46 protein-coding genes (1 of these 46 only partly in view) are annotated in these 41603 nt (G+C 62.3%); 22 read left to right on the top strand and 24 right to left on the bottom strand.

Translation table 11 applies throughout. The features are described 5' to 3' along the window. The 10 genes from AArcSt11_RS12790 to AArcSt11_RS12835 all read right to left on the bottom strand — a co-directional run. Positions 1-19: the 5' end (the start) of a beta-alanine-activating enzyme beta-propeller domain-containing protein gene (locus tag AArcSt11_RS12790; RefSeq protein WP_250597594.1), read on the bottom strand. It extends 1109 nt beyond the left edge of the window; only the first 19 of its 1128 coding nucleotides appear in the window; the start codon lies at positions 17-19; the stop codon falls past the left edge of the window. 43 nt (positions 20-62) lie between these two features. After that, positions 63-1238, bottom strand: a complete 1176-nt coding sequence (locus AArcSt11_RS12795) for an MFS transporter (protein ID WP_250597595.1) — start codon at positions 1236-1238, stop codon at positions 63-65. Between the two features lie 68 nt (positions 1239-1306). After that, positions 1307-2413: an aminotransferase class V-fold PLP-dependent enzyme gene (locus AArcSt11_RS12800; RefSeq protein WP_250597596.1), complete on the bottom strand. Its 1107-nt coding sequence runs from the start codon at positions 2411-2413 to the stop codon at positions 1307-1309. 87 nt (positions 2414-2500) lie between these two features. Next, on the bottom strand, positions 2501-3565 hold the full coding sequence (locus AArcSt11_RS12805; protein ID WP_250597597.1) for an NAD(P)/FAD-dependent oxidoreductase: 1065 nt from the start codon (positions 3563-3565) through the stop codon (positions 2501-2503). After that, positions 3562-3924 (bottom strand): thioredoxin, encoded by a 363-nt coding sequence (trxA, locus tag AArcSt11_RS12810; RefSeq protein WP_250597598.1) that lies wholly within the window; start codon positions 3922-3924, stop codon positions 3562-3564. The genes AArcSt11_RS12805 and trxA overlap by 4 nt, the downstream gene beginning before the upstream one ends. Before the next feature lie 78 nt (positions 3925-4002). Beyond that, the gene (locus AArcSt11_RS12815; RefSeq protein ID WP_250597600.1) at positions 4003-5229 is read right to left on the bottom strand and encodes a M20 family metallopeptidase; all 1227 of its coding nucleotides are present in this window, start codon (positions 5227-5229) and stop codon (positions 4003-4005) included. After that, on the bottom strand, positions 5226-5639 hold the full coding sequence (locus tag AArcSt11_RS12820) for a helix-turn-helix domain-containing protein (RefSeq protein ID WP_250597602.1): 414 nt from the start codon (positions 5637-5639) through the stop codon (positions 5226-5228). Before AArcSt11_RS12820 ends, AArcSt11_RS12815 begins: the two co-directional genes overlap by 4 nt. Before the next feature lie 86 nt (positions 5640-5725). Next, on the bottom strand, positions 5726-7582 hold the full coding sequence (locus AArcSt11_RS12825) for a cation:proton antiporter domain-containing protein (protein WP_250597604.1): 1857 nt from the start codon (positions 7580-7582) through the stop codon (positions 5726-5728). An 87-nt stretch (positions 7583-7669) separates the two neighbouring features. Beyond that, the gene (locus AArcSt11_RS12830) at positions 7670-8692 is read right to left on the bottom strand and encodes a sulfite exporter TauE/SafE family protein (protein ID WP_250597606.1); all 1023 of its coding nucleotides are present in this window, start codon (positions 8690-8692) and stop codon (positions 7670-7672) included. Positions 8693-8695: 3 nt separating this feature from the next. Further along, a complete protein-coding gene (locus AArcSt11_RS12835) occupies positions 8696-8845 on the bottom strand; it encodes a DUF7512 family protein (protein ID WP_250597608.1) in 150 nt (49 codons plus the stop codon). Between the two features lie 328 nt (positions 8846-9173). Between AArcSt11_RS12835 and AArcSt11_RS12840 the strand changes: the two genes are divergently transcribed. The 3 genes from AArcSt11_RS12840 (at position 9174) to AArcSt11_RS12850 (ending at position 11335) form a co-directional block, all read left to right on the top strand. Further along, entirely contained in the window at positions 9174-10019 is an 846-nt protein-coding gene (locus AArcSt11_RS12840) for a universal stress protein (protein ID WP_250597610.1), read from the top strand. A gap of 77 nt (positions 10020-10096) precedes the next feature. After that, positions 10097-10849, top strand: coding sequence for an SDR family NAD(P)-dependent oxidoreductase (locus tag AArcSt11_RS12845; protein ID WP_250597612.1), 753 nt, complete (start codon positions 10097-10099; stop codon positions 10847-10849). A 66-nt stretch (positions 10850-10915) separates the two neighbouring features. After that, positions 10916-11335, top strand: a complete 420-nt coding sequence (locus tag AArcSt11_RS12850; protein ID WP_250597614.1) for an OsmC family protein — start codon at positions 10916-10918, stop codon at positions 11333-11335. Positions 11336-11338: 3 nt separating this feature from the next. Here the strand turns inward: AArcSt11_RS12850 and AArcSt11_RS12855 are convergent, their stop codons facing one another. The 3 genes from AArcSt11_RS12855 to AArcSt11_RS12865 are packed head-to-tail and all read right to left on the bottom strand — an operon-like array spanning position 11339 to position 13561. Beyond that, entirely contained in the window at positions 11339-11800 is a 462-nt protein-coding gene (locus AArcSt11_RS12855) for a YeeE/YedE family protein (RefSeq protein WP_250597616.1), read from the bottom strand. A 3-nt stretch (positions 11801-11803) separates the two neighbouring features. Further along, positions 11804-12361: a YeeE/YedE family protein gene (locus AArcSt11_RS12860; RefSeq protein WP_250597618.1), complete on the bottom strand. Its 558-nt coding sequence runs from the start codon at positions 12359-12361 to the stop codon at positions 11804-11806. 6 nt (positions 12362-12367) lie between these two features. After that, the gene (locus AArcSt11_RS12865) at positions 12368-13561 is read right to left on the bottom strand and encodes an MBL fold metallo-hydrolase (RefSeq protein WP_250597620.1); all 1194 of its coding nucleotides are present in this window, start codon (positions 13559-13561) and stop codon (positions 12368-12370) included. Positions 13562-13800: 239 nt separating this feature from the next. Here AArcSt11_RS12865 and AArcSt11_RS12870 point away from each other — a divergent pair, with 239 nt between their 5' ends. From AArcSt11_RS12870 to ddfA, 3 genes are read left to right on the top strand one after another with little or no spacing between them, the layout of a single operon-like run. Continuing rightward, a complete protein-coding gene (locus tag AArcSt11_RS12870; RefSeq protein ID WP_250597622.1) occupies positions 13801-14046 on the top strand; it encodes a sulfurtransferase TusA family protein in 246 nt (81 codons plus the stop codon). Further along, entirely contained in the window at positions 14043-14627 is a 585-nt protein-coding gene (locus tag AArcSt11_RS12875; RefSeq protein ID WP_250597624.1) for a DsrE/DsrF/DrsH-like family protein, read from the top strand. Before AArcSt11_RS12870 ends, AArcSt11_RS12875 begins: the two co-directional genes overlap by 4 nt. Before the next feature lie 2 nt (positions 14628-14629). Continuing rightward, positions 14630-14860 carry a DdfA family disk-determining factor gene (gene ddfA, locus AArcSt11_RS12880; RefSeq protein WP_250597625.1) on the top strand — a complete coding sequence of 77 codons (231 nt, stop codon included), beginning with the start codon at positions 14630-14632 and terminating at the stop codon, positions 14858-14860. Between the two features lie 3 nt (positions 14861-14863). Here the strand turns inward: ddfA and AArcSt11_RS12885 are convergent, their stop codons facing one another. From AArcSt11_RS12885 to AArcSt11_RS12895, 3 genes are all read right to left on the bottom strand, one after another. After that, positions 14864-15310: a universal stress protein gene (locus AArcSt11_RS12885; protein WP_250597626.1), complete on the bottom strand. Its 447-nt coding sequence runs from the start codon at positions 15308-15310 to the stop codon at positions 14864-14866. Between the two features lie 109 nt (positions 15311-15419). Continuing rightward, entirely contained in the window at positions 15420-16922 is a 1503-nt protein-coding gene (locus AArcSt11_RS12890; protein WP_250597627.1) for a DUF790 family protein, read from the bottom strand. A 53-nt stretch (positions 16923-16975) separates the two neighbouring features. After that, positions 16976-17854: an alpha/beta fold hydrolase gene (locus AArcSt11_RS12895; RefSeq protein WP_250597628.1), complete on the bottom strand. Its 879-nt coding sequence runs from the start codon at positions 17852-17854 to the stop codon at positions 16976-16978. Between the two features lie 194 nt (positions 17855-18048). Between AArcSt11_RS12895 and AArcSt11_RS12900 the strand changes: the two genes are divergently transcribed. Further along, on the top strand, positions 18049-19287 hold the full coding sequence (locus tag AArcSt11_RS12900) for an RNA-guided endonuclease InsQ/TnpB family protein (RefSeq protein WP_250597629.1): 1239 nt from the start codon (positions 18049-18051) through the stop codon (positions 19285-19287). Between the two features lie 45 nt (positions 19288-19332). On the opposite strand, the gene AArcSt11_RS12905 is transcribed toward AArcSt11_RS12900, so the two are convergent. Further along, entirely contained in the window at positions 19333-20676 is a 1344-nt protein-coding gene (locus AArcSt11_RS12905) for a DEAD/DEAH box helicase (RefSeq protein ID WP_250597630.1), read from the bottom strand. A 102-nt stretch (positions 20677-20778) separates the two neighbouring features. Between AArcSt11_RS12905 and AArcSt11_RS12910 the strand changes: the two genes are divergently transcribed. Beyond that, complete coding sequence (locus AArcSt11_RS12910; RefSeq protein ID WP_250597631.1) at positions 20779-21063, top strand: hypothetical protein; 285 nt, start codon at positions 20779-20781, stop codon at positions 21061-21063. Positions 21064-21160: 97 nt separating this feature from the next. On the opposite strand, the gene AArcSt11_RS12915 is transcribed toward AArcSt11_RS12910, so the two are convergent. Next, positions 21161-22426 (bottom strand): Fic family protein, encoded by a 1266-nt coding sequence (locus AArcSt11_RS12915; RefSeq protein WP_259371255.1) that lies wholly within the window; start codon positions 22424-22426, stop codon positions 21161-21163. A 303-nt stretch (positions 22427-22729) separates the two neighbouring features. On the opposite strand from AArcSt11_RS12915, the gene AArcSt11_RS12920 reads away from it, so the two are divergent. Both AArcSt11_RS12920 and dnaK read left to right on the top strand, forming a co-directional pair. Further along, positions 22730-24097 carry a nucleotide exchange factor GrpE gene (locus AArcSt11_RS12920; RefSeq protein WP_250597634.1) on the top strand — a complete coding sequence of 456 codons (1368 nt, stop codon included), beginning with the start codon at positions 22730-22732 and terminating at the stop codon, positions 24095-24097. 161 nt (positions 24098-24258) lie between these two features. Further along, positions 24259-26151 carry a molecular chaperone DnaK gene (gene dnaK / locus AArcSt11_RS12925; RefSeq protein WP_250597636.1) on the top strand — a complete coding sequence of 631 codons (1893 nt, stop codon included), beginning with the start codon at positions 24259-24261 and terminating at the stop codon, positions 26149-26151. Positions 26152-26171: 20 nt separating this feature from the next. On the opposite strand, the gene AArcSt11_RS12930 is transcribed toward dnaK, so the two are convergent. Beyond that, positions 26172-26336 (bottom strand): hypothetical protein, encoded by a 165-nt coding sequence (locus AArcSt11_RS12930; protein WP_250597637.1) that lies wholly within the window; start codon positions 26334-26336, stop codon positions 26172-26174. Between the two features lie 71 nt (positions 26337-26407). Between AArcSt11_RS12930 and gfcR the strand changes: the two genes are divergently transcribed. After that, complete coding sequence (gene gfcR / locus AArcSt11_RS12935; protein ID WP_250597638.1) at positions 26408-27052, top strand: transcriptional regulator GfcR; 645 nt, start codon at positions 26408-26410, stop codon at positions 27050-27052. Between the two features lie 3 nt (positions 27053-27055). Here the strand turns inward: gfcR and AArcSt11_RS12940 are convergent, their stop codons facing one another. Beyond that, positions 27056-27604, bottom strand: a complete 549-nt coding sequence (locus tag AArcSt11_RS12940) for a TrmB family transcriptional regulator (protein WP_250597639.1) — start codon at positions 27602-27604, stop codon at positions 27056-27058. 191 nt (positions 27605-27795) lie between these two features. Then, positions 27796-28443, bottom strand: coding sequence for a bifunctional 4-hydroxy-2-oxoglutarate aldolase/2-dehydro-3-deoxy-phosphogluconate aldolase (locus AArcSt11_RS12945; RefSeq protein ID WP_250597640.1), 648 nt, complete (start codon positions 28441-28443; stop codon positions 27796-27798). A 159-nt stretch (positions 28444-28602) separates the two neighbouring features. Between AArcSt11_RS12945 and AArcSt11_RS12950 the strand changes: the two genes are divergently transcribed. From AArcSt11_RS12950 to AArcSt11_RS12970, 5 genes are all read left to right on the top strand, one after another. Further along, complete coding sequence (locus AArcSt11_RS12950) at positions 28603-29190, top strand: DUF7110 family protein (RefSeq protein WP_238477462.1); 588 nt, start codon at positions 28603-28605, stop codon at positions 29188-29190. 370 nt (positions 29191-29560) lie between these two features. Beyond that, the gene (gene dhaK / locus AArcSt11_RS12955) at positions 29561-30562 is read left to right on the top strand and encodes a dihydroxyacetone kinase subunit DhaK (protein WP_250597641.1); all 1002 of its coding nucleotides are present in this window, start codon (positions 29561-29563) and stop codon (positions 30560-30562) included. 41 nt (positions 30563-30603) lie between these two features. After that, on the top strand, positions 30604-31332 hold the full coding sequence (gene dhaL, locus AArcSt11_RS12960; RefSeq protein ID WP_250597643.1) for a dihydroxyacetone kinase subunit DhaL: 729 nt from the start codon (positions 30604-30606) through the stop codon (positions 31330-31332). Further along, the gene (gene dhaM / locus AArcSt11_RS12965) at positions 31329-31709 is read left to right on the top strand and encodes a dihydroxyacetone kinase phosphoryl donor subunit DhaM (RefSeq protein ID WP_250597645.1); all 381 of its coding nucleotides are present in this window, start codon (positions 31329-31331) and stop codon (positions 31707-31709) included. The genes dhaL and dhaM overlap by 4 nt, the downstream gene beginning before the upstream one ends. Before the next feature lie 76 nt (positions 31710-31785). Next, a complete protein-coding gene (locus AArcSt11_RS12970) occupies positions 31786-32991 on the top strand; it encodes a GNAT family N-acetyltransferase (protein WP_250597647.1) in 1206 nt (401 codons plus the stop codon). Between the two features lie 16 nt (positions 32992-33007). On the opposite strand, the gene AArcSt11_RS12975 is transcribed toward AArcSt11_RS12970, so the two are convergent. Further along, positions 33008-34048 (bottom strand): zinc-dependent alcohol dehydrogenase family protein, encoded by a 1041-nt coding sequence (locus tag AArcSt11_RS12975; RefSeq protein WP_250597649.1) that lies wholly within the window; start codon positions 34046-34048, stop codon positions 33008-33010. Positions 34049-34171: 123 nt separating this feature from the next. On the opposite strand from AArcSt11_RS12975, the gene AArcSt11_RS12980 reads away from it, so the two are divergent. The 4 genes from AArcSt11_RS12980 (at position 34172) to AArcSt11_RS12995 (ending at position 37529) form a co-directional block, all read left to right on the top strand. Then, positions 34172-34768 carry a class I SAM-dependent methyltransferase gene (locus AArcSt11_RS12980; RefSeq protein WP_250597651.1) on the top strand — a complete coding sequence of 199 codons (597 nt, stop codon included), beginning with the start codon at positions 34172-34174 and terminating at the stop codon, positions 34766-34768. A 71-nt stretch (positions 34769-34839) separates the two neighbouring features. Beyond that, positions 34840-36273 (top strand): DASH family cryptochrome, encoded by a 1434-nt coding sequence (locus tag AArcSt11_RS12985; protein ID WP_250597653.1) that lies wholly within the window; start codon positions 34840-34842, stop codon positions 36271-36273. 125 nt (positions 36274-36398) lie between these two features. Then, positions 36399-36821 (top strand): molybdopterin-dependent oxidoreductase, encoded by a 423-nt coding sequence (locus tag AArcSt11_RS12990; RefSeq protein ID WP_250597655.1) that lies wholly within the window; start codon positions 36399-36401, stop codon positions 36819-36821. Between the two features lie 42 nt (positions 36822-36863). Beyond that, on the top strand, positions 36864-37529 hold the full coding sequence (locus AArcSt11_RS12995; protein WP_250597657.1) for an NAD-dependent epimerase/dehydratase family protein: 666 nt from the start codon (positions 36864-36866) through the stop codon (positions 37527-37529). Here AArcSt11_RS12995 and AArcSt11_RS13000 read toward each other — a convergent pair whose 3' ends face one another. After that, positions 37530-38933, bottom strand: a complete 1404-nt coding sequence (locus tag AArcSt11_RS13000) for a carotenoid oxygenase family protein (RefSeq protein WP_250597659.1) — start codon at positions 38931-38933, stop codon at positions 37530-37532. An 81-nt stretch (positions 38934-39014) separates the two neighbouring features. Continuing rightward, positions 39015-39788: an SDR family oxidoreductase gene (locus AArcSt11_RS13005; protein WP_250597661.1), complete on the bottom strand. Its 774-nt coding sequence runs from the start codon at positions 39786-39788 to the stop codon at positions 39015-39017. Positions 39789-39914: 126 nt separating this feature from the next. On the opposite strand from AArcSt11_RS13005, the gene AArcSt11_RS13010 reads away from it, so the two are divergent. Then, positions 39915-40847 (top strand): VOC family protein, encoded by a 933-nt coding sequence (locus tag AArcSt11_RS13010; protein ID WP_250597662.1) that lies wholly within the window; start codon positions 39915-39917, stop codon positions 40845-40847. Further along, on the top strand, positions 40844-41551 hold the full coding sequence (locus tag AArcSt11_RS13015) for an alpha/beta hydrolase (protein ID WP_250597663.1): 708 nt from the start codon (positions 40844-40846) through the stop codon (positions 41549-41551). The genes AArcSt11_RS13010 and AArcSt11_RS13015 overlap by 4 nt, the downstream gene beginning before the upstream one ends. Positions 41552-41603 lie beyond the last annotated feature (52 nt).

Genomic DNA, 41603 nt, shown 5'->3' on the forward strand with positions numbered 1-41603 from the left:
GGCGACCGTGTGCGGGCATAGCTGGGGTATGACGGCTATTTCATGTAAACGCTTCGACGTGCTCAGTAGCCCAGATCGAAGACGATGTTCGCCACTACGAGCACCAGAACGATTCCCAGCAGGCCGATCAGTGCGCCGAAGGAGACGGCCCAGCCGAACAGGTCAGCCAGCAGCCCGACGACGACCGACCCGGTCGAGGCCACGATCATGTAAACGGTCCGAACGAGCCCGAACCCGGCACCCTGTTCGTCCGCCGAGAGGTTGTCCATGAACCGGGGGAACACTGCCGCACCCCAGCCCATCCCGAGCCCGAGCAGGAGGATTCCGGCGACGAGTCCGGCGGGGCCGGGCACACCGACGAGCAAGGCGATACCGAGGATCGCCGTTCCGAAACACAGCGCGATGGCCCGGTCTCTGCCGTACCGGTCGGCCAGCGATCCGACCCAGATCTGCAGGATCCCCTGCACGACGAAGTACGCGGCGAAGACGACACCCGCCAGGGTCGCCGAGTGGCCGCGATGGACGGCGAAAAATGTGGGGAGAAACGAGGCAAGCCCTTGCCACGTGAAGTCAGCCACGAGGGCGATGACGGCGGTGAACGCGATCTTCGGCCGGGAGAGGAGTTCGACGATCGGCCCCAATTCGAGGCGACCCCGCATCCGCTGGTCGGGACGCTGTGGCTCTGTTGGCCGGACGTATCGGGCGAAGAGGAGGGTTGCGGGAATCGCCACGATGGCCGTGATCGCAACGGCCGGTCGCCAGCCATACCGAATTGCGACCCAGGAGACGACGACAGGTGTTACGAGGCCAGCGATGGGTGCGCCCGAGTTGTGGACGCCGACCGCGGTACCGAGGTTGTCATCGTAGGTACGGGAGAGCAGGGTCGTCGCCACCGAGTAGTGCAACCCGGCCATCACGCCCAGCGAAACAGTCCCGAGAAAGAACACGCCGAAGGTCGGTGCGGTGACGACCAGGATCGACGTGAGACCGGTACCGGCGATTGATGCCAAGACGATCGGCCGCTCGCCGTACCGGTCGGCGAGGAGCCCGCTGGGGAACTGGGCGAACGCGTAGGTGAGCCACATGCCCGTCAGCGCCGCGCCCACGAACGCGTTCGAGACCTCGAACTCGGTCGTGATTTCGGGGACGACCGGACTGATCGCCAGTCGACCCACCATCGTGACGAAGAAGGCGAGCGTGACGAGCGCCAGGACGGTCTCACGGTAGCGCCAGCGCATCGGATATAGACGCTTTCTAGACTGAGTACACGTATCCTTCGGAATCTATCCCGAAGCGGGTCTACAGCTTACAGAATTTCGAGGAGGCGGTCGATCTCGTCTCGGGTGTTAAACGCGTGGACGGATACCCGTAGCGCCTCGGGATATGGGAGGTCACGAACGCGGATCCCACGCTCGGCCAGCCGTTCGACGTCTTCCTCGGGCTCCTCGCGATCAATCGTCACGAACCCGGACTCGAATTCGCGGGGGCTCAGCAGATGCTCGTCAGGGAGTTCGGTCTTGAAGTAGTCGGTCAGGCTCTCGATTCGGGCCTCGACGGCGTCGACACCCAGCTCGTGGTGGAGGTCGATCGCTTCCTCTAGCCCCGCGTACAGGGCGGGACTCGTCGTACCGACCTCGAAGCGACCCGCCCCGGGTTCGTACTCGTAGTCGTGGGCGTTCGCCGCCGTGACGCTCCGGTAGCCGATCGCCGAGGGGATCAGGTTGCGCTCCGCGCCCGAACGAACGTAGAGGAATCCGGCACCGAACGGCCCGAGCAGCCACTTGTGAGCGCCCCCGACGACGAAGTCGGCACCCCAGTCCTCGACATCGACCGCCGTCTGGCCCGGCGACTGGACAGCATCGACCAGCACCATCGCCCCCGCGTCGTGGGCGATATCGACGATCTTCTCGATGGGAAGACGGGTTCCGTGGGTCCAGGTGACCGAGCTCACGACGAATAGAGTGGCGTCTTCTGCCGCCGCTCTGACGTCGTCGAGATCCAGCCGTCCGGTCTCGGTTTCGAGTACCCGCACGTCGACGTCGTGGGTACGTTCGAGTTTTCGCCACGGCAAAATCCCCGAGGAGTGTTCGAGATCAGTTCTGACGATCACGTCCTCGCTGTCCCAGTCGAGTGCACCCGCGACGCGGTTGATTCCGTCGGTGGTGCTCTCGGTGAGAGCGATTTCACCCGGCCTCGCGCCCAGCAGATCGGCGACGGCCGCTTTCGTCGACTCGTGTCGGTCGCCCATCGGGCCGTACATCCCCTCACTGACCGGCGTCTCGTACTCGTGGGATTCGAGCGCCGATTCGACGGCATCGACGACGCGCCGTGGGCTTGGCCCGCCCGCGCCGGTGTTGAAGTAGATGCCGTGATCGAGGGCGGGGATCTCCGCCCGCAGGGTTTCGTAGTTCATGCTCTGTGAGTTCCTTGTCGCACGTTAGTTTGTATCGCTCGTCTGCGGTTAGTTTGTACTACTCGTCCGTGATACCGACCGGATCGATCAGTCGTCGGCTTCCGCCGTGGCAACCTGACGGTCAGTCTCCGCGGCTGCCCGACTCTCCAGCCACGCTTCGGTGTCCAGCGCGGCCATACTGCCGGTGCCAGCCGCAGTGATTGCCTGCCGATAGTTGGGGTCCATTACGTCGCCAGCGGCGAAGACTCCGGGAACGCCCGTCTCGGTCGTCATGCCGCCGGTCGTCTCGATATACCCGTCCTCGTCGAGGGAGATGGGCGTATCCGCGAGAAATGCTGTATTGGGAACATGGCCGACACCGTAGAAGATCCCACCGACATCGACGCGATCGACGTCGACATCGGCTGCTGGATCTACGGGATCGCCGGCTGCTGCACGCTCGCCGGCGTTGTCGTCGAGTTTCTCCCTCGGATGCCCGTCCGGGTGACTGACGAGCGTCGCGCCGGTGACGCCGGTCTCCTCCGACCCGTGGATCGCGAGCAGTTCGGCGTTCCACCGGAACCCGATTTTCTCGTGCTCGCGGGCACGCCGGGCCATGATGTCCGAGGCCCGAAGTTCGTCTCGCCGGTGGACGATCGTGACGCTGTCGGCGAACTTCGCGAGGAAGAGCGCTTCTTCCATCGCACTGTCGCCGCCGCCGATCACGAGTACGTCGTCGCCACGGTGGAACGCGCCGTCACAGGTCGCACACGTCGAGAGGCCATAGCCCATCAGATCGTCCTCGTTTGCCGCGCCGACCCAGCGGGCGCTCGCACCGGTGGCCACAATCAGTGCGTGGGTTCGGAGGGACTCGCCATTCGAGAGCTGGAGCTCCATCGGTTCGCCCTCGACCGACGCCGCCTCGACGGTCCCGTGTTCGAAGGTCGCGCCGAAGCGCTTGGCCTGCTCTTTGCCGTGCTGGATCAGCTCCATTCCGCCCACGCCGTCGGGGAAGCCGAGGTAGTTCTCGACGTCAGTCGTCAGCGTTAGCTGCCCGCCGGGTTCGGGGCCTTCCAGTACGAGCGGTTCCAGATCCGCACGAGCAGTGTAGACCGCCGCCGAAAGGCCAGCGATCCCGGATCCGACGATGACGACCTCGTGAGGCTTGCTCATTCGTCGGTGTACTGGCTGACCAGATTGAACAGCTGCTCCTCCGAGAGCATTCCGACGTGCTGGTCGACCTGCTCGCCGCCAGCGAACAGGACGGTCGTCGGCACGCCACGAACGCCGTAGGCGCTGGCCAGTTGCTGGAGGGCGTCGACATCGACCTTTGCGACAGTCGCGTCGGACTCCTCTGCGAGTGTTTCGATTCCCGGCTCCATCATCTGACACGGACCACACCAGTCCGCGTAAAAATCGACGAGGACGACGTCCTGGTCCGCCACAAGCTCATCGAGATGGTCCGCGCTTTCGATCTGTACCGGTTCGGTGGGTGCTGTGCCATCCGTCCCGCGTTGCGTATCTGTTGCCATCACCAGTAGATAGGGGGCCACGCCGCATAAGTGTTTTGCAAAAATTGCACAATACTACCAAACGAGTCGGCTGGGGATTCAGTCGGAGACTGCGTGGGGGATACCGAGGTACGCCTCCGCGGTCGCGGAGAGGGCCGAGACCGTCGTGAACTCGTCGCAGGCGTGGGCGGTGTCGGTAGCGACGGCAAACTCCACGGTTGGAATCCCGGCCTCTCGGAGTCGTTTTGCGTCGCCGCCGCCGGTCGCGCTACGCCGATAGACGCGATCGTCTAGCACCGATTCTGCGACATCCCCGACTGCCCCGACGAGCGGACTCTCCAGTGGCTCGTAACTCCCGATACTCCAGGAGACATCTGCGACCGTCACGTCCTCGTGTTCGTCGATCCAGTCGTGGATCTCGTCGAGAAGCTCCGGCGTCCGGACGCCCGCAGTGAGCCGCACGTCGAGTCCTGCGCTCGCGGCCCGCGGAACGCTGTTTATTGCCTTGCCTCCGTCAATTGTTCCGAGATTGACGGTGGGGGATTCGAACAGCCGACTGGCCGCCTCGTATCCCATCGAGTCGGCATAGTACTCGACCGACTCGGCGACGATCGTCTCGATATCCGGTGGCACCGTCAGTTCTCGGTTCGCGAGTCGCTCCCTGAGATCCGTGATCGCCATCCAGAGTCGATCAATCGCGTTCTGCCCACGCATCGGCCGGGAGCCGTGTGCCGCCTCCCCGACCGATTCGAGCGTCAGCCAGATGCTCCCTCGGTCGGCGACGATAATCGACGCCGGGCCGCCGGTACAGGTCGGCTCGCCGATCACGCAGCCGTCCGTGTCCAGACGATCATCGTCGAGCAGCGCCTTCACGCCGGCGTCGCCCGCGACCTCTTCATCACTGACGAAGGCGAACTCCAGTGTTACTGGTGGCTGCCGGTCCCGGTGGGCGTAGTACCGTGCCACCTCGATCATCGCTGCGACCGCGCCTTTCATATCCGTCGTGCCGCGACCGTAAACCCGCTCGTCGACCTGCTCGCCGAGCGGATCGAACGACCAGCCGTCGGGATCGTACGGAACAGTATCAAGATGGCCGCTGTAGAGAAGACGCTGGTCGGTAGCTCCTGGCACTGTCGCAAGAAGGTTCGGTTTTCGGTCCTCGACAGCGAACCGTTCGGTCTCGATCCCCACCTCTCGTAACGCCGTGTCGATCCAGTCGACGATCTCGCGGGTATGACCCGGCGGATTAGTGGTATCGTGCGCGACAAGCTCCAGCGTTGTCGCTACGAGCCGTTCGGGAGGAATCGACTCGTCCGACCCGATCACGATGGGCTTTCGCTCGTCGCGACGGGCTCCTCGACGGCGTGTTCGTACTTGTCCTCGAACTCCTGGATGAGCTGACCCATCTTTGCGTACCAGTCGTTGAGCATCCGCTGCATATCGTCGGCGATCTGCTCGGGATCAGTCGGATAGTAGACGTGATAGTAGCCGCCGTCCTCGTAGTTGACCTGTTCTTTCTGAATGAAACCGCTTTTGAGCAGGCGCTGGATCGCCCGGTAGGCCGTCGAGCGCTCCCGGTCGACCTGCTCGCCAACCTCGTCGATCGTCAGCGGTTCCTCGCTCTCTACGAGTACCCTGTAACACTCCTTGTCCAGCTGTTTGAGGCCGTGAATACACTCCAGTAGCCCTTCACACGCCATGTCCCGCTGGAGCTGTTCCGCCATCGAGTTAGCCATATCGGGTACAAGGATCTGCACCGATAAAAGGTTTTGTGAATATTGTACAATGCCGTTGAGCGGCCCGAAGCGGCTGGGATGGTCCCTCAATCGTGCGGGTGGAACCGCTTGACTGCACGGTCTACTGCGTCGACCTGCCCGATAAAGGTGATCCGATCGCCTTCAGCGAGTGTGTGATCGCCGGTCGGGACTTCCGTTTTGCCGTTCGAGTGGGTCAACAGTCCGACAATACAGCCGTCAGGGATCTCCGCGTTGAGTTCGGCAATCGTCTTCCCAACGAGCCCTTCGGCAGTAACTTCGATCTCCTGAACGTCACCGGTCCGGCCGATCTCGTTCATCCACGAGGAAAGCGACGGGCGTTCGAGCACGTTTTCCAGCGACCACGCGGTCGCCATCGAAAGGTCGATCGCACGCACGCCCAGCGACTCGAAGGCGTCGACGTTACTGGGCTGGTTGACTCGCGAGGCGATCTTTTCGACGTTGAAGGTCGTTCTGGCGAGCTGGCAGGCGAGAAGATTCACGTCGTCGTCGGGCGTTGCGGCAACCACGGTCTTCGCCCGGTCGATCTCCGCCCGCTCGAGTACGTCGGCGTCGGTGCCGTCACCCTCGATCGTCCGGAAACCTCGCTCCCGGGACCGTTCGACGGCGTCGGAATCCTCGTCGATGATCAGTACGTTCTCTCCGTCCTGTTCGAGCCGTTCTGCGAGGGACAGGCCGACCCGTCCCGCGCCGATGATGATGGTGCGCATTGGTGATACCTCGAGGTAGTCCGCGATCTGTCGTGCGATGCCAGCCTGCAGGATGACCGTGGCGAAGATGATCAGGAAGACGGTCCCGGCGAGCAGTTGGGCTTCTTGCGGTCGCCCCAGTGTCTGGAGTTCGACGGCAAAGAGCGTCGCAACACTCGCGGGGATGATACCGCGCGGGCCGACCGCGCTCAGAAAGAGCCGCTCGTTGCGGGTGAACCGTTCGTTCGTCGTCGAGAGGTAGATCACGGCAGGGCGCAGCACGAGCGTGACTGCGATGACGACGGCGACGCCAGCAACGCCGAGAGCGAGAATGTCACCGAAGTCGATCAGCGCTGCCAGCGCCACGAAGACAAAGGAGAGGACGACAACCGAGAGATCATCGAGAAAGTCGATCACTTCCTCGTGGTGTGGCAGGTCGACGTTACCGAGCACGAACCCGGCCATCGCCGCCGCGCCGATCCCCGTCTCGGTTGCGATCGTCTCCGCACCGCCGTACGCGAGGAGGATTCCGGCAAGCACGATCAGGCGCGAGTGTAGCGCTGCATTGCTCGGGGTGACGTTGCTTCGAGAGAGCACCCACCAGATGCCCCCCGCAACGAGTGCACCGGTGGCGAACCCAACCGCTACCCTGAACGCGAACTCCCCGACGAACTGGAGTCCGCCACCGTCGCCCGCGATCAACACCTCGAAGACGACCACGACGAGGATCGCCGCAGTGACATCGTTGATGACACCCTCGCCTTCCAGAAGCGCACCGACGTGATCCCGAACAGTGACAACGTTCAGGATCGGGCCGATCACCGTCGGGCCAGTGGCGATCAGGAGTGCCCCGACGAGCAGTCCGACTTCGATGCTCGTGTTCAGAAAGACGATGACGGCCGCCGCAGTACCGAGCCACGTAATCGCTGCACCGATTGTGACGACCCGAAACAGCGCGTCGGGCGCTTCCCGGAGTTTGTCGATGTTGAGGTGGTATCCTCCCTCGAAGAGGATAATCGCGACGCTGACGCCGACCATCGTTGTGAGCCCACCGCCGAACGTTTCCCGGGAGACAACCCCAAGGAACTCGGGGCCGATGAGGACGCCCGCCAGGATCAGAAACAGGACGCTCGGGAGTCGGAGTCTGTCAGCCAGCACGCGGGAAGCGACGCCGAGTGCCAGGACGATGGCGACGACGCCGACGAGACTACTCATACTCGGCCACCGCCCGCCTCGATCGTCCAGTAGTGGGCTCTGGTATTTCTGGCCGTGTCACCTCTGGAATTGAGGAATCGAACGTCTTCAATCATTTCCTCCCGGCGACGCGGTTGCCGCAGTACCGTTCTCCCTGACTGCTCGTGCCCCGTAGTAGAGAATCACGGCGGTGACAAAGGCCGAGGAGCCGACGAGCAGGACGAAGCTAATGGTATCGAGGATCGGCATGGCGAGCCAGTTCGCGAGCTCACCGAACGCCACGGCGATGCTCGCCAGCAACAGCATGATGCCGAAGTAGATCGTCACGTCCGCCTCATCGACGTACGCGGTCGAGGCCGACCCGATTCGTGCGCCGAGCGCGCTGCCAGCGAGCAACGCGGTGACCACGCCGAGGTCGACGACGCCGTCGAGCCCGTAGGAAAAGGCCCCGACTGCCCCGGACATCAGCGCGCCAAAGAGGCTCGTCCCCACGGCGGCGGCCAGCGGGACGCCGATCAGGTAGTAGATTGCAGGCATCCGAATGAACCCGCCACCGACACCGAGAAAGCCGGAGACGACGCCGACGCCGCCACCGACGCCCGAGATTGTCCACAGCGAGGCCTTGCTTCCGTCCGTGAGCGTCACCATCGGTGGGATGTTGTACGACTTGATCCGTTTGGCGATCTCGGGGATGTCGTCCGGGTCAGCCTCTTTTCCGTCCTCATCGGCGTCCTGATTGAGTGCGCTCCGGACGAACAACAGCCCGATCGCCGCGAGCAACAGGACGTAGACGGTGCCAACGACTAGCTCCGCCTGCCCGAGCGCATCCAGCGCCAGCACACCGTACTTGCCAACCTCGATCCCGACGGCGATACCGACGAACATCAGCGCGCCGAGCTTGTAGTCCACCGATCCCACGTCGTGGTGTTTCATGGTCGCGATCACGGCTGTCCCGAAGACAAAGGCCATCGAACTGCCGATCGCGACGGGGGCGGGGTAGCCGAGGATCAACAGCGCCGGCGTTACCAGAAAGGACCCACCCATCCCGAAGAAGCCGAAAAAGACCCCGACCATGAAGCCGAAGCCGACAAACAGCACGAGCAGGTCGAGACCGAGTCCGAGTACCTCCATAGCTCAGGCTTGCTCAATCCTGTTGATCACGGAGGGAGCGACGGTATCTTCGAGTGCGCCGTAGCCGACGTAAAACACGACGGCCTCGACCAACACGACGCCGACGAGGATCGCCGCCTGCACGTACCCAGGGAGTGCGAGTGCTTCGATCATTGCGTCCACCTCTGTGTTTCGCGTGTCCAGGTCATTGTCTTCAATACCCTCTACTCGGAGGGAGTGTATAACGCTTGTGGGACGACCATACAATATTACAACAGTCTATCTAACGCCTAACCAACGCATATATTTCTATAACTTATCCAGATATAGGAGGGGAACGCCCCGCTGCAGCCCACCGCTGACTCGCTCTTGTCCGACAGACGCACAAAAACCACAGTGTGCAGTAGTAACACCCCACACAGGCCGACCGTTCGGTTCGACACGGTAGCATTGATAATGGACAAACCAAACAATATTATACGGTCCCGACGTAAGACCGGATATGAAAGCGGTACTTGCGACGGACCTCTCGGCGGCGAGCGAGGCCACGATCGAGAGCGAGACCTGCCTGAACTGCCTCGGTCGGATCGGCGTCGAGGAGATCCATCTCGTCACCGTCATTCCCGCGAACGTCCACGCCGGGATGCCCGGCATCGACTTCGAGAAGCGACGGAAACGGGGCCTGAATCGGTATCGCGACGTGATCGAGGCGGCCGGACTGGATGTCGAGACCCACGTCGTGCGGGGGACGCCACACCGGCGGATCAACGGTGTCGCCGAGACGGTCGGAGCGGGACTGACCATCATCGGGTCCCGGGGGAAAAGCCCACTGGAGAACCGGGTGATCGGGTCGACGGCCCGCAACCTCGCCCGGACGACGGTCGTTCCGCTGGTCGTCAACCGGATCGAACGTGCCGCGGACGACCCCGAGGTGCTTCGGGAACATCTCTTCCAGCGCATGCTGTTTGCGACTGACTTTTCGGCGAACGCCGAGCGTGCCTTCGAGTCGTTTTCGTATCTTCGCCACGCGACCCAGGAGGCGACGCTCGTCCACGTCGGGACGCCGAAAGATCCGGGTCTCGGTGAGGGCGAGGATCCGGAAGTGGAACTCGACGCGCTCGCCGCCCGCCTCGAGGACTGGGGGATCGAGACCGAGACGGACGTCAGACAGGGGGACCCGGCCGACGAGATCCTCGCCGCCGAGGCGGAGTTCCGACCGACGACGATCCTGCTCGGCTCGCGGGGTCACAGCCGCCTGCGCCGCCTGCTGCTCGGGAACGTCTCCGAGGATCTGGTCGCGCGCGCCGACGGGAACGTGATGCTCGTGCCGCCGGAACGGACAGCCTGATCGGAGCGGTCGCTCCAGTATCGGACTTCCGGCACCCCCTTCCGATTATTACTCGATTCGTGGTAGCGTCTCACGCTATGTTCGACTTCGAAAACCGGGTAGTCATCGTAACGGGGGCCGGACAGGGAATCGGCGCAGCGACTGCAACGCTGTTCGGGGAGCAGGGTGCCAACGTCGTGGTCACGGACGTCGTCGAGCAGCGGGAGGCGGTCGGCGAGGCGGTCGAGGACGCAGGTGGGACCGCGCTCGTGCGCGAACTCGACGTGACCGACTACGAGCAGGCCCAGTCCGTCGTCGAGGACACCGTCGACGAGTTCGACCGGGTCGACGTGCTGGTTAACAACGCGGGGATCTTCCCGACAGCCGGACTCGACGACATGACGTCCGAGGACTGGCAGCAGGTGATCGATATCAACCTCACAGGGACGTTCAACTGCACGAAGGCTGTCCTACCGGTGATGCGTGATCAGGAGTACGGCCGCATCGTCAACATATCCTCGGCCTCCGGCGGCAAGATCGGCTGGTCGGGAGAGCTCTCTCACTACGCCGCCAGCAAGGGTGGCGTCGTCGGCTTCACCCGAAGCGCCGCGATCGATCTCGGACCCGATGGGATCACGATGAACGCCGTCGTCCCGGGGATGATCGATACCGGCGCAGCCGAGCAGGTCTCGACTGATGAAGAGATACAGGGGGCAGTGAACATGACACCGGTCGGACGACAGGGCGATCCCGAGGAGCTGGCGGCCGCAATCGCGTACCTCGCTTCGGAGCCCGCCGCGTTCGTAACCGGTGCCTCGCTCGTCGTCGACGGCGGGATCACACTGGTCTGATACGGACATTCTTAGAATTGTGGAAACTAAACAAGACTTAAATCGAGACAGATAGAACATCGAGATATGTCCGAGAACGTTTCGACGTACGAGATGACTGGCACACGAATGAGCCCCCGACGGATGGAGATCGATACTGGCGAGGCCGCGTTCGTCGTCGGCAAGGACGTCAACCCTGTCGAGTACTTCCTCGGTGCGATACTGGGCTGTCTGAACTCGACCGGTACGATGGTCGCCCGGGACATGGATATCGACATCGAGGAGATGACGGTCCGGATCGACGGCGATGTCGACTACTCGCGCTACCGCGGTGAGGAATCCGACGCCCGCCCCGGCCTGCAGGAACTCGACGTGACGTTCGACATCGACGCGGATGCCGACCGGGAGCGCCTGGAGGAATGGCTCGCAGCAGTGAAAGATCGATGTCCCGTGACCGACAACGTCGAACACGAGACGCCTCTCACGCTCGACATCGAGCCGGCGTGAGGATCAGTCCGCGCCGGTCACACCGGCGCTCGCTTCCGCGTCCTGACTGCGCCAGACGCCCTGCAGGTACGCGCCGACGAACATGCCGGCGAGTGCCCAGAGGATCGTCACGTTGCCGACACCGAGGCTGGCGTAGGCCGCGCCGGGACAGATCCCCGAGAGGCCCCAGCCGACGCCGAAGATCGAGCCGCCAATGAGGACGTTCCGATCGAACGATTTGAGCCGCCGGGCGTAGCTGTCGCCAGTCAGCGGCGCGCTGTCGAGCACGCGGGGGACGATCGCAAAGCCGAGCCCGGTCACGATCGCGGCTCCGAACATCACGAAGACCAGCCCGAAGTCCTCGAACTGGAGGAAGTTCAATACGACCTCCGGCTGGGCCATGTGGCTGAAGCCGAGGCCGAAGCCGAAGATCAGGCCGCCGACGTAGATCAGCGGCATGAACAGGGGATGGCGAGAAGCGGCCATACGTTATGGACTCACCCCCAGTGCCATCACCAGCTGAGCGGTCCCGATCGCAACGAGCATGAACGTCGCCACGCCGACGATCGACGTCTTCGAGGCCGACCCGACGCCACAGACGCCGTGGCCGGAGGTACAGCCCTTCCCGATTCGGGTCCCGACCCCGACTAGGACGCCGCCGAGGAACAGCCGCCACGGCTGGACGTCCGTGAGCCAGATCGTCACGCCACCGATCTCACGGAGCTGGCCTGTTGTCCCGGGCGTGTACAGTGAACTCGTGAGGAGTCCGGACTGAAACGTGAGCGCGTAGATCGCCGCCCCGGAGATGATCCCGAAGGTGAAGACGAGCCGCCAGTCCCGCGAGCTCCGGTACTGCTGGAATCGCGATCGATCGGAGGCGTACGAGAGTGTCGACTCGAGGAACGTGCTCGCACCGGCACTGATTCCGGTTCCGAGGTAGATCACCAGCGCGCCGAGGCCGACGAACAGCCCGCCGACGGCGTAGCGACTGATCCCCTCGGGAAAGAACGTCTCAAACAGCGCCGGAACGACGAGGTCGGGAATCATACCCGATCAGTCATCCGCGAGCGAGTCCTGGCTTGCTGCGCAGTTGTTCGGTCCGAGTTCGAGCTCGAAGGCCTCCTCGTCGTCTGCGGTCTGCTGACCGAGATTGGTCGCGATGATATCCTCGTAGTTGGCCGGCCGCGGAGGCATATCCGAGAGGATCACGTCGACGAACTCGTCTTCGTCCATCCGCAGTGCAGCCATCTCGTCGACGAGCTGACCGATCGGCGCGGTGTAGGTACCGTCCGCTGCGGGCTCCGCGGCGTCGCTAAAGTGCGCGCCACCGATGAGCGTCTCGTCGGGCAACGTGAGCACGCGTTCTTGCAGGGACTCGTAGAGCTGCTTTGCCGCATCGGGTGCGCCGGCGTCGCCCTCTTCGAGATCCGGCCGCGCGACGCTCTCGACGAACAGGCCGTCACCGGTCGCGAGCAGGGAGTCATCGATCAGATACGAGGTCATCCCGGAGGTGTGACCGGGCGTGTAGACGGTCTCGATCGTGGCGTCGCCGACTGCGAACTCGTCGCCGTCCGCGGCGAGGGTCATGTCGTCGGCGTAGGTGATCCCCCGGTCGACCGCTGGCTCGGGGATGACGCCCTCGACGCCCTCGTCAGCGAGGTTTCGTACCCCGGAAATGTGGTCCGCGTGGACGTGCGTATCGATCGCATACTGTAGTTCGACGCCGAGTTCTTCGGCATCGTCGAGATACCGGTCGGTAAACTCACGAAGGGGATCGATGACGGCGGCCTCGTCGCCGTCGTAGAGGAAATAGCCCAGACAGCCACTGGAGGGGCGCTGGTACTGCAGGAGCGTCCCTGTACCGTCGTACTCGGTCACTTCGACTGCCTCGTAGACGCGTGCCCAGCCGTTCATGCCGTCTTCGAGGTGGTCGACATCGTACCCGAGCTCTTTCAGCGAGCCAGCGACGTACTCGCTTGCACCGCCTTTGGCACACAGAACGGTCAGCTCACGATCGTCGGGGATCCGACCGAGTACGTCCTCCGGGATCTCGTCGTCGAGGAAGTGGAAATACGGAACGTTGATCGATTCGACGTTCTCGCCGTCGATCTTCCACTCCTCGTAGTCGCCCTCCATACGCGCGTCGAGTAGCGTAACCGACTCGCCTGCATCGATCTGTGCTTTTAGCTCGTTCGGGTCGATCGATTCGACGTCGACGTCAGGGGTTGGAAAGTCCATGTCGTCCATGTTGTACACCGTAGAATATTGGGTGATCCCTCATAAGAGTTTGCATGGTTTTGCGTTTACCACACAATATACTAGCTCCCCAATATTTCCAGATGCGGCCAAGTCGGTGATAGACTGGAAGAGAAGTAGTAATTCGCGTGGCTTCGTATGGCGGCTTTTCAATACCACTACAATAATCGGTGGCTTTATATCTCTCTACCCAATATTGTGTATTAGCTCCAATACAGAGCAGATTAACAATGAGTTCGCAATACGATATTACCGAAACCCTGGATGTAAAAGGACAGTCCTGCCCGATGCCCGTCGTCAAGACCAAACAGGCTGCAGACGAACTGGCCGAGGGGGAAATTCTCGAAGTGGTCGCCACGGATTCGGGCAGCATGAGCGACATCGATGGGTGGGCCGACGGAACGTCGGGCGTCGAACTCCTCGAGCAGGTCGAGGGCGACGACGTCTACAAACACTACGTTCAGAAGACGGCATGAGCACCGACAGCTCTACGCCCACGGATGAGGAGGCGACACCTGATCCCGCCGAGGTAGCGGCCCTCCGCGAGCGCGTCGACGAGCTAGAACAGTCGCTCGCGGAGCTTGATGACGGCGATGATCAGAAGCAGATGACGATCATCGCCACGAAGGGTACGCTGGACATGGCATATCCGCCGCTGATTCTGGCGAGTACGGCCGCCGCCTTCGGCTGGGATGTGGTCGTCTTCCACACGTTCTGGGGGCTGGAGATCCTCCACGAGGACAACGCCGAGGAGCTCAAACTGAGCGCCGTCGGCAACCCGAACATGCCGATGCCCAACGCCATTGCAGCGCTGCCCGGCATGGACGCGTTGGCGACGCGCATGATGCGAAACAAGATCGACGACAACGGCACCGCGACCATCGGCGAGCTGATCGAGCTCTCTCTCGACCAGGGCGTCGACCTGCAGGCCTGCCAGATGACGATCGAGCTGATGGACTACGACGAGGACGACTTTTTCGACGGCGTGACCACGGGTGTCGGCGCAGCGACTGCGCTCAACCACATGGCCGACGCCGACGTGCAGCTGCTGATCTAACAATGCGTGAGAAGGAACCAAGCCTCCGCGTCGTCGAAGCCGTCGCCGAAGCAGAGGAGAGCGATCCGGGGGATCTTTCTACCCCGCTTGCCAGTGTGATCGATCCCGACGCGCTGGATCGGTTGTTCGAGACAGCTGGTTACGAAGGCATGAGTCCCTGTTGCTCGGTATCGTTCACCTACTACGGGTATGACGTGAACGTCAACGCGAACGGACGAATCACTGTTCAGTAACCGTTACTCCGCGTGGCGCACGATGTGAATATCGTATCGTGGATCTTCCGAGAGCGGATTCCCCACACTGGTCAACGGCGTCGAGACGCGGCCCGCGTTCTCGCTGCCGATGAAGATGATCGACACCTGTAGCTCGGCCGCGACCTGTCGGATCGTCCGCGTGATGTCGGTCGTGATCGTCGCGCGATAGTCAGTCTCTTCAGTTTCCTCACAGCGGAAGGTCGCCTCGGGTGCCACGTCCTCCTGTTGATGCCGTAGCCGCGTACAGATCATCTTCGCGTCAAACGCCTCGTCAGGAGCGAGCCAGCCGCGGTCGCGCGCGAACTCGACATCGGGTGGGACCACGGCGAGGGCGACGACCTCCTCCCCGGTGAACTCGCCGAACTCCCGGGCACGGTCCAGCGCCGCCGTGGAGAGATCGGAGCCGTCGAACGGAACCAGCAGTGTCATACCGGCATCTCAGTCCCTCGGCAGTTAACGATTGCGCCGCGGCTCCGTTACTTCGAGAGTTGTAGTTTAACACTTCGAATGTTGTAGTATAACACTTCGAGTATTGTAGTTAGCGTTCACGCACCGTCCCGCCGCTCAGCCCGTCCCACACGACCCGGTAGCCCAGCTCTGCGAGGACCGTGCTGGCGTCGTCGATCCCCGTCTCGCCGATCCGTGTTTCGGCGGTAGCAAACTCCATGCCGTCCTCGATTCGATCTGCCAGCTCGGCGAGCACGTCCGGCCGGACCAGCGTGCGACCGATCAGCTCGTGCTCGGGGAACTCCCTGTCTTCAATTGCGCTCTCGCTCACGCCGTGCTGTTCGGCGAGGTCGGCCAGCGTCAGGACGTCCGCTTCGGGCTCGAGTTCATCGGGGAGGTCGGCCGCGCTATCCGTTTCCAGATCGGCCTCGTACCGGCGCAGGGCGTCACGCACGTCCTTGATCCGGACGGTGCCCGAATACTGGATCGCCCGATGATCCCGGGCCTCGATCGCTTCGCCAGCACCGAGACTCTCGTCGACGGCAACGAGCAGTTCGACATCCTCGACGGTATCGAGCTTCGAGAGCTTCGTTTCGACGTACTCGGGCGTCCAGAAGCCCATAATCTCGAAAAAGACGCGGAAGTCAGCAAAGCGGTAGTCGAACGCGAAATCGGGGATCATCACGCTCGCTCCGGCCGCGAGGGGTTCGGGCTCGCGGACGAGCTCCCAGTCGAGATCCAGCGCCGCAAAGCGGGCGGCGAAATCGGCCTCGACGCCGCTGTCGTAGCGGTCCTCGACGAGCGGTTCGACGCCTGGCACGCGAATTGGATCCTCAGCCGAGAGACGGAGTTCGCGTTCGGTGCCGCGGTCGTCGATTCGCGCGGAGAGTGTCCAGTCGTCCGTTTTGGCAACGCTCCGAAGCAGGCGGGCAAACTGGGTGCCGTACCGCCGGGTGGCACGGAACAGTCCGGTCGGTCCAGTGACTACCAGTTCGCGGCCCGCCGGCGTTTTCTCTACCTCATAGAGCAGTCCGAGCCGTTTCACCGCCGAGACCAGTCCCTTCGGATCTACCGAGCGCACCCTGATTTCCGTGGCGTCGAACAGCGCAGTCTGGGCCAGCGAGAGGTTGTACTGTGCGATCAGCGCTTCGGGACTCCAGCGGCTGTCGAACGATGTGAGTATCTGTCGATCGTCGAGATCAGCAAAGAGCGAGGTCTCGATGGCGTCGGACGATACCGCGAGTCCCGACGCCGCCCGATCGATCGCCGCCTCACGGTCGGCGACAGTAACAACCCCCACTGATTCTGCGGCCTCGAATGCGGATCGGCGCGCTCGCTCGGGATCAACCGGGGCACGCGTCTCGAACGCCGCGTCGTGTTCCAGCAGTCTGGCAAATCCTCGGAGGAGTTTGAAATCCTCGGCCTCGCGTTCGAGGTCGGTCAGCGCGTCCTCGAGGTCGCCTGCAGTATGATCGACGTGGCCCTGATAGGTCCCGATGGCTTTCGCAGCCAGCGGGCGGTGCTCCCGCCCGGCGAACTGTGGGTGATAGCCCCCGCCAGCACGCGAGACGCGGAGCAGGTCCTTCGTCAGCACGTGAGGAGCTACGGCTGGACGTAATAAAATCCGTTCGGGACGCTTGCACTGATCTACCTCTCACCGTCGAGGAAGGAAAGTACCGCTTCGTTGAACGCCTCGGTCTGCTCGCGCTGGGGCCAGTGCCCACAGTCCGGTCGGACGTCGAGCGTCGCGTCCGGGATCCGATCCGCTGTTCGTCGCGACCACTCGACCGGAAAGAGCGGGTCTTCGGCACCGTGGACGAGCAGCGTCGGGACGCCGAGGTCGCCGAGACGGTCCGAGAAGTCGGTCCGGTAGCCGCTTCGATCCACCTCGTGACGCCGCCAGCGGCGAAACGCCAGCCCGGCATCCGGCCGTTGTAGCAGTCGGTAGAACTCGTCGACGACCGACCGGGAGAGCGTACTGACATCGTTCACGATGCCGCCGAGTGCGCGCTTTGCAAGTCGTCGGTTCCGGCTGAGCAGGGAGATCGACAGCTCGTTCAGCTGTGGAAGCCGCGAAAGAATGTACGTCAGGTAGCCGTGGGGGAGCCCCCGGCCGAGACCGTGGCTGTCGACCAGCACGAGTTTTTGCACGCGGGACTGGTTGTACAGCGCGTACTGGAGCGCGATCCCACCGCCCATCGAGACGCCGACGAGCGTGACCGGCGAGATGTTTAGCGCGTCGAGAAAGTCGCCGAGGACGTCGGTATGGTACGCGGTCGTGTAGTCGGCAGCCTCCGGGCGGCTGCTGCTTCCGTATCCCGGCAGATCGAGTGCGATAACGCGGCGCTCGTGGGCAAACGGTGCGATCGAGCCGCCCCACGAGAGCGTCGCCGCGTCGACGATGCCGCCGTGGAGGAACACGACAGGTGTCGACCCGCTGCCCGCCGTAATGTAGTGGAGGTGTCGACCGTCCACGTCGATCCACATGTCGAGCGGTTCGAGCGTGTCCGTGTGCTCGGTTGCCATCGTGTGATATATCCACACGCTGTGGGAAATAGCTAACAGCGAGCTAGCTCATAATGACCGTAAGGTGGAAACCCGCGTCTTTAGGCGCGGGAGGAAGCCGACCACTCGGACACACACCGCGTTCGATAGCAGGTCGACTCCCCCCACGCCAATCCGAACTATTATAAATTCCAAGTGCTACATATGAAGTGAAGATGGTGGAAGGCTCAGGCACTCGCACCGTTCCCGTCAAACTCGATGTGGACAAGAGTGCCGCTGACCTCCTCCACCAGACCATCGACCACTTCCTCGACGCCGCCAACCATGTTGTAGACGTAGCGTGGGAATCCGACTGGAAAATCACCAGCAAACAGAAACTCCACGACCTCACCTACTACGACGTTCGAGACGACTCGCCACTCCCGGCCAATCTCGTGCAAGCCGCGCGAAACCGTGGGGCAGAAGCTGTCAAAGGCGTCGTAGAACGCTGGAAGGAAGGCAAAAAAGCCTCGAAACCCGAGTTCACGTCACGGTTCGCTAGCTACGACGCCCGAACCGTCACTGTCAACGACGACCACGCCACACTCGCCACCATCGACGGGCGAGTCACTGCGGAGTTCGTCCTTCCCGACGACCAGCGAGATACGCCTCACTCGGAGTACCTGTTCAACGACGAGTACGATGTGAAGGGAGCCACGCTTCACTACGACGAGGTTGAGGACTGTTTCTATCTTCACGTGCGGACAAAGCCCGCTGTGGAGAACGATGATGCCGACACAGGCGATGCCAAGCACGTCTCCGTCCTTGGTGTTGACCTCGGCATCACAAACATCGCAACCACCTCAACCGGACGATTCTGGGGCGGCGGCGAACTCAACCACTGGCACCGCGAGTACGAGAAGCGTCGGGGGTCGCTCCAGCAGACTGGGACTCGATGGGCACACGAGAACGTCCAGCGAGTCGGTCGGAAGGAAACTGGGCGGTTTGAGCAGATGCTTCACACGATCTCGAACGAACTCGTAGACGAAGCTCTGGAGAACGACTGTACGCATATCGTGTTCGAGCAACTCAACGGAATCCGCGAACGCTTGCCGCACGCGAAGGCGGTTCACAAGTGGGCGTTCCACCGCTTGTACGAGTACGTCACGTACAAGGCCGAGTCTGACGGGCTTGTCGTGAAGCAGATTAATCCTGCGTACACGAGCCAACGTTGCTCGAAGTGTGGGTTCACTCACGAGGATAATCGCCCGCACAATAACGGTCAGGACGAGTTCGAGTGTCTGAAGTGCGGGTACGATATTCACGCGGATTACAACGCGGCGAAGAATATCGGCTTGAAGTATCTCCGCGACCAGCAAAAGTCTGGGCGTGGAGGCGCACCCGTAGGCGTGCGCTTGAACAGCGGGATGATGAACGTAAACGGTGAGTATTCGCCTACTGTGTTACACAGTTAGAACGGGAGTCCACGCTGAATGCCACGCCCTTCAGGGCGTGGTAGCTTACTTCCGCCGGTTCGATACACCTTCCTCTGCGGTATCCCGAGCAACGACCTCGTATAGCAGGGCGCGGTCGCTCTCCTCGCTGGGGCGCAGGATTCGGCCGAGTCGCTGGGTGAACTCGCGTTCGCTGCCGCTGCCCGAGAGGACCACTGCGACGCTGGCATCCGGGACGTCGATCCCCTCGTCCAGTACGTTCGACGTGACGACGCGCGTGTACTCCCCCTTCCGGAACCGATCGAGAATCTCACGGCGCTCTCCTGTCGACGTCCGGTGGGTGATCGGCGGAATCAGAAATCGGTCGGCGATCCGGTAGGCAAAGTCGTTGTGGGCGGTAAAGACGATCGTGCGCTCGCCGCGGTGGCGATCGAGAATCTCTCCGAGTGCATCGACTTTCGCCTCGCTACTCATCATGATCTCGCGGGCGCGCTGTTTTGCCAGCAGGGCTTCACGCGCTTCGGGATCGCGCCCCGAGCGCTTGACGAGTTCCTGGTAGTCGCTACCGCTCCGGAGCTGGATGTTCGAGCGCCTGAGATAGTCAGTAAAGGTGCCCTGCTGGTCGTCGTACTCGGCGCGTTCGTCGGGCGGGAGTTCGACCGACCGGCGCTTGACCTCGTAGGCCGCGAGATGCTCACCAGCTAAATCGTCCGGTTCGAGCGAGTAGACGACCGGACCGACCAGCTCCGCAACGACCTCGTGAGCGTCGTCCGGGCGCTCGAAGGTGGCCGTGAGGCCGAGCCGCGCTGGCGCGGCGAGCAACTGTGCGATCTGTCTGAAGCCCTCCCCGCCGAGGTGGTGGACCTCGTCGAAGACGACCAGCCCGAACCGGCCGCCGATCTCGCTCGCCCGGAGATACGCCGAGTCGTAGGTAGCGACCGTCAGCGGGCCGACCTGCTGGACGCCCCCGCCCAGCTGGCCGAGCCTCACGTCGGGAAACTCCTCGGCGAGTTCGTCACGCCACTGCTCCAGCAGGTCGATCGTCGGCACAACGACGAGCGTCGGAGTCGACAGGGCCGCGATGGCGGCGACGCCGATCACCGTCTTGCCGCTCCCCGTGGGGAGTTCGAGGACGCCACGGCGATCGGCCCCCTCCCAGGCGTCGAGCGCGTCGCGCTGGTACTCACGGAGCTGGTAGCTCGACGACAGATCAGGGACGGCTGCGAGGTTCAGCACGTCGTCCTCGACGTCTTCGCCCCGCTCGTCGAGGGCGTCCCGGAGCGCTGCGTACCGGTGTCCGGGCGCGCGATAGGTCTCCGAGCGCGGGTCGTACTCGACGCCCGGCAGGTCGGCGACGTCCTCGCCGGTTAACTGGATCGTCCCGTCCTCGAAGCCGAGTCTCGTCGTCACGTCCTCGCGTAGACACGGAGGCTACAAAAACCGTTCCGGAGACGGTGGTCGTAGCAATCGAGACCCGAATAGTTATACTCATTCGGATTATATTGAATACAAGTGACGCGGTCCAGAACAAACAGACAAAAGAGCGTCGAGCGTGCTCGGTGGGGGAGCGTTGCAGTACTCCCGGTTGCTGCCCTGTTATTTTATTTCGGCGCGACAACCATCCCGGAGCTGGGTTGGCTGTTTGCCGGGCTCCTCCTACTGATCGGTGGGGTACTCGGCACGCTCCGATCGACCGATGTCTGGATCCAGGCACTGAGTACGTTGTACCTGTTTGTTGGAGTATGGCTAGTTGCAGTACTGCTACTTGGCTATACGGTCAGTCTCGGATCGGCGTAGGTCTCACCCCGGTGCTTAGGATGAATTAATTTTATTATCGTATAGTGTATGTTTTAACAGGGTGTCATACAATGGTTCTCACCATATCTGCTGCCACTCAACCTTCAGGAAGCCGCCACGCCTGCTCGATGTTCACCAGCTGATTTGGGTCAGGAAGTTCCCGTGCTGGGCGCTCGACGATCTGCATAATCTCTTCGGCCCGGAAGACACGGTTTTGATCGTTGCCTGTGATTTCAGTCACAACACCATCCGATTCGAGCCGCGTAGCTGCGTTGTTCGCCGTCTGATACACCGTATTGATCCGCTCACTGGCTTCTCTGACTGTAAAATACGGATCTTCGAACAAAGAGAGACCAAGGCGACGAACGGATTGTGGAGCCTCCGCATAGCGGCTTTCGTAGTCGTGTCGTTTATCGATGAGTAGTCTTGCCCGGACAAATGCTTCCTCGGCCTGTTCACGGATTCCGCGAAGGAAAAACTGAAGCCATTCATCCCAGGCACCATCTTCGCTAACAGATAGCAAGAGGTCTGCGTATTCGGTACGGTGTCGCTCGATGAATGAACTCAGATAGAGCATCGGGTAGTGGAGTAACCGACAACCCAACAGCATGAGGACGACAAGGAGTCGGCCAACACGTCCGTTTCCGTCTTTGAATGGGTGGATCGTTTCGAACTGGTAGTGGGACACAGCGATGTCGACGAGGTCAGGCCACTTACTGTCTTGCTGAATGAACTGTTCTAAGTTCTCCATCAACCCAGACACTGAACCTGGTTTCGGTGGGATGAATCTGATTCGCTTTCCGGGTGCACTGGGGTTTTCTTCTTCGATGACTGCAAAACCCGGTCGATACTCACCGGGTAATGGGTTTTCTTCCTCCGATCTTCCGCTGTCCAGTAATTGCTCGTGTAGTGATTTCAGAAGCTCTGCCGTAATGTTCTCGCGGTCGATGCCGGCGGTCTGAAGATACGAAACTGCATCATCAAGCGCGCGGATGTAATTCCGGGCTTCCCGCACGTCGGCTTCGTGGTCGCGGTCTGGAGTATCCCGAACAGTCAACTGGTCGAGATCGTAGCGGTAGATATCCGACACCGTCACCGCTGTCCCTTCGACTTGTGAAGACTGTTCGGCTTCCTTGTAGACGAAGGAACTGAAGACTGCGCCGGGGTTGTCGATTTCGCTGCCGAGTCCTTCCAGTCGTCCCAGCGCCCACATGGCTCGCCCATTCTCCCGGATGACCGCCTCGGATAGCTCGAACGATGGTGGCAACCGATCCGGAAAGTACGCCTTTGGAAGTGATCGGTCCGTCCGAAGCGGCATGTACTGCCCAGGTGCAGTCCCAGGTAAATCGTATCCGTCCTTCATTAGCTCTATTTTTGAGGGGCGTGGTTAAAATATTTTGGTGAAAGTTGGAATTGGTGTCTTCACAAAGTAATCCAATTCCATTGTATGGAGCTACGTTAGAAATGAATACGTTCACTCAAACACGATTCGAAGATATACCTGCTGTCTCGAATGGCGCTGGTCTCCGGGATCGATGAACGGCGGTGTGATTCGATCCCTGAACAGAGTCGATAATTGGGCTCAAATAGTTTTAGCCGATCCGGAGATCGGTCACGCCGATCGGTTTCCTGAACCCTTATACTTGCCGGACGGCTTGTACCGGCCATGACCGAAGACGAGGGAGCCGAGGCCGTCGCGCCGGATCCGGAGGAGGACGTCGAGTTACAGATCCGGGAGGATCTGGTCGCACAGGTCGCCGACCGGGATCCGGAGCTCGGCCAGGAGGTGAAGTCGCTGGCCGAGATCGCCATCCAGCTCAACGGGGCGGTCGACGAACTCGAGGGGGCCCTCGAAGCGACACAGGACGAACTGGCCGAAACCGAGTCGGAACTGGCGGACGCTCGGGCGGACCTCGACGAGCGCGAGGCAACAATCGACGATCTGGAGGAGCGTCTCAAACAGAAGCAAGCGGAGTTCCAGAACTACAAGCAGCGTCAGGAGCGCGAGAAAGAGCGGATCAAAGAGCGTGCCGCCGAGGACCTCGTCGAGCGGCTTGTCGAGGTACGGGACAATCTGCTCCGGGCCGCGGATCAGGATCACGACAACGTCGAGAGCATCCGCGAGGGTGTCGAGATGACGCTCAAATCGTTCGATCGGATCCTCGAAGACGAGAACGTCTCGCCGATCGAACCGGAGCCCGGCGCGGACGTCGACCCGAAGACACACGAGGTGATGATGCGGGTCGACAGCGACGAGCCGGAAGGCACGGTCGCGGAACTGTACCGCCCCGGCTACGAGATCGCCGACAAACTGATCCAGTCCGCACAGGTCACCGTCAGCACCGGCGCTGAAGTCGAAGACGAGGAGACGACGGAGGATGGCGAAGCCGACGAGGACGATGCCGAGATGGAACCCGACGACGGAGTGTCTGAAGCGGACGAGGAAGACGTCGACTCAGAGGAGTCCGAAACTGGCGACGAAGACACCGAACACGAGGGAGACGAACACGACGTCGGAGACGGTGAGGACGTCCCAGAGAAGTCCGACGCTGCGGAAGCGGCTGACTCCGATGATAGCGAGGTCGACGAAGAAGGCACCGACACCAAGGAGGACGAAACTGACGACGAAGACGCTGGTACCGACGATGAGGACGAAGCCGGAGAGGGAGACGAACACGAGTCCGGGGACGATGACGACCCAGAGGAGACCGAAGCAGCGGAAGACACTGGTTCCGGAGAAGCCGAAGCAGCGGAAGAGAGCGACCACGGGGAGACTAAAGCTGATGAAGACGCCGACTCCGAGGAGGGCAACACTGGCGACGAAGCCGACGAGGAGGGAGCCAACACTGAGGATTCCGACCCCGACGAGGAAACAACGGATCACGCCGAAGGGAACGACGCCCAGGGGAAAGACACCGACGCCGAGACTGCCGATGCGGATGAGAAGGATGACGGTACCGAGGTCGATGAGGATGACAAACCGACCGAACAGGACGCGGACGAAGACGCCGGAAAAGACGACAACGCCGAGTGAGACAGCGTCGTCGGCCGATCTGCACCCACCAATATCAATAAAAAGGCCGAAGCGGCGGTCGGAGAAACCCGGGTAATGTAGTCGCTGGCGTTGGTTTTAATTCGCTCGCATATCGGTGTGTAGAAAGGTTTATACGGAACAGCCTACAATCCTCTTGCAAGATGGCCAGTAACAAGATTCTCGGTATCGACCTTGGTACGACGAACAGCGCGTTTGCCGTCATGGAAGGTGGAGACCCCGAAATCATTGTCAACGGGGAAGGGGAACGAACAACGCCTTCCGCAGTCTCTTTCACCGAAGACGGCGAGCGACTCGTCGGCAAACCGGCGAAGAACCAGGCGATCCAGAACCCCGAGCGGACGATCGAATCCATCAAGCGCCACATGGGCGAAGAGGACTACACCGTCCAGATCGACGACGAGGAGTATACGCCCGAACAGGTCTCGGCGATGATCCTCCAGAAGATCAAACACGACGCCGAGGAGTATCTCGGCGACGAGCTTGAAAAGGCCGTCATCACGGTCCCGGCGTACTTCAGCGACCGCCAGCGTCAGGCGACCAAGGACGCCGGCGAGATCGCCGGCTTCGAGGTCGAACGCATCGTCAACGAGCCGACCGCGGCGTCGATGGCGTATGGAATCGACGAGGACCAGGACCAGACCGTACTCGTCTACGACCTCGGTGGCGGGACGTTCGACGTTTCCATCCTCGACCTCGGCGGAGGCGTCTACGAGGTCGTCGCCACGAACGGGGACAACGACCTCGGCGGTGACGACTGGGACCACGCGATTATCGACTGGCTGGCCGAGGAGTTCGAGAACCAGCACGGGATCGATCTCACCGAGGACCGACAGGCGCTCCAGCGGCTGAAAGACGCCGCCGAGGAGGCCAAGATTGAACTCTCCTCGCGCAAGGAAACCGATATCAATCTCCCGTTCATCACGGCGACCGACAGTGGCCCGGTACACCTCGAAGAGAGTCTCACACGTGCCAAGTTCGAGTCGCTGACCGCGGATCTGGTCGAGCGAACGGTCGAGCCGACCGAGCAGGCGCTCGAAGACGCTGGCAAAGAAAAAGACGACATCGACGAAGTGCTCATGGTCGGTGGCTCCACGCGGATGCCACAGGTCCAGGAGAAAGTCGAGGAGATGACCGGCAAGGAGCCGAAAAAGAACGTCAACCCCGACGAGGCCGTCGCGCTCGGCGCGGCGATCCAGGGTGGCGTGCTCGGGGGCGAGGTCGACGATATCGTCCTGCTCGACGTCACGCCGCTCTCGCTCGGTATCGAAGTCAAAGGTGGCCTCTTCGAGCGACTCATCGAGAAGAATACGACGATCCCGACCGAGGAGTCGAAGATTTTCACCACTGCCGCGGACAACCAGACCTCCGTGCAGGTCCGTGTCTTCCAGGGTGAACGCGAGATTGCCGACGAGAACGAGATGCTCGGCGAGTTCCACCTGACCGGAATCCCGCCAGCCCCGGCCGGAACGCCCCAGATCGAGGTCGGCTTCAGCATCGACGAGAACGGCATCGTCAACGTGCAGGCCGAGGACAAAGGCTCCGGTAACGCCGAGGAGATCACCATCGAGGGCGGCGCTGGCCTCTCCGACGCGGAGATCGAAGAGATGCAACAGGAGGCCGCACAGCACGCCGAGGAGGATCAGGAACGCCGCGAACGCATTGAAGCGCGTAACGCCGCCGAGGAGTCGATCCAGCGAGCGAACACGCTCCTCGAAGAGAACGGAGAAGAGCTCGACGAGGCGCTGGTCGAGGATATCGAGGCCGAGATCGAGAACGTCGAGGCGGCGCTCGAAGACGAAGACGCTGGCAAAGAGGAGTACGAGGAGGCCACCGAGAGCCTGAGCGACGCGCTGCAGGAGATCGGCAAACAGATGTACCAGCAGGAAGCCCAGGCCGGTGCCGCGGGCGCTGGCGGCATGGGCGGTGGCCCAGCGGGCGGTCCCGGCGGCGCTGCAGGTCCGGGGCCTGACGCCGAGGGCGACGAGTTCGTCGACGCCGACTTCGAGGACGTTGACGAGAACGACGACAAATAGTCGTCGTTCTCGTTCGCCAATCAGAACCGCTGCGCGGTTCTGATGACGTCGAAGAAGACGACGAGCAGTAGCGAGGAGTCTTCTTCGGCTCGGAAGACGAGCGAAGCGAACGTTTTCAGTTGGACGAGAACGACGACGAGCAGTAGCGAGTCTCTCTTGCACGGGCAGATTCCTGTCGTCGCCATTGCGTCGGATCCACAATTGAGGGGGGTGCCCTCTCGCAGTCTTTATAAAAACAGGTCACGAACAAACAGGTATGAAAAACGTTGACGATCTTATCGAGAGTGCCGCCCAGCTCGCTGACCGGGGGCTTGCAAAAGGCGAGATTGCGGACGAATTGAACGTCTCGCGGGAGACGGCGAGCTGGCTGGTCGAGCGCAGCGGTGCAGGATCGGAGACCGCCGACGTGTCGGCCCCGACGCGGGCGACCGGTGGCCCGGCCGACATCCACGTCGACTGGAGCGCGATCGGCCGTGACAGCAACCGCCTCACGCACATGGGTGCGGCCATGGCCGATATGCTCGGGAAACATGGTGACGATGTCGATCTCACCATCGGCATCGAGAAGGCAGGTGCCCCGCTCGCGACGACGGTCGCGGCCGAACTCGATACCGACCTCGGCACGTACGCACCGCGCAAACACCAGTGGGAAGAGGGAGATATCGAAGATCTGGGAGGGACGTTCTCGCGGAACTTCGCGCAGATCCGCGACCGGGAGTGTTACATCGTCGACGACACGATTACCAGCGGAACGACGATGCGGGAGACCGTCGAAGCGATCGAAAAGGAAGGCGGTGAGCCGGTTGCCTGTATCGTGCTTGCGGACAAGCAAGGTATCGACGAGATTGAAGGAATCCCGGTCTACTCGCTGTTGAAAGTCATCAGTGTCGGCGAGGAGTGAGCCTCACCCCGTTTCCATCTCTTCGACAGTCACCATCAGTTTGGTACCAGTACTATCGGTACCGGAGAACGTCCCGGTAAGCCGGAGTCCGGAAACGGGCATGGGGCCGATCGTGATCCGGTCGCCCTGATCGAACGTTTCGACCCCGCCGGTCACCTGTAGCTCTGCTCGACAGGTAGTTGGATGGTAGACGGTAGACATGCCGATGCGGATAACGCTTGCATCTTCGACTGGGTCACCGTTCCTGAATACGGGGACAGTTGTACCTTGCTCTGGGGATTCCATTCCAAGGATCTCCAGTACTTTTGCGGTCGGCTCGTAGCCGCCGTTCGGACCTGGCACCCCATCGACCAGATCAAGGCGTTTCAGGCTCTGCATCTGGTTTCTCACCGTACCTGCACACCGTCCGATTCGTTCCCCAATCTCCTTTCCTTTCACTGGCTCGCCATGCTGGTGATACTGGCGAGCCAACTCCTGCAGGACAGTCTCCTGGCTCGTAGTGAGTTCAATTGACTCCGAGCTTCGGCTATCTTTCGGATCAAGTACAGACATGCCACCACCTTCGACCGGTCATGCGCTGCTCTGTGTAGTCGGGAGACTGGACAGCATCGTCCGGATCGGTGGGGCCCAATCCGAGCAGTGGACTCTGTTGCACAGTGCAGCAATTGTACTGATTGTCAGTGAGGATTGGGGCACATATACTAGCGCTTTATATACGATGCACTGGCGCAGTCTTCTGCGGGCTACCGCGCGTCTTCGACTGCAGCAACGAGCGCTTCCGCGTTCTCGGTGAGTACGTCGTACTCGCCTGCTTCGATCGCTTCGTCGTCGATCAGCGAGCCCCCAGCGCCGACCGCGCAGGCACCGGCCTCGATAAACTCACCGGCGTTGTCCGGACCGATGCCGCCGGTCGGGACGATCGGGATCTGGCCGAGTGGACCCTTGATACTGCCCAGGTAGCTCGCGCCGAGATCCGAGGCGGGAAACAGCTTCACGAGATCTGCGCCGGTTTCGTAGGCTTCGATCGCTTCGGTGGGAGTGGCGACGCCCGGCGCAACGACCGCACCGTAACGGTTGCAGGTCTCGACGACATCCTCGTGAAAGCTCGGGCAGACGACGAACTCCGCACCGGCGAGGAGGGCAGACCGGGCCGTTTCGGCGTCGAGCACCGTCCCGGCACCGATGAGGACGTCCTCGCGATCCTCGTATGCCGCCGCGAGATCACCGATCATGTCGATCGCGCCCGGCGTGTCGGCGGTGACCTCGAGCGTCGTCACGCCGCCCTCGATCAGGGCCTCGGCCACCTGTTCGACATCCGCTTCGTCGACGCCGCGCAGCACCGCGATTACTCCGCTATCGACTAGCTGTTGCATGTCCTCGTGCGTGGTCATGGCAGGCAGTTCTCGACCTGATGGGATAACTGCTTTTCTTTGCTTCGTCCCCGATTGTTCCTTTCGGTAAGGTGCGAAAGAAGGAAACGAAAGGCCATATAAGCCGTGGGGCCGTAGATACAGGTAACCGAGCGGCCGTCGTACCCCCTCGACACAATCATGTCAACAGACAATTCCAGCCACGTTTATCGGCTCCACTCGACACTGGAACTGCCACTCGAAGACGTCCACGACTTCTTCGACGACCCATCACTGCCCGACGGTATCGATGACGTAGATATCACCCGTCGCAACAATACGCTCATTCTGAAAGCCGTGGCGACCGACAAGTCGCTGAGCAAGTACACGCCGACGGCACAGCTGAAAGCGAGTGTGACCGAAAACCGCGTGTACGAAGAACCCGAAGAGGTACGTCGACGAAAAAGCGGTCCACAGTGGGGCGACGAAGAAGAAGACGAACCCGAGTCCGAACTCGTCGAGTTCGCGGCGTTCAAGGGCGACCGCGAGACCGTTCTGCAGAACACGACCCTGCAGTACGAGATGTTCCAGGTACTCTGTGAGATCGCCAAAGAGTCCGAAAAGGGGACGCTCACTGCGATCACCGAACGGGACGGCGACCTCGAAGCGACGCGAATCGTCGATGGCGACCCCCGCCCGAGTTCGATCGAAGTCGTCGAGGGTGCGGGCGACAACGACTCGAACGGCGGCGGCGTCAACTGGCGGGATAACAAGTTTATTAGCGAGTGAGTGTGCGGTGAACCGCCCCGGGGCCAAACCCCGACGCACTCGGCCTGCTCTGCCTGTCGATTCAGGTGTCGTTATTTCGCGATCGATCTGTGTCTGTTAGGGCCTGTTGAAGCCTTGACATCCTCCCCGCGCTGAAGAGCGAGGCTTTCGCCTCGATGTTCTGTAATTGTGGTTGTCGGGTCGTATATCGGGGCGAAAATGGCACTCAACACTTTTTTCGGCCGGGATTTCGATCCTTCCGAGGCAAACTAATCATCTCCAACAGGTTCTACCTCGGACGACAGAGATCGATAAGTACAGCTCCTCTATATATCACTCCAGAACGAGCACGCACATATTTGTTCTCTCCGGATAAAGTACACTATGAAGCATGAAGAAACTCATCAACGAACCGGAAGATGTCGTCGACGAGATGCTCGACGGAATGGTAGCGGCGTATCCCGACCGACTTCGGCGGCTCGACGATGCCGAAGTGCTCGTCCGGGCGGACGCGCCTGTCGACGGGAAGGTGGGGATCGTCTCGGGCGGGGGGAGCGGTCACGAGCCGACACACGGTGGTTTCATCGGTGACGGAATGCTCGATGGCGCAGCGGCCGGTGAGGTGTTCACGTCGCCGAGTGCGGACCAGCTCGGGTCCATGATCGAAGCGTGTGACGGCGGTGAAGGTGTCCTCGCCGTAGTGAAAAACTACGAGGGCGACGTGATGAACTTCGATACCGCTGCGGAGATGGCCGGGATGGAGGGGGTCGATGTCTCGCAAGTCGTCGTCAACGACGATGTCGCCGTCGAGGACTCGCTGTACACGTCCGGTCGGCGCGGCGTCGCCGGGACGATCCTCGTTCACAAGGCGGCTGGTGCGAAGGCGGCCGAAGGTGCCGACCTCGACGAGGTGACGCGTGTCGCAGAGAAGGTCATCGACAACGTCGCTACGATGGGGACGGCGCTGACCTCCTGTATCACCCCGGACAAGGGTGAGCCGACGTTTGATCTGGGCGAGGACGAGATCGAACTCGGGATCGGTATCCACGGCGAACCGGGCACCGAGCGGACCGACATCATGAGCGCCGACGAGATCACCGAGCATCTCACCGAGAACGTACTGGACGATCTCGACCTGGAGGACGGTCAGGAGGTTGCCACGATCGTCAACGGCATGGGCGGCACGCCGCTGATGGAACTGTTCGTCGTCAACAAACGTCTACAGGAGCTGATCGACGACCACGGACTGGAGACCTGGGACGCGTGGGTGGGCGACTACATGACCTCGCTGGATATGGACGGCGCGTCAATCACCGTCTGTGCGGTCGACGACGAACTCAAAGAGTTGCTGTCAGCGCCAGCGGACACCCCGGGACTGACAGTGACGGAATAGTCGTCGCAAACGCTTTGCGGTCTCCCACCCCCTAGTTCAATATGAATGATACGGATCGACAGCGAGAGGCGGTCGCAGAGGCACTCGAAAACGTTACCGCGCGACTCGACGAAGAGAAGTCACATCTGACGGATCTGGACTCGGCGATCGGCGATGCCGACCACGGGGCAAACATGACCCGAGGGTTCAGAAAGGCAAACGAGAAAGTACAGGATATGGACGAGGCCGATCCCGCAGAGCTGGTGAAGACGATCGGCGTCACGCTCGTCTCGGAGGTCGGCGGCGCGTCCGGTCCGCTCTACGGCGGCTCGATCATGTCTGCAAGCCAGGAGTTCTCCGAGGAGGGGATTACCGCAGAGACTAGCGTCGCCTTCGCCGAGGCGTATCTGGAGAAGGTACAGGATCGCGGCGGCGCGGAGATCGGATCGAAGACGATGGTCGACGCGCTTACGCCTGCCGTCCACACCTACAAGAAGTCGATCGAGACTGACGATCTAGAGCCCCTCGAAGCGCTGGCGAAGGCGGTCGACGCCGCCGAGCGGGGCGTCGAGTTCACCACGCCGATCCGCGCCAGGAAGGGACGGGCGTCCTATCTTGGCTGGCGGTCAGTCGGCCATCAGGACCCCGGTGCAACGTCAACACTGTACATCATGGAGGAGCTGCTCGCCACCGCACAGACGTATCTCAACGGTGAGGTCGAGGCGACTGCCGAAGCCGAGGAAGCACCCGAAGAGATGCCCGACGAGGTAGCGGAGGGCGAGGACGAATGATCGGCCTCGTTGTGGTCTCCCATAGCGCCCGCGCCGCGGAGGGGATCTGTGAGGTTGCCCAGGAGATGGCTGGCGACGCCCGGATCGAACCAGCAGGCGGCGAAGACGACGGGCTCGGTACCGACGCGGGCCGGATTCAGGAAGCGATCGATGCCGCGGACGACGGGGACGGAGTCGTCGTCCTCGTCGATCTTGGAAGCGCGGTAATGAACGCCGAGCTGGCAATCGAGATGAGCGATGCGGAGGTACGAATCGCAGACGCGCCCGTACTGGAGGGTGCTGTCAACGCTGGCGTCGAGACGACCAGCGGAAAAGCGACGCTTGACTCGGTCGTCGAACGGGCCGAAGAGGCGCGCGAGTACCGGAAACTGGACTGATCGGGGGCGGTTGCCGACACGGTGATCTCACTCCGGATCGGATACACTGATACGGCTCGGAGAAAAACGGGGAACCATGACTGATTTTCGCCCACTCCCCGACGCGGATCGCCAGCAGTTCCGTTCAATGCTCCGCTACGCGTTCACCCCGGAACGCGGTCCACTCGATGATGAGGATATCGAGAGTGGGGAGACGGTGTTGTACGATCGGTACGGGCTGTACGACGGTGGGGAGCTCGTTAGCGGCTGTAAACTGTACACGCCGGAGGCACGCATCCGCGATGAGATTACGACGATCGGCGGACTGGGTGCGGTCGCCACGCTCCCCGAGTTCCGGGGGAAAGGCTACGGCCGACAGTTGTGTCTGCAAGTACTCTCCGAGTATCGGAAACGAGGGATCGGGCTCGTGGCACTCTGGCCGTTTTCGACGCCGTTCTACCGACGGATGGGCTGGGGGACGGCCAACAAGGTGGCACGGTATGAACTCCCGCCGCGGGCGCTGCCGATGGCCGATACTGCCGGACGGATGCGACGGATCGACGGCGACGACTGGGAAGAGCTACGAGCGGTCGAGCGCCGAGCCAGTGGGACTCGATCGCTGGCGCTTCGCCGGTCCGAGACCTGGTGGCGCGAGCGGACCCTCGCGAACTGGGACGGTGAGGGCGATCCGTTCTGTTACGGCTACGAGCGGGACGGACAGCTGCAGGGATACCTCGTATATACTGTCGGAGACGACGATGAGCGGACGCTCACGGTCAGCGGGCTCGTCGCAGCAGACGAAGAGGCCTATCGTGCCCTGTTCGACTTCCTCTCGGGTCACGGCGCACAGATCGAGCGGATCGTCGGCGAGCGAGCGCTGGGAACCAACCTGCTTTCGCGAGTCGACGATCCCGCTGCCATCGACTGTACCGTCGAGGCGGGACCGATGGTCCGACTGACCGACGTCGAGGCGCTCGAAGCGATCGAATGGCCTGCGGACGAGGGAGAGTGCACGCTAGCGGTGTCTGATCCGCTCGTCGCGGACAACGAGGGCGTGTTCGAGCTGTCTGTATCAGATGGGCAAGCGAGCATCGACCGCGTCGCCGGCAGCGTGAACGGCCAGTCCGCACAGACGGCCGACGCAAGCGTCGGGATTGGGACGCTCTCCCAGCTGGCCGTCGGTACGTACGGGCCGGATGAGGCCAAGCGTCTCGGTGACTTTCGGATCCTCAACGAGTCAGTTCGGACGCGGCTCGGGGCCGTCTTCGTCCCCCGGTCGGTCGGATTGCGGGAGTTCTTCTAGCGCGTCGCCCCGGCTTTCAGGGTTTGACCAGCACTTTGATCGCTTCGCGCTCGTCCATCGCCCGGTAGCCCTCCGGCACGCCGTCCAGATCAACGGTCTTCGTGAATATCGGCGAAGGATCGAGCGTGCCACCAAGCACGTCGGCCATTAGCTCCTCGGCGTAGGCCCGGACCGGCGCGACGCCACCCTGTAGCGTGATGTTGTCACTGAACAGCGAGAACACGTCGAGGCCTTCGTCGTCGACACCGTGGGGGACGCCGACGTAGCCGACCGTCCCACCGGGGCGACAGACCTCGATCGCGGTGTCCATCGCCGACGCCGCACCCACACATTCCAGCACGTGGTTCGTGCCGCCGTAGGTCAGCTCCTTGGCGCGCTCGACTGCCTCGTCCCCGCGGGCGGCGACCGTCTCGGTCGCACCGAACGCCTCGGCCAGCGCGAGCCGGTCCTCGTGATGGCCCATCGCGACGATCCGTTCGGCACCGAGTCGGCGGGCCGCGAGGACGCCACAGAGCCCGACCGCGCCGTCGCCGATGACGACGCAGGTATCGCCTGCCTCGACGCCCGCACTCACCGCGGCGTGGTGGCCGGTTCCCATCACGTCGGTAAGCGGGAGCAGCGCTTCGAGCGTGTCCTCGTCGTCGGCGTGTCGATCCGGGACCCGGACGAGCGTGCCGTCGGCCTGCGGGACGCGGATCTGCTCTCCCTGACAGCCGCCGTTCTCGCCGCCCCAGGAGTCCCCGTTCGCACAGGAGGTGTGCAGGCCTTTCCGACAGAACTCGCAGTAGCCACAGCTGATGACGAACGGTGCAAAAACTCGGTCGCCGACGTCGACCGAGGTGACGTCCTCGCCGACCGCCTCGACGAGCCCCATCGGTTCGTGGCCGACCCGTGATCCTGCTTCGCGGTCGCTCTCGCCACGGTAGAACCAGAGGTCGGAGCCACAGATCGCCGTGTGTGTCACGCGGACGATCGCATCGGTCGGCGACTCGACTGTGACGTCCGGTACCTCCTCGACAGTGATCTCGCGGGGTTCCTGATAGATAGCTGCGCGCATGCTCGGATGTTGGTGCGGCCAGTGAAAACGGTTTGTTCCGGAGCAAGCTACTGGGTCGACGTGCGCGTGACGATTGGCTACTGCCCGCCAAAGAGTGATGTCCGTCCCGACCCTCACTGGGATATGGACCGGAACGCGATCAGGCGGGCGTGGGACGAGATCGCGAAGACGTACGCGAACCGGCGAAACCCCTCGGGATCGGACGCGCAACTGATCGGCGATTTGGTCGAAGGCTGTTCCGACGATCCGCTGGTCGTCGATATCGGCTGTGGCGACGGCGCGCGGACGCTTGCAAACCTGCCAGCGGACTCCATCGGCGTTGATATCTCCCGGGCGGGGCTCTCACTGGCGACAGAGACCGTCCCGGACGCCCGGCTCGTGCAGGGAGATATGGAGACGCTCCCGATCGAAAAGAGCGTCGCCGACGCGATCACCGCGTACCACGCCGTCTTTCACGTCCCGCGGGGGTCACATCCTGCGGTGTATGAGGAGTTCGCCCGCATCCTCCGGCCCGGTGGGCTGCTCCTGATGACGCTTCCGGCTGGTCGCTTCGAGACGGTACGGCGCGGCTGGATGGACGGGACGATGTTTTTTTCCGCACCGGGGCGAGATCGGACGCTCGATCAGCTTCGGGCGGCGGGCTTCGAGGACGTTCGGACCACGACCGCTGACGATCCGCTTGGAAGTGCGACGGAGTTCGTCTTCGCGACCCGATCGTGACGATGATCGATCCCCCATACTGATGACCCCTCCGGCAATCGATATTTACCGCCGGCGTCGCTATACTGTGTATGGAAACCGCTGTCGTCTGGTTCCGCGACGATCTGCGCGTCGAGGACAACCTGACACTGGCAGATGCTGTGAGCGCAGCCGAAACCGTGGTTCCGCTCTACGTGTTCGATCCGCGCCGTCGCCGAGAAAGCCAGTACGGCCCCGACAAGATGGGAAGCCACAGAGGACAGTTTCGGCGCGAGAGCGTCGACGATCTCCGGGAGTCCCTGCAGGATCGCGGTGGCGAACTGGTTGTCCGCGAGGGACTCGTCGAGGATGTCGTGCCCTCGGTCGTCGAGGGGGTTGACGCCGACGCCGTCTTCGCTCAGACAAAGCCGGCGACCGAGGAGGTCGAGCGCGAGCACGCGGTTCGTGACGCACTCCCCGGGACCGTCGACTTCCAGCGCCGGTTCACGCACACGCTGCACCATCTCAACGACCTTCCGACGCCGTACGATCGTATCGACGATACGTTCACGCCGTGGCGAAAGGAGGTCGAGCAGGGTGCATCGGTACGCGACCCCGTTCCCGCACCCGAACGCGTCTCGACGCCCCAGGTCGACCCCGGGGTGATCCCCTCGCTCGACGACCTCGGCTTCGATACCCCACCCCACGACGACCGCTCCGTGCTTCCGTTTGAGGGCGGGGAGACCGCCGGACAGGACCGCCTCCAGCACTATCTCTGGGAGGCCGACCGACTCCGGGAGTACAAATCGACGCGCAACGGGATGCTTGGCCCGGACTACTCCTCGAAGTTCTCGCCGTGGCTCGCCGCGGGCTGTCTCTCGCCACGGTGGATCCACCGCGAGGTGAAGCGGTACGAGGACGAACGGGTCTCGAACGAGGACACGTACTGGCTGCTGTTCGAACTGCGCTGGCGGGACTTTTTCCAGTTCCAGTTCCTCAAACACGGCGGAAACTTCTTTACGCCGACCGGAATCCGCAATGTCGAGCGGGAGTGGAAACACGACCGTGCCGCGTTCCGGCAGTGGGCCGCAGGTGAGACTGGAGTTCCCTTCATCGACGCCAACATGCGCGAACTGAACGAGACGGGATACATGTCGAACCGGGGGCGACAGAACGTCGCCTCCTTTCTCGTCGACGCGCTGGGCATCGATTGGCGCTGGGGCGCGGCGTACTTCGAAGAACGGCTGATCGATTACGATGTCGCCTCGAACTGGGGGAACTGGGCGTATCAGGCGGGCGTCGGCAACGACTCGCGCGACGGCTTCTTTAACGTCCTGTCACAGGCCGAACGCTACGACGGCGACGCCGAGTACGTCCACACGTGGCTTCCGGAACTGCAGGCGTTGCCAACCGAGTACGCCCACCGCCCGTGGCGGATGGATGCCGACGAGGAATCGTCGTACGACGTGGTTCTGGGTGTCGACTACTCCGAGCCGATGATCGACGTAGAAGCGCGGTTCGTGGAACTACAGGAGACGAGATACTGAACAAAAGCGTGCACGGGTGAACAGACTCATACGTTAGTTTCAATCTACTTTCATAGTGATTTAACAGCCACTTGCTTATGGGTACCAACACAGTGGCTGTACGTACTGACGACGACTCAGGACGTGTGCTAATCTCTAGCACCCGACAACTGCTCTTGCCGACGAACCCGTCGTATCTCGGTGAGTTCGACCTCCAGACCGAACGTCACAGAGTAACCTGTGCGACCGGCGAGTACGAGGTGGGACAGTGGCGCGGCGTTCGGATCGGGGCGCTGCTCTCACGCGTCGAGGCGGACGAAGGATCGACGCATCTGCTGGTTACCGGGGACGACGGCTACCGGGCCTGCATTTCGATGACGGCAGCACACGACGCGCTGCTGGCTGTAGCACGTGAGGACGAACAGGGGGACGGACGACTTCCCAGATTTGTCGGCGACGCGATCGACGGTGCGGAGTCAGTGGCGAGCGTTGAACGGATCGAAACGCTTCATCTCGACCCAGCCGAAGACGCCAGCGAGTACACCGGCCATCCCACGGCCGACGTCTGAGGGTGCCGACGCCGTTTTCTATCGTGAAGACTGATCCCGTGTATGCACCTGCTGATCACCGGCGGTAACGGCTTCATTGGCCGCCACATCTGTGCAAACGCCGTCGCTGCGGACCACGACGTAACGAGCGTCGCGAGAAGCGGTTCTCCGCCGGACGCCGAGACTGCCGACTGGACCGACCAGGTCGAGTGGATCGCTGCCGACGTGTTCGCGCCCCACGAGTGGCGTTCGTACCTGTCGACTGTCGACTGTGTCGTCCACTCGATCGGTACCATCTCGGAGACCCTCGAGACGGGCGTGACGTTCGAGCGTCTCAACGGCGATTCCGCGATCGTCGCCGCACTGGAGGCCGACCGGGCTGGCGTTGACCGCTTCGTGTACGTCTCTTCGTCGACGAAGCCGCCGCTGGTCCGGGACGCATACATGACGGCTCGACGCCGTGCCGAGGCCGCCATCGTCGACCTCGAAATGGACGTCCTGATTCCGCGGTTCGGACCGGTCTACGGCCCGGACCAGCCACACTTTCCGGCGCTCGCGAACTACCTGTTCACCGCGGTCGGGGAGGTCGAACCGATCGCACGTCGCCTCGGAGAAGACAGACCGTTTTCGGTCGAGATGGCCGGACAGGCAATTTGCGAACTCGCAGTCACGGACGACCCACCTGCGAGTCCCATCACCGCCGAAACGCTCGCCGCGCTTGCACGATGATCAGCGTTCAAAGAAGCGGCCGTGGAACCCGAACGGCTCGGGGTGGGGAAGGTACGCCCGTGCGATCTCGGTGAGTGTCCCGGCATCGAACACGAGCAGCATCGTCTGCTCGCGCTCCACGTCGAGCGCCGTCGCCAGTACCACGCCGTCATCTTCGACCTCCGGGTCGGGCTTCTGGATCGGGATCGGCTCCTCGACGAACACGGATCGCTCCCACCACTCCTGTGCAGTCCCGGTTTCGCAGTCGACTTTTACGAGGCCGTTCGCGCCATTGCGATCGGTCGCCTGTCCGAACGCGTAGCGATGCTGTCGGCCGATCTTTGACCGGACGATCCGGGGGAGTTCCATCCCGCCGTCGTACAGCCGCGATCGGTCGATCCGCTCGCGTCGGAGGTCGATCTCGTACCGGAGAAGTCGACCGTCCGGTACTGAGGGAAAGCCGACGCCGTCGAGTTCCTCCATCGCCATCGCACCGACGATATCGTCATCGGGGAATTCGACGAGATCCAGCACGACGGTCCCGTCTTCCGCGTAGGCGTTGATATGATGGAACGTGAAGGCAGCGTCCGTGGTCGGCTCCGCGACGAGTTCGCCGCTTTCCCGATCGACGACCAGCACGCGGGTCGGCCGGTCCGGTTGCCAGTCGAGCATGTCGGTGACCCCCTGGGAAAACGGGTTCAGCGCACGTAGGACGGAGACGACAAGCGGTGATTCGACGAGGACGACGTGTTCCTCGGTGACGCTCACGTCGTGGATGTACGCCGGACCGTTCGCGTCGATCGAGGCGATACGCTCGCGACTACGGCTTCCGGCAGGTACGCGATAGATGTGATACTGCGGACGACGACCGAACTCGGTCGTGAATCCGACCAGTTCCTCGCGGTGTGGGTCGTCAACGAGGTGGGCTGCGGTCAGATGCTCCGGAAAATCGTCCTCGAACCGAAACTCCCCACGCGTTTCCAGGGTCTCGGGGTCGAACGCGATCCGACGCGGGGCCTCGGTCAACGCGACGTACTCGCCGTCGACCTCTGCAACGTGGACGTTCGCGTTGTCGGTCGGCTCCGGGAGCCCAAGCGATCGGATCGTCTCGACGATACGCCGCCAGCCACGGGTATCCGTCCCGAACTGTCCGGTGAGCCGCCCGTCCATCGCATCGCCGTAGGCCTCAGTACGCAGAAACCGATTCGAGTAGTGCAGGCTTCCGTTCTCGAACGCGCACCGGCGCAACATCGCGAGGCCGTCGAACCAGTGGTTGACGCGACGCTCTCCGACATCGAACCGGCCCGGCCCGTTTCGGATGAGGGTGCCCGAAAGCCAATCGGGAATCTCACCCTCGATAGTCGGCCGGTGATCATGGAGTTCCGTCGTCAGCGTGCGAAAGCCGGGGCCGTACAAGCCTGTCACAGCCTTTTGTCCGGGCGCAGGGCATATCAATCCAGTGCGCGGAAAATATAGGGTGACTGACCTCATTGCGCGCCGCGCGGCTCACTGCGTGTTTGTCATCCCCCCATCGAGAACGAGCGATTCCCCGCTGACGTAACTCGACAGGTCACTGGCCAGGTAGAGTGCAGTGTCGGCGACATCCTCGGGCTGTCCGGCACGCCCCACCGGAATGCCTTGCATAAAGTTGTCTTCTGCCTCCGTCCCGATGATCGCGACATCCTCCGTCGTCATCTTCGTCTCGATCAACCCCGGATGGATCGCGTTGACTCGAATCTCCTCCGGCCCGAGTTTCGCCGCCAGCGAGTACGTCATCAGTCGTACTGCGCCCTTTGACGTGCAGTACGTAATAAAATCGGCCGATCCCTGCAGTCCAGCGACCGACGAGAGGTTGATGATCGCACCACCGCCGTTCTCGGCCATCCGTTCTGCGGCCACCTGCGAGCCGAAAAACACCCCTTTGACGTTGATGTCCATCAGGCGGTCAAAGGCCGCTTCATCGACGTCGAGGAACTCCTCGCCGTGGAAGATCCCCGCGTTGTTGACCATGATGTCGACGCCGCCGAACTCCGCGGCCGCCTCGACCGCCGCGTCCAGATCGTCTTTGCTCGTCACGTCACAGTCGACAAACGTCGCACCGGCGTCAGTCTCGGCCTCGACAAGCTCGTGTGTCGGTTCCCCGCCTTCCCTCGGTTCCTCCTGAATATCCGCCACGACGACGTCCGCCCCCTCGGCGGCGAACGTTCGACAGATCGCCCGTCCATTTCCGCTCGATCCCCCAGTCACGACCGCCGTTCGGCCTTCGAGCAAGTCCGACATTGCAGGTATATATAGAATTACATGAATAATAAACCTAACAGCGGATATCGGAGAGGGCTGTCGCACCGCGCTGCGGGGATGGCACCCCCAGCGTTTTGCGACTGCACCCGCTATCGTACAGTCACTATGCTTTCGGATACTCCCGGGATCCACCACGTTACCGGACTCGTTGGGGATGCCCAGGAGAGCCTCGACTTCTACGTCGACGTACTCGGGCTTCGATCCGTGAAACGCACGGTCAACTTCGAGGACATCCTGCAGTACCACCTCTACTTCGGGGACGAGCACGGCACTCCCGGTTCGGTGTTCACCGTCTTCCCGGACCCACACGGAGATCCCGGTCGGGTCGGCGTTCCCCAGATTCGGTCGGTCGGCTTCGCGATTCCAGAGGATGCTGTTGGATACTGGCGTGAACGACTGGTCGAACACGATGTCGAGACGACGACCCGCTTCGACGAGACTGCCGTACGCTGTACCGATCCCCACGGCACGGAGATCGAACTCGTCACCGCGTCGTCGTCGATCGCACCGTGGGATGGCGGGTCTGTACCGTCCGAGCACGGCATCCGTGGACTCCACGGCGTCACACTCCTCCCGACTGACCCGTACGCCACTGCCGGAACGCTGGAAACGCTCGGATTCGAGTTCGTCGGGCAGGAGACCGATCGGATCCGCTATCGCGCCGCGGGGGACCGGGCGACCGTGATCGATATCCTCGACCGGGACGTTCCGTTCGGCCGCGAGGGTGCAGGGACGATCCATCACGTCGCCGTACGTGTGGAGTCCGAGGCACAGCTATACGAGTGGCGCGAACTGTTCGCCGACCGGGACTACACCGTCTCACGCGTCAAAGATCGGCACTTCTTTCGCTCGCTGTACGTCCGCGGTCCCGGCGGAATCCTGTTCGAGCTCGCGACCGAAACGCCCGGCGTGACCGCGGGCGAAGATCCTGACTCACTCGGTGAGTCGCTGTTCCTCCCGGACTGGTTCGAGGAGGATCGTGAGTTGATCGAAAGCCAGCTGCCCGAACTAACACTTCCGGACAAACGAGAGACATGACGCCGGATCTGCCCCTGGATGGCCAGAATGACCCTCCCGCCGATCACTCGGATAAATCCCATGTAGAGCCGTATGACCCTCACGCCGACCAGCCCCTCATCACTGGTGGTGCGCCAGCGCTGGCCGCCGAGACGGCCGTCATACTGATACACGGTCGTGGTGGGACTGCCAGGGGAACAATTCGTCTGGCCGACGATTTCTACCGGCACGGTGTCACGTTTATCGCGCCGCAGGCAGAGCGCAGTCGCTGGTATCCCTATAGCTTCGACCAACCGTTCTCCCGGAACGAGCCGTGGCTCACCTCGGCCGTCGATCGGGTCGAAGCGGCACGCGATACGGCCAGAGAGATCGGCATCGACGCCGAGCGAACCGTCTTCGTCGGTATCTCGCAGGGAGCCTGCGTCCTCGCCGAGTACCTCCTGCGTCGTCCCGCCCGGTACGGTGGGGCGTTCATCGTCTCCGGTGGGGTGACAGGACAGGACCCGGCCGCTCGCCAGTTCGACGGATCGCTCGACGGGACACCCGTGTTCGTCGGCTGTAGCGACGACGATCCGTACGTCCCGATCGATCGAGTTCGATCGACGACCGCGGCATTCGAGCGTCTTGGGGGCGACGTGACTGAACGGATCTACGACGGACTGGGACACGGTCTCAACGACGACGAAATCGAGGCGATCGGGGACCGGCTGGACGAGTTGGGGTAGTGTAACTGTTACAGAATCCAGTATCTATAAGTATCTACCAGTAGTAAATAGT

Source organism: Natranaeroarchaeum aerophilus, from assembly GCF_023638055.1.
Lineage (GTDB): Archaea > Halobacteriota > Halobacteria > Halobacteriales > Natronoarchaeaceae > Natranaeroarchaeum > Natranaeroarchaeum aerophilum.

What these genes read in the sequence shown, in the direction of transcription:
- AArcSt11_RS12995 (WP_250597657.1), top strand. Translation starts at nt 36,864, where the DNA reads ATGCACCTGCTGATCACCGGCGGTAACGGCTTCATTGGCCGCCACATC.
- AArcSt11_RS12870 (WP_250597622.1), top strand. Translation starts at nt 13,801, where the DNA reads ATGAGTTCGCAATACGATATTACCGAAACCCTGGATGTAAAAGGACAG.
- AArcSt11_RS12875 (WP_250597624.1), top strand. Translation starts at nt 14,043, where the DNA reads ATGAGCACCGACAGCTCTACGCCCACGGATGAGGAGGCGACACCTGAT.
- AArcSt11_RS12975 (WP_250597649.1), bottom strand. Translation starts at nt 34,048, where the DNA reads ATGCGCGCAGCTATCTATCAGGAACCCCGCGAGATCACTGTCGAGGAG.
- AArcSt11_RS12825 (WP_250597604.1), bottom strand. Translation starts at nt 7,582, where the DNA reads ATGAGTAGTCTCGTCGGCGTCGTCGCCATCGTCCTGGCACTCGGCGTC.
- gfcR (WP_250597638.1), top strand. Translation starts at nt 26,408, where the DNA reads ATGAAAAACGTTGACGATCTTATCGAGAGTGCCGCCCAGCTCGCTGAC.
- AArcSt11_RS12945 (WP_250597640.1), bottom strand. Translation starts at nt 28,443, where the DNA reads ATGACCACGCACGAGGACATGCAACAGCTAGTCGATAGCGGAGTAATC.
- dnaK (WP_250597636.1), top strand. Translation starts at nt 24,259, where the DNA reads ATGGCCAGTAACAAGATTCTCGGTATCGACCTTGGTACGACGAACAGC.
- AArcSt11_RS13010 (WP_250597662.1), top strand. Translation starts at nt 39,915, where the DNA reads ATGCTTTCGGATACTCCCGGGATCCACCACGTTACCGGACTCGTTGGG.
- AArcSt11_RS12835 (WP_250597608.1), bottom strand. Translation starts at nt 8,845, where the DNA reads ATGATCGAAGCACTCGCACTCCCTGGGTACGTGCAGGCGGCGATCCTC.
- dhaK (WP_250597641.1), top strand. Translation starts at nt 29,561, where the DNA reads ATGAAGAAACTCATCAACGAACCGGAAGATGTCGTCGACGAGATGCTC.
- AArcSt11_RS12855 (WP_250597616.1), bottom strand. Translation starts at nt 11,800, where the DNA reads ATGGCCGCTTCTCGCCATCCCCTGTTCATGCCGCTGATCTACGTCGGC.
- AArcSt11_RS12915 (WP_259371255.1), bottom strand. Translation starts at nt 22,426, where the DNA reads ATGAAGGACGGATACGATTTACCTGGGACTGCACCTGGGCAGTACATG.
- AArcSt11_RS12985 (WP_250597653.1), top strand. Translation starts at nt 34,840, where the DNA reads ATGGAAACCGCTGTCGTCTGGTTCCGCGACGATCTGCGCGTCGAGGAC.
- AArcSt11_RS12830 (WP_250597606.1), bottom strand. Translation starts at nt 8,692, where the DNA reads ATGGAGGTACTCGGACTCGGTCTCGACCTGCTCGTGCTGTTTGTCGGC.
- AArcSt11_RS12850 (WP_250597614.1), top strand. Translation starts at nt 10,916, where the DNA reads ATGTCCGAGAACGTTTCGACGTACGAGATGACTGGCACACGAATGAGC.
- AArcSt11_RS12900 (WP_250597629.1), top strand. Translation starts at nt 18,049, where the DNA reads ATGGTGGAAGGCTCAGGCACTCGCACCGTTCCCGTCAAACTCGATGTG.
- AArcSt11_RS12970 (WP_250597647.1), top strand. Translation starts at nt 31,786, where the DNA reads ATGACTGATTTTCGCCCACTCCCCGACGCGGATCGCCAGCAGTTCCGT.
- AArcSt11_RS12980 (WP_250597651.1), top strand. Translation starts at nt 34,172, where the DNA reads ATGGACCGGAACGCGATCAGGCGGGCGTGGGACGAGATCGCGAAGACG.
- AArcSt11_RS12930 (WP_250597637.1), bottom strand. Translation starts at nt 26,336, where the DNA reads ATGGCGACGACAGGAATCTGCCCGTGCAAGAGAGACTCGCTACTGCTC.
- AArcSt11_RS12860 (WP_250597618.1), bottom strand. Translation starts at nt 12,361, where the DNA reads ATGATTCCCGACCTCGTCGTTCCGGCGCTGTTTGAGACGTTCTTTCCC.
- AArcSt11_RS12950 (WP_238477462.1), top strand. Translation starts at nt 28,603, where the DNA reads ATGTCAACAGACAATTCCAGCCACGTTTATCGGCTCCACTCGACACTG.
- AArcSt11_RS12885 (WP_250597626.1), bottom strand. Translation starts at nt 15,310, where the DNA reads ATGACACTGCTGGTTCCGTTCGACGGCTCCGATCTCTCCACGGCGGCG.
- trxA (WP_250597598.1), bottom strand. Translation starts at nt 3,924, where the DNA reads ATGGCAACAGATACGCAACGCGGGACGGATGGCACAGCACCCACCGAA.
- AArcSt11_RS12865 (WP_250597620.1), bottom strand. Translation starts at nt 13,561, where the DNA reads ATGGACGACATGGACTTTCCAACCCCTGACGTCGACGTCGAATCGATC.
- AArcSt11_RS12940 (WP_250597639.1), bottom strand. Translation starts at nt 27,604, where the DNA reads ATGTCTGTACTTGATCCGAAAGATAGCCGAAGCTCGGAGTCAATTGAA.
- AArcSt11_RS12795 (WP_250597595.1), bottom strand. Translation starts at nt 1,238, where the DNA reads ATGCGCTGGCGCTACCGTGAGACCGTCCTGGCGCTCGTCACGCTCGCC.
- AArcSt11_RS13005 (WP_250597661.1), bottom strand. Translation starts at nt 39,788, where the DNA reads ATGTCGGACTTGCTCGAAGGCCGAACGGCGGTCGTGACTGGGGGATCG.
- dhaL (WP_250597643.1), top strand. Translation starts at nt 30,604, where the DNA reads ATGAATGATACGGATCGACAGCGAGAGGCGGTCGCAGAGGCACTCGAA.
- dhaM (WP_250597645.1), top strand. Translation starts at nt 31,329, where the DNA reads ATGATCGGCCTCGTTGTGGTCTCCCATAGCGCCCGCGCCGCGGAGGGG.
- AArcSt11_RS12845 (WP_250597612.1), top strand. Translation starts at nt 10,097, where the DNA reads ATGTTCGACTTCGAAAACCGGGTAGTCATCGTAACGGGGGCCGGACAG.
- AArcSt11_RS12800 (WP_250597596.1), bottom strand. Translation starts at nt 2,413, where the DNA reads ATGAACTACGAAACCCTGCGGGCGGAGATCCCCGCCCTCGATCACGGC.
- ddfA (WP_250597625.1), top strand. Translation starts at nt 14,630, where the DNA reads ATGCGTGAGAAGGAACCAAGCCTCCGCGTCGTCGAAGCCGTCGCCGAA.
- AArcSt11_RS12840 (WP_250597610.1), top strand. Translation starts at nt 9,174, where the DNA reads ATGAAAGCGGTACTTGCGACGGACCTCTCGGCGGCGAGCGAGGCCACG.
- AArcSt11_RS12805 (WP_250597597.1), bottom strand. Translation starts at nt 3,565, where the DNA reads ATGAGCAAGCCTCACGAGGTCGTCATCGTCGGATCCGGGATCGCTGGC.
- AArcSt11_RS12895 (WP_250597628.1), bottom strand. Translation starts at nt 17,854, where the DNA reads ATGGCAACCGAGCACACGGACACGCTCGAACCGCTCGACATGTGGATC.
- AArcSt11_RS12820 (WP_250597602.1), bottom strand. Translation starts at nt 5,639, where the DNA reads ATGGCTAACTCGATGGCGGAACAGCTCCAGCGGGACATGGCGTGTGAA.
- AArcSt11_RS13015 (WP_250597663.1), top strand. Translation starts at nt 40,844, where the DNA reads ATGACGCCGGATCTGCCCCTGGATGGCCAGAATGACCCTCCCGCCGAT.
- AArcSt11_RS12920 (WP_250597634.1), top strand. Translation starts at nt 22,730, where the DNA reads ATGACCGAAGACGAGGGAGCCGAGGCCGTCGCGCCGGATCCGGAGGAG.